The 54,210-nt window shown below is 67.4% G+C and carries 61 protein-coding genes; 32 read left to right on the top strand and 29 right to left on the bottom strand.

Annotation, left to right across the window (positions count from 1 at the left end):
- Positions 1-268: 268 nt before the first annotated feature.
- The 4 genes from NLI01S_RS09175 (at position 269) to NLI01S_RS09160 (ending at position 3,416) form a co-directional block, all read left to right on the top strand.
- A complete protein-coding gene (locus NLI01S_RS09175; RefSeq protein WP_307600946.1) occupies positions 269-856 on the top strand; it encodes a GntR family transcriptional regulator in 588 nt (195 codons plus the stop codon).
- A 2-nt stretch (positions 857-858) separates the two neighbouring features.
- Positions 859-1,620 (top strand): GntR family transcriptional regulator, encoded by a 762-nt coding sequence (locus NLI01S_RS09170; protein ID WP_067602277.1) that lies wholly within the window; start codon positions 859-861, stop codon positions 1,618-1,620.
- Between the two features lie 117 nt (positions 1,621-1,737).
- Positions 1,738-2,865 carry an adenosylhomocysteinase gene (locus NLI01S_RS09165; protein ID WP_067602275.1) on the top strand — a complete coding sequence of 376 codons (1,128 nt, stop codon included), beginning with the start codon at positions 1,738-1,740 and terminating at the stop codon, positions 2,863-2,865.
- A complete protein-coding gene (locus NLI01S_RS09160; protein WP_067602273.1) occupies positions 2,862-3,416 on the top strand; it encodes an NUDIX hydrolase in 555 nt (184 codons plus the stop codon). Before NLI01S_RS09165 ends, NLI01S_RS09160 begins: the two co-directional genes overlap by 4 nt.
- Positions 3,417-3,483: 67 nt before the next feature.
- On the opposite strand, the gene NLI01S_RS09155 is transcribed toward NLI01S_RS09160, so the two are convergent.
- Positions 3,484-4,101: a hypothetical protein gene (locus NLI01S_RS09155; RefSeq protein WP_067602271.1), complete on the bottom strand. Its 618-nt coding sequence runs from the start codon at positions 4,099-4,101 to the stop codon at positions 3,484-3,486.
- Positions 4,098-4,640 (bottom strand): ATP-binding protein, encoded by a 543-nt coding sequence (locus NLI01S_RS09150; protein WP_067602269.1) that lies wholly within the window; start codon positions 4,638-4,640, stop codon positions 4,098-4,100. Before NLI01S_RS09150 ends, NLI01S_RS09155 begins: the two co-directional genes overlap by 4 nt.
- Positions 4,641-4,860: 220 nt before the next feature.
- Here NLI01S_RS09150 and NLI01S_RS09145 point away from each other — a divergent pair, with 220 nt between their 5' ends.
- Together NLI01S_RS09145 and NLI01S_RS09140 are read left to right on the top strand one after the other, a co-directional pair.
- Positions 4,861-5,724 carry a helix-turn-helix domain-containing protein gene (locus tag NLI01S_RS09145; RefSeq protein ID WP_084392422.1) on the top strand — a complete coding sequence of 288 codons (864 nt, stop codon included), beginning with the start codon at positions 4,861-4,863 and terminating at the stop codon, positions 5,722-5,724.
- Positions 5,721-5,933 carry a DUF397 domain-containing protein gene (locus NLI01S_RS09140; RefSeq protein WP_067602266.1) on the top strand — a complete coding sequence of 71 codons (213 nt, stop codon included), beginning with the start codon at positions 5,721-5,723 and terminating at the stop codon, positions 5,931-5,933. The genes NLI01S_RS09145 and NLI01S_RS09140 overlap by 4 nt, the downstream gene beginning before the upstream one ends.
- A gap of 555 nt (positions 5,934-6,488) precedes the next feature.
- On the opposite strand, the gene NLI01S_RS09135 is transcribed toward NLI01S_RS09140, so the two are convergent.
- The 3 genes from NLI01S_RS09135 to NLI01S_RS09125 all read right to left on the bottom strand — a co-directional run bounded on the left by NLI01S_RS09135 (position 6,489) and on the right by NLI01S_RS09125 (position 8,663).
- Positions 6,489-7,529 (bottom strand): protein-L-isoaspartate O-methyltransferase family protein, encoded by a 1,041-nt coding sequence (locus tag NLI01S_RS09135; RefSeq protein WP_067602382.1) that lies wholly within the window; start codon positions 7,527-7,529, stop codon positions 6,489-6,491.
- 92 nt (positions 7,530-7,621) lie between these two features.
- Complete coding sequence (locus NLI01S_RS09130) at positions 7,622-7,990, bottom strand: PIN-like domain-containing protein (RefSeq protein WP_157090990.1); 369 nt, start codon at positions 7,988-7,990, stop codon at positions 7,622-7,624.
- 7 nt (positions 7,991-7,997) lie between these two features.
- Positions 7,998-8,663 (bottom strand): DUF433 domain-containing protein, encoded by a 666-nt coding sequence (locus NLI01S_RS09125; protein WP_067602261.1) that lies wholly within the window; start codon positions 8,661-8,663, stop codon positions 7,998-8,000.
- Positions 8,664-8,908: 245 nt separating this feature from the next.
- Here NLI01S_RS09125 and NLI01S_RS09120 point away from each other — a divergent pair, with 245 nt between their 5' ends.
- From NLI01S_RS09120 to NLI01S_RS09110, 3 genes are all read left to right on the top strand, one after another.
- Positions 8,909-9,202, top strand: a complete 294-nt coding sequence (locus NLI01S_RS09120) for an ArsR/SmtB family transcription factor (RefSeq protein ID WP_067602258.1) — start codon at positions 8,909-8,911, stop codon at positions 9,200-9,202.
- Positions 9,199-9,597 carry a VOC family protein gene (locus tag NLI01S_RS09115; protein WP_067602255.1) on the top strand — a complete coding sequence of 133 codons (399 nt, stop codon included), beginning with the start codon at positions 9,199-9,201 and terminating at the stop codon, positions 9,595-9,597. Before NLI01S_RS09120 ends, NLI01S_RS09115 begins: the two co-directional genes overlap by 4 nt.
- A 130-nt stretch (positions 9,598-9,727) precedes the next feature.
- A complete protein-coding gene (locus NLI01S_RS09110; protein ID WP_067602252.1) occupies positions 9,728-10,801 on the top strand; it encodes a CPBP family intramembrane glutamic endopeptidase in 1,074 nt (357 codons plus the stop codon).
- Between the two features lie 401 nt (positions 10,802-11,202).
- Here NLI01S_RS09110 and NLI01S_RS09105 read toward each other — a convergent pair whose 3' ends face one another.
- Entirely contained in the window at positions 11,203-11,832 is a 630-nt protein-coding gene (locus tag NLI01S_RS09105) for a sigma-70 family RNA polymerase sigma factor (RefSeq protein ID WP_067602250.1), read from the bottom strand.
- A gap of 278 nt (positions 11,833-12,110) precedes the next feature.
- On the opposite strand from NLI01S_RS09105, the gene purS reads away from it, so the two are divergent.
- From purS to purL, 5 genes are all read left to right on the top strand, one after another.
- Complete coding sequence (purS, locus tag NLI01S_RS09100) at positions 12,111-12,353, top strand: phosphoribosylformylglycinamidine synthase subunit PurS (protein WP_067602247.1); 243 nt, start codon at positions 12,111-12,113, stop codon at positions 12,351-12,353.
- A gap of 177 nt (positions 12,354-12,530) precedes the next feature.
- Complete coding sequence (locus NLI01S_RS09095; protein ID WP_067602245.1) at positions 12,531-12,998, top strand: ATP-binding protein; 468 nt, start codon at positions 12,531-12,533, stop codon at positions 12,996-12,998.
- Between the two features lie 271 nt (positions 12,999-13,269).
- Positions 13,270-13,965, top strand: coding sequence for a phosphoribosylformylglycinamidine synthase subunit PurQ (gene purQ / locus NLI01S_RS09090; RefSeq protein ID WP_067602242.1), 696 nt, complete (start codon positions 13,270-13,272; stop codon positions 13,963-13,965).
- A 54-nt stretch (positions 13,966-14,019) separates the two neighbouring features.
- Positions 14,020-14,562, top strand: coding sequence for a hypothetical protein (locus tag NLI01S_RS09085; protein WP_067602238.1), 543 nt, complete (start codon positions 14,020-14,022; stop codon positions 14,560-14,562).
- Between the two features lie 81 nt (positions 14,563-14,643).
- The gene (gene purL / locus NLI01S_RS09080; RefSeq protein WP_067602235.1) at positions 14,644-16,938 is read left to right on the top strand and encodes a phosphoribosylformylglycinamidine synthase subunit PurL; all 2,295 of its coding nucleotides are present in this window, start codon (positions 14,644-14,646) and stop codon (positions 16,936-16,938) included.
- A 60-nt stretch (positions 16,939-16,998) separates the two neighbouring features.
- On the opposite strand, the gene NLI01S_RS09075 is transcribed toward purL, so the two are convergent.
- Together NLI01S_RS09075 and NLI01S_RS09070 are read right to left on the bottom strand one after the other, a co-directional pair.
- A complete protein-coding gene (locus NLI01S_RS09075; protein WP_067602225.1) occupies positions 16,999-17,319 on the bottom strand; it encodes a helix-turn-helix domain-containing protein in 321 nt (106 codons plus the stop codon).
- A complete protein-coding gene (locus tag NLI01S_RS09070; protein WP_263363280.1) occupies positions 17,319-17,549 on the bottom strand; it encodes a type II toxin-antitoxin system RelE/ParE family toxin in 231 nt (76 codons plus the stop codon). Before NLI01S_RS09070 ends, NLI01S_RS09075 begins: the two co-directional genes overlap by 1 nt.
- A gap of 334 nt (positions 17,550-17,883) precedes the next feature.
- Between NLI01S_RS09070 and NLI01S_RS09065 the strand changes: the two genes are divergently transcribed.
- Positions 17,884-18,132 carry a hypothetical protein gene (locus tag NLI01S_RS09065; RefSeq protein ID WP_067602222.1) on the top strand — a complete coding sequence of 83 codons (249 nt, stop codon included), beginning with the start codon at positions 17,884-17,886 and terminating at the stop codon, positions 18,130-18,132.
- A gap of 37 nt (positions 18,133-18,169) precedes the next feature.
- On the opposite strand, the gene NLI01S_RS09060 is transcribed toward NLI01S_RS09065, so the two are convergent.
- The 8 genes from NLI01S_RS09060 to NLI01S_RS09025 all read right to left on the bottom strand — a co-directional run bounded on the left by NLI01S_RS09060 (position 18,170) and on the right by NLI01S_RS09025 (position 28,416).
- Complete coding sequence (locus NLI01S_RS09060) at positions 18,170-20,065, bottom strand: endonuclease/exonuclease/phosphatase family protein (protein WP_067602219.1); 1,896 nt, start codon at positions 20,063-20,065, stop codon at positions 18,170-18,172.
- Positions 20,066-20,181: 116 nt separating this feature from the next.
- Complete coding sequence (locus tag NLI01S_RS09055) at positions 20,182-20,583, bottom strand: type II toxin-antitoxin system VapC family toxin (RefSeq protein WP_067602216.1); 402 nt, start codon at positions 20,581-20,583, stop codon at positions 20,182-20,184.
- On the bottom strand, positions 20,580-20,897 hold the full coding sequence (locus tag NLI01S_RS09050; protein WP_067602213.1) for a hypothetical protein: 318 nt from the start codon (positions 20,895-20,897) through the stop codon (positions 20,580-20,582). Before NLI01S_RS09050 ends, NLI01S_RS09055 begins: the two co-directional genes overlap by 4 nt.
- A gap of 116 nt (positions 20,898-21,013) precedes the next feature.
- Complete coding sequence (locus tag NLI01S_RS09045) at positions 21,014-21,985, bottom strand: glycine betaine ABC transporter substrate-binding protein (protein ID WP_223809173.1); 972 nt, start codon at positions 21,983-21,985, stop codon at positions 21,014-21,016.
- On the bottom strand, positions 21,978-23,951 hold the full coding sequence (locus NLI01S_RS09040; RefSeq protein ID WP_067602210.1) for an ABC transporter permease: 1,974 nt from the start codon (positions 23,949-23,951) through the stop codon (positions 21,978-21,980). The genes NLI01S_RS09045 and NLI01S_RS09040 overlap by 8 nt, the downstream gene beginning before the upstream one ends.
- Before the next feature lies 1 nt (position 23,952).
- Entirely contained in the window at positions 23,953-25,119 is a 1,167-nt protein-coding gene (locus NLI01S_RS09035; protein WP_067602208.1) for a quaternary amine ABC transporter ATP-binding protein, read from the bottom strand.
- The gene (locus NLI01S_RS09030; RefSeq protein ID WP_067602205.1) at positions 25,116-26,690 is read right to left on the bottom strand and encodes a GMC family oxidoreductase; all 1,575 of its coding nucleotides are present in this window, start codon (positions 26,688-26,690) and stop codon (positions 25,116-25,118) included. The genes NLI01S_RS09035 and NLI01S_RS09030 overlap by 4 nt, the downstream gene beginning before the upstream one ends.
- A 190-nt stretch (positions 26,691-26,880) precedes the next feature.
- Positions 26,881-28,416 carry an aldehyde dehydrogenase family protein gene (locus tag NLI01S_RS09025; protein WP_190318409.1) on the bottom strand — a complete coding sequence of 512 codons (1,536 nt, stop codon included), beginning with the start codon at positions 28,414-28,416 and terminating at the stop codon, positions 26,881-26,883.
- 299 nt (positions 28,417-28,715) lie between these two features.
- Here NLI01S_RS09025 and NLI01S_RS09020 point away from each other — a divergent pair, with 299 nt between their 5' ends.
- Complete coding sequence (locus tag NLI01S_RS09020) at positions 28,716-29,381, top strand: class II aldolase/adducin family protein (protein WP_067602202.1); 666 nt, start codon at positions 28,716-28,718, stop codon at positions 29,379-29,381.
- 40 nt (positions 29,382-29,421) lie between these two features.
- Here the strand turns inward: NLI01S_RS09020 and NLI01S_RS09015 are convergent, their stop codons facing one another.
- From NLI01S_RS09015 to NLI01S_RS09005, 3 genes are read right to left on the bottom strand one after another with little or no spacing between them, the layout of a single operon-like run.
- Positions 29,422-29,691, bottom strand: a complete 270-nt coding sequence (locus NLI01S_RS09015) for a helix-turn-helix transcriptional regulator (protein WP_067602199.1) — start codon at positions 29,689-29,691, stop codon at positions 29,422-29,424.
- Positions 29,684-30,532: an ABC transporter permease gene (locus tag NLI01S_RS09010; RefSeq protein WP_067602196.1), complete on the bottom strand. Its 849-nt coding sequence runs from the start codon at positions 30,530-30,532 to the stop codon at positions 29,684-29,686. Before NLI01S_RS09010 ends, NLI01S_RS09015 begins: the two co-directional genes overlap by 8 nt.
- Complete coding sequence (locus tag NLI01S_RS09005; RefSeq protein ID WP_371850604.1) at positions 30,529-31,506, bottom strand: ABC transporter ATP-binding protein; 978 nt, start codon at positions 31,504-31,506, stop codon at positions 30,529-30,531. Before NLI01S_RS09005 ends, NLI01S_RS09010 begins: the two co-directional genes overlap by 4 nt.
- Before the next feature lie 262 nt (positions 31,507-31,768).
- Here NLI01S_RS09005 and NLI01S_RS09000 point away from each other — a divergent pair, with 262 nt between their 5' ends.
- Positions 31,769-32,224 (top strand): VOC family protein, encoded by a 456-nt coding sequence (locus NLI01S_RS09000; protein ID WP_067602193.1) that lies wholly within the window; start codon positions 31,769-31,771, stop codon positions 32,222-32,224.
- A gap of 13 nt (positions 32,225-32,237) precedes the next feature.
- Here the strand turns inward: NLI01S_RS09000 and NLI01S_RS08995 are convergent, their stop codons facing one another.
- Positions 32,238-33,005, bottom strand: a complete 768-nt coding sequence (locus NLI01S_RS08995; RefSeq protein ID WP_067602190.1) for an alpha/beta fold hydrolase — start codon at positions 33,003-33,005, stop codon at positions 32,238-32,240.
- Positions 33,006-33,156: 151 nt separating this feature from the next.
- Here NLI01S_RS08995 and NLI01S_RS08990 point away from each other — a divergent pair, with 151 nt between their 5' ends.
- Positions 33,157-33,690 (top strand): DinB family protein, encoded by a 534-nt coding sequence (locus tag NLI01S_RS08990; protein WP_067602187.1) that lies wholly within the window; start codon positions 33,157-33,159, stop codon positions 33,688-33,690.
- 362 nt (positions 33,691-34,052) lie between these two features.
- The gene (locus NLI01S_RS08985) at positions 34,053-34,853 is read left to right on the top strand and encodes an SURF1 family protein (RefSeq protein WP_067602184.1); all 801 of its coding nucleotides are present in this window, start codon (positions 34,053-34,055) and stop codon (positions 34,851-34,853) included.
- Here NLI01S_RS08985 and NLI01S_RS08980 read toward each other — a convergent pair.
- Both NLI01S_RS08980 and NLI01S_RS08975 read right to left on the bottom strand, forming a co-directional pair.
- Positions 34,829-35,248 carry a DUF3817 domain-containing protein gene (locus NLI01S_RS08980; protein ID WP_190318407.1) on the bottom strand — a complete coding sequence of 140 codons (420 nt, stop codon included), beginning with the start codon at positions 35,246-35,248 and terminating at the stop codon, positions 34,829-34,831. The genes NLI01S_RS08985 and NLI01S_RS08980 overlap by 25 nt on opposite strands.
- 308 nt (positions 35,249-35,556) lie before the next feature.
- The gene (locus tag NLI01S_RS08975) at positions 35,557-37,134 is read right to left on the bottom strand and encodes a glycosyltransferase family 2 protein (RefSeq protein WP_067602182.1); all 1,578 of its coding nucleotides are present in this window, start codon (positions 37,132-37,134) and stop codon (positions 35,557-35,559) included.
- A gap of 267 nt (positions 37,135-37,401) precedes the next feature.
- Here NLI01S_RS08975 and NLI01S_RS08970 point away from each other — a divergent pair, with 267 nt between their 5' ends.
- The 3 genes from NLI01S_RS08970 (at position 37,402) to NLI01S_RS08960 (ending at position 40,129) form a co-directional block, all read left to right on the top strand.
- Positions 37,402-38,220 carry a WbqC family protein gene (locus tag NLI01S_RS08970; protein WP_084392419.1) on the top strand — a complete coding sequence of 273 codons (819 nt, stop codon included), beginning with the start codon at positions 37,402-37,404 and terminating at the stop codon, positions 38,218-38,220.
- Between the two features lie 112 nt (positions 38,221-38,332).
- The gene (locus NLI01S_RS08965) at positions 38,333-39,046 is read left to right on the top strand and encodes a PIG-L deacetylase family protein (protein WP_067602179.1); all 714 of its coding nucleotides are present in this window, start codon (positions 38,333-38,335) and stop codon (positions 39,044-39,046) included.
- Positions 39,047-39,145: 99 nt separating this feature from the next.
- Complete coding sequence (locus NLI01S_RS08960) at positions 39,146-40,129, top strand: NAD-dependent epimerase/dehydratase family protein (protein WP_067602176.1); 984 nt, start codon at positions 39,146-39,148, stop codon at positions 40,127-40,129.
- A gap of 272 nt (positions 40,130-40,401) precedes the next feature.
- Here NLI01S_RS08960 and NLI01S_RS08955 read toward each other — a convergent pair whose 3' ends face one another.
- Positions 40,402-40,761 carry a DUF202 domain-containing protein gene (locus NLI01S_RS08955; RefSeq protein ID WP_067602174.1) on the bottom strand — a complete coding sequence of 120 codons (360 nt, stop codon included), beginning with the start codon at positions 40,759-40,761 and terminating at the stop codon, positions 40,402-40,404.
- On the bottom strand, positions 40,758-41,105 hold the full coding sequence (locus NLI01S_RS08950) for a YidH family protein (protein WP_067602171.1): 348 nt from the start codon (positions 41,103-41,105) through the stop codon (positions 40,758-40,760). The genes NLI01S_RS08955 and NLI01S_RS08950 overlap by 4 nt, the downstream gene beginning before the upstream one ends.
- Positions 41,106-41,380: 275 nt before the next feature.
- Here NLI01S_RS08950 and trxA point away from each other — a divergent pair, with 275 nt between their 5' ends.
- The 8 genes from trxA (at position 41,381) to NLI01S_RS25160 (ending at position 48,135) form a co-directional block, all read left to right on the top strand.
- Complete coding sequence (trxA, locus tag NLI01S_RS08945) at positions 41,381-41,752, top strand: thioredoxin (protein ID WP_067602168.1); 372 nt, start codon at positions 41,381-41,383, stop codon at positions 41,750-41,752.
- Positions 41,753-42,158: 406 nt separating this feature from the next.
- Positions 42,159-43,031, top strand: coding sequence for a phosphate ABC transporter ATP-binding protein PstB (gene pstB, locus NLI01S_RS08940; RefSeq protein ID WP_067602165.1), 873 nt, complete (start codon positions 42,159-42,161; stop codon positions 43,029-43,031).
- Positions 43,032-43,080: 49 nt separating this feature from the next.
- On the top strand, positions 43,081-43,866 hold the full coding sequence (locus NLI01S_RS08935; RefSeq protein ID WP_067602162.1) for a response regulator transcription factor: 786 nt from the start codon (positions 43,081-43,083) through the stop codon (positions 43,864-43,866).
- A 400-nt stretch (positions 43,867-44,266) separates the two neighbouring features.
- Positions 44,267-45,472 (top strand): phosphate ABC transporter substrate-binding protein PstS, encoded by a 1,206-nt coding sequence (gene pstS, locus NLI01S_RS08930; protein ID WP_067602159.1) that lies wholly within the window; start codon positions 44,267-44,269, stop codon positions 45,470-45,472.
- Positions 45,473-45,632: 160 nt separating this feature from the next.
- Complete coding sequence (gene pstC / locus NLI01S_RS08925; protein WP_067602157.1) at positions 45,633-46,637, top strand: phosphate ABC transporter permease subunit PstC; 1,005 nt, start codon at positions 45,633-45,635, stop codon at positions 46,635-46,637.
- Positions 46,634-47,542 (top strand): phosphate ABC transporter permease PstA, encoded by a 909-nt coding sequence (gene pstA, locus NLI01S_RS08920; protein WP_067602154.1) that lies wholly within the window; start codon positions 46,634-46,636, stop codon positions 47,540-47,542. The genes pstC and pstA overlap by 4 nt, the downstream gene beginning before the upstream one ends.
- 126 nt (positions 47,543-47,668) lie before the next feature.
- The gene (locus tag NLI01S_RS08915; protein ID WP_067602152.1) at positions 47,669-47,887 is read left to right on the top strand and encodes an EF-hand domain-containing protein; all 219 of its coding nucleotides are present in this window, start codon (positions 47,669-47,671) and stop codon (positions 47,885-47,887) included.
- Between the two features lie 77 nt (positions 47,888-47,964).
- Positions 47,965-48,135 (top strand): hypothetical protein, encoded by a 171-nt coding sequence (locus tag NLI01S_RS25160; protein WP_190318406.1) that lies wholly within the window; start codon positions 47,965-47,967, stop codon positions 48,133-48,135.
- A 445-nt stretch (positions 48,136-48,580) separates the two neighbouring features.
- Here the strand turns inward: NLI01S_RS25160 and NLI01S_RS08910 are convergent, their stop codons facing one another.
- Positions 48,581-49,306 (bottom strand): spermine/spermidine synthase domain-containing protein, encoded by a 726-nt coding sequence (locus NLI01S_RS08910; protein ID WP_067602150.1) that lies wholly within the window; start codon positions 49,304-49,306, stop codon positions 48,581-48,583.
- Positions 49,307-49,656: 350 nt separating this feature from the next.
- Here NLI01S_RS08910 and NLI01S_RS08905 point away from each other — a divergent pair, with 350 nt between their 5' ends.
- Positions 49,657-50,103, top strand: coding sequence for a DoxX family protein (locus NLI01S_RS08905; RefSeq protein ID WP_067602148.1), 447 nt, complete (start codon positions 49,657-49,659; stop codon positions 50,101-50,103).
- Here NLI01S_RS08905 and NLI01S_RS08900 read toward each other — a convergent pair.
- From NLI01S_RS08900 to NLI01S_RS08885, 4 genes are all read right to left on the bottom strand, one after another.
- The gene (locus NLI01S_RS08900; protein ID WP_067602145.1) at positions 50,043-50,531 is read right to left on the bottom strand and encodes a permease-like cell division protein FtsX; all 489 of its coding nucleotides are present in this window, start codon (positions 50,529-50,531) and stop codon (positions 50,043-50,045) included. The two genes, NLI01S_RS08905 and NLI01S_RS08900, sit on opposite strands and share 61 nt — an antisense overlap.
- Before the next feature lie 131 nt (positions 50,532-50,662).
- Positions 50,663-51,517 carry an ATP phosphoribosyltransferase gene (gene hisG / locus NLI01S_RS08895; protein WP_067602142.1) on the bottom strand — a complete coding sequence of 285 codons (855 nt, stop codon included), beginning with the start codon at positions 51,515-51,517 and terminating at the stop codon, positions 50,663-50,665.
- Positions 51,518-51,606: 89 nt separating this feature from the next.
- The gene (locus NLI01S_RS08890; protein ID WP_014913038.1) at positions 51,607-51,870 is read right to left on the bottom strand and encodes a phosphoribosyl-ATP diphosphatase; all 264 of its coding nucleotides are present in this window, start codon (positions 51,868-51,870) and stop codon (positions 51,607-51,609) included.
- Between the two features lie 157 nt (positions 51,871-52,027).
- Positions 52,028-52,858, bottom strand: coding sequence for an SDR family NAD(P)-dependent oxidoreductase (locus tag NLI01S_RS08885; RefSeq protein WP_067602139.1), 831 nt, complete (start codon positions 52,856-52,858; stop codon positions 52,028-52,030).
- 144 nt (positions 52,859-53,002) lie between these two features.
- Here NLI01S_RS08885 and NLI01S_RS08880 point away from each other — a divergent pair, with 144 nt between their 5' ends.
- Positions 53,003-53,716: a class I SAM-dependent methyltransferase gene (locus NLI01S_RS08880; protein WP_067602136.1), complete on the top strand. Its 714-nt coding sequence runs from the start codon at positions 53,003-53,005 to the stop codon at positions 53,714-53,716.
- Positions 53,717-54,210 lie beyond the last annotated feature (494 nt).

Here is a 54,210-nt window from a genome sequence, read left to right as displayed (position 1 = left end):
GGAAGCACAGCCGCACCGGCCCGCACTGCCGGTGCGGCCTTGGGGCGGGACCGGTTGGGTCAGCTCAGGAGGGTGATCAGGGGTTGGGTGGCGGCGCCGGGCGGCGCGGCCGGTCCGATCGGCGCGGGAACGGTGGGCGCGGGACCTGTTCCCGTCGGAGTACGGGATCGATAGCGGGCTGGCGGCTTCGGCTTCCTCATCGGAACCCGCTTACTCCCCGAACACCGACCACGAGAGAGCCGGACCCTTCGATCGCACGGGGCCCCTGATGCGTACAGTGGCCATGCATACGCCCTTGCCACCTCAGGAACCAAGGCCCCCAAGCGGAGGCGCCATGCAGCCCTCAGGCCCCAACGATGACTCTGCCGCCTACGTGAAGGCCCGGCCTCCCGGTGCTACCGACCCTTGGAGTGCACAGGGCCGCCGCGCCACTCAGCACCTGCTGGAAGTGCGAGAAATCGACGCTCCCACTGAGGTCGCCGAAGCCCTCGGGGCGCAACGGGTGGTGGTGCGTCGCAGGTTGATGCTCTTCGACGATATCCCCGTCGAACTCACGGACTCCTACTATCCCCTGGCCGTGGCCTCGGGCACGGCTCTGGCACAGGAGCGCAAGGTGCGGGGCGGCGCGCCCACCCTGCTGGCCGGCCTCGGGTACGTGGCACACGAGGTCTTTGAAGACGTGTCCGCACGCCCCGTAAGTGAGGCGGAAGCGAACACTTTGGCTCTCCCCGCCGACAGCCCCGCCCTCGTACTCGTCCGAGTCACTCGGGACGACAAGGGCCGTCCTTTCGAGATGTCCCACATGGTCATGCGTCCTGAGGGGCGCCACCTTCGTTACCGCTGGATTGTCGAGTAGAGATGGCACGCAACGAAGACACCCGACCCAGACACCAGCAGATCGCCGCAGAGCTACGCGCCGCGATCATGTCCGGTGATCTACCGCCCGGGAAACGTCTGCCCACCACCCAACAGCTCATGACCCGCTACGAGGTCACCGGTCAGACCGTGCAGCGCACGCTCCAGGTACTCAAGACAGAGGGGTTCGTCTTCGGGAAACCAGGCGTCGGGGTGTTCGTCCGAACCGAGTCACCCCTGGGTATCCAGGTCTCCTCCTACCTCGGGCCACCAGAACAGGGTGGGACTCACCCGTGGTTGGGCCGCGCCAGGGAACGAGGCCAGAAGGGTTCGACGACTCTCCTGCGAGTCGACCGGGTCGATCCACCTGCCCAGATCACGGAAGCCCTCGCACTGGAACCCGGCGAAAGCGTCCTGCTCCGCCACCAACTGCTGTTCTTGGACGGTGAGCCGGCCGAACTCGTCTGGAACTACTACCCACTGAGCATCGCCGAAGGCACCCCTTTGGAACGTAGGGCCCGCATACGTGGTGGGTCTCCGGCTCTACTCACCGAACTAGGCTTCCCTCCACGGGAGCACATCGATCGTGTGTCGGTCCGTCTCTCGACCACCGAGGAGTTCGAGGCGCTGGAACTACCTGAGGACGTTCCGGTCCTGAGGACCTTGCGCACCGTCTACTCCGATGAGGGCCGCCCCGTGGAGGTCTGTGTACTGGTCAAGGCCGGTCACCGATTCGAGTTGGTGTACCGCAACGACGTCCCCTGACCCCGGACCCTCCCTGAACGGACCTTTCCACGACCGCACAACCTTGATGGTTTACGTAGCAAGGTAGATAGGTAGAACCCTTCTGGGACGACCCCCTATCCCAGGAGCCGCGCTGTATTGGAAGACTTCGAACGCACGAGGATCAGCGACTACTTCGCCCAGACGATCACGGGTACCGCATCTGAGAGCAAACCCGGTTCCGTGGCGATCACCCACCTTCTGCCCGAACGCCCGATCTTCCTGGAGGCGCTCGCACGCATCACCGAACTGCGTGCCGTACTTCCCAAGCCCAAGAGCATCGACATCTCGGCCCGTGATGAAGTGAGCGAGCGTTGGCACTGTGACCGGTTGGATCGCATGGCGTTCGTTTCACCCGACAAGGCTCTCGCCTATCTCGAATCCAGGGCTCCAGGTGAGCAGCTGGTCCTGCTCGACGTGGGCGGATACTTCGCACCGGCGCTTCCCCAACTGTGCGACCGATTCTCTGGACGCATCCTGGGGGTGGTGGAGGACACCGAGAACGGACACCGGCGTTACCTGGAGCATGACAAGCCACCATGCCCGATCTACAGTGTCGCCCGTTCTCCGCTCAAGACCCCGGAAGACTTCCTCGTGGGACAGTCCGTGGTCTTCTCGACCGAAGCCCTGATCCGCTCACGCGGCGACATCCTCTACGGCCGTGGAGCGACCGTCATCGGTTTCGGCAAGCTGGGTTCTTCGGTCGCGCACATGCTGCACGCGCGCAACGTCAGGGTGACCGTCTACGACAGCGACCCGATCAAGCTCACCCACGCCCTTTCTCAGGGTTTTCACACCGCTCCCACTCTGCACGAGGCCTTGCGGGGAGCAGGAATCGTGATCGGCGCGACCGGCAACCTCGCTCTGCGGCGCTCGGATTTCGAACGCATCCCCAACGGTGCCTACATCGCTTCGGTGACCTCCTCCGATGACGAGATGGAACTCGCCGCGATCCAAGCCGCCTACACACGGGAGGAGACGGGCCCAAGCGTCGTCCGCTATTCCCGAACCGGTCACTACTTCTACGTTCTCAACGATGGCAACGCGGTGAACTTCCTACACGGTGCCAGCGTGGGGACGTTCATCTTCCTGGTCCAGGCCGAGATCCTGGCGGCGGTGGCCCTCCTGGCCGAGCACGAACATGAGGCGGGCCACCACGAACTTCCCTCGAACCTGCGCGAATCGATTGCGGCCGACTGGCTCGCCCACTTCACTGGAGCACTGTGAGCATTCCGAACTCCCACACCCGAAGCGTCTTGACCCACTACCTGGACCGGTTCCCGGAAGAGGCCGAGAGCACCCACCTGCTGGAACAGGCCCTGGAAGACGACCACGAACTCTCCTCCCGTAAGGAGTTCCGCATAGGACACGCGACAGCGGGCGCGGTCGTCCTCGGACCGCAGGGCCGGGTCCTGCTGATCCACCACAACGCACTGCGCACCTGGTTGTTGCCCGGTGGCCACCTGGAACCGGAAGACGGTGATCTTCAGGAAGCGGCGCTGCGCGAGCTGACCGAGGAGACCGGACTGGCCCCGGAGAAGGTCACGGCCGTCGACGCACTCATCCCCTTGGACCTGGACATCCACCGAATCCCGGAGAACCCGGCCAAGGGCGAACCCGAACACTGGCACTTCGACTTCCGCTACCTGTACCGGACCGAGGAGACCGAGGTCCGTCTTCAGGCCGAGGAGGTCGGTGACCACGCCTGGCGCTCACCGGCCGATCTGCCCTCCGAACGTCTGACCGCGAAGGTGGCCCCGCACCTGGCCGCGCTCTGACCGGTCCCACCCTGGCCGCACCGAGCCCCGTGTGCCCGGTGCGGCCTGGTCGTGTGGGTGTGGTGGGTCAGCTCAGGAGGGTGATCAGGGGTTGGGCGGCGGCGCCGGCCAGTGCGGCCAGGGCGTAGCCGGTGACGAGGTGGCCGATGCGGCGGCGGGGTTTGCGGTGGCTCGCCGGGCGACGGGGCCGGTCGGACCTGCGCGGCAGTGGCGGAGGAGGTGCCTGTTCTCGGCGAGGGCGCGGGATCGAGAGCGGGCGGGCAGGTTCGGTTTCCTCCTCAGGTTCCCGGACCGGTTCCGGGGCCGGTGTGGGCGCGGGGGCTGGGTTCGGCTCGGGGGTTCGGTCGGGTGCCTGGTCGTGCCACCACGGGAGTGGTTGGGGCCGGTCGGGTTCTTCGGCCCGGCGAGCGGCGGCGAGGCGCATCCATTCAGGCAGGTCACCACGTTCGAGCCGGCGTCGGAGTCCGGGAGTGTCGGGCATCTGGGCCAGGAGAGCGCGCTCCCTGGGGGTACGACCCAGCGAGACCAACGGCGGGAGCCGATCAGGGGCCGGTTCGTGCCTCTGGTGGGGGGTGGTGCTCGGAGCCGGTCGGGTTCCGGCGCGGTGTGGGGTGTGGTTGAACCGGTGGCCTCGTGGTGCGTCCAGGACCCGGCGCAGGTCCATGGGGATGGTCGCGTTGCTCATCGCCCACCCCCGCAAAGGCAAACGGTCGTGGTCGTAGCGGTGGGGGTGGGGTAGGTGAACTCCGCCCACAGCACGGTGCCGAGCACGGCGGGCAGGGCGGGGTCGGCCCACCGCTGGGTGCCCCACTCGCTCGCGAGTTGGTGGATGAGCAGCAGGCCCCGCCCGGACTCGGCCTCTTCCCATTCCTCGATGGAGCTTCGGACCGGCGGGCACACCGGGCGGGCGTCCAGGGGGCCGTCGTCGATGACCGACAACCGCAGGGTGGTCTCGCGGCCCATGACGATGGGGGTGGAGAGCAACCGGACCACCGTGCCGCCGGGCCGCTGGGAGCGGGAGTGGGTGACGGCGTTGGCAAAGGCCTCGCCGGCGCACAGCTCGATGTCCTCGCGCAACTCGCGGGGGACCCCGGCGAGGGCTTGCAGGTCAGAGCGCAGTTCCGCCCGGAAGCGGGTGCAGGTGGAGCGGGTTCCGGGGTAGTGGCGGGCCTGCCAGCGCCGGCCCGGGTAGGCGGGCGTGGGGTTTTCAGGGACAATGGTCATGTCGGCAACTCCTGGTTAGAGGGCTGGTTGTCGGCCTGGCTCTGGCGGGTGTCATCAGCACCTGCCAGAGCCTTTTTCATGCGCGGAAGCGGTCTCCAGCTCCACTGGCTCTATGGTGATACACCAGAGACGAAAAATCCATGTCTTGCAAAAAACCAGAGTGGTATATCCGAAAAGTGTATTTTGCGATTGCTGGGATGATGGGGGACAGACTCACTACATGCACGAGGAGACAGCCGTGGCCCAGGGTTCCCCCGTTCGCCGCCGCCATCTGGTCAGCCAGCTCAAGCGGCTCCGCGCGCAAGCGAAGCTGTCGCAGGAGGAAGTCTCCAAACGCATGGGCTGGGACCCCGGGAAGATCATCCGAATCGAGACCGGCAAGTTCATCCGTCTCAACTCTGCCGACGTCTCCGAGCTGTGTCGCCTATACGGCTCCACCGATGAGCTACGCGAGGACCTGGTCGACATCGCCAAGGCCTCGCGTACGCAGAAGCCATGGTGGTTCCAGTACAAGGACGTCAGCATCGGCGCCTTCTACGGCCTGGAACATGAGGCGGCCAAGATCCAGGAGTACACAGTTGGCCTGATCCCCGGCCTGCTCCAGCATCCGGCCTACATCGAGGCGATGATGGCCCGAGGCTTCGTTCCGGACCAGGAAGAGCGCAGGCGACGTGTGGAAGCACGCATGCAGCGCCACGCGAACGTCCTGGAACGGGAGACACCTCCCCGCATCTGGATGATCCTGGACGAATCCTGCCTGCGCTGCGTCATCGGTGATCCCAAGGTCATGGCCACCCAGCTCGACCACTTGTTGGTCCTCTCGGCCCGCCCCTCGATCAACATCCAGGTACTACCGGCGTCCGTGGGCATGTCCCGCACCTACGGGTTCTCCCTGCTCACCTTCGAGGAGAACGACCGAGCACTGTTCGTGGATGTTCCCCCGAACGGGTTGTTCTTCGAGGACCAAGCGGACATCGTGGAACACGAGATAGCTTTTGACCAACTACAGGCGTCCGCGCTCTCCACCTCCGAGTCGCAGACCCTCCTCAAGACGCTGATCGACGAATACAAAAGGCCGTCATGACTCCGAGTACGACCACCGACGAATCCTTCATCCCCGCCGGCCCCTGGCACAAGGCGAGCTACACGAACGATCGAGGCGCCTGCGTCGAGGTCGCGGAAGGGCCGATCACCGGGGTCCGCGACACCAAGCACCGCGAACTCGGGGCGCTCTTCTTCTCCGGTGGCGAGTGGGAAGCCTTCCTCCACACCGCCAAGAGCGACCTTGGCTGACCAAGCCGCCCGGAGCGTCGCGGGTGGGGCATCTGCTCCCACCCGCGACGGTCAGGGAACAGGTCCGGATCTCTGCTCGGTGTCGGTTCAGGCAACCAGGCCAGTCCCGTCGTAGCGCCCCACGACGCTGATCTTCGTGATTACCGGCGATCTGAAGAGCAAGATCGATTGAAGCTGCTTCAGTTCCTCAGACACCTTTGAACTGGAGTTTTAAGCAGCCTGCGACAACTCCCCCGGCCTTTCTTGAGATGCTTCAGTACGGCAACGTCCATACTCAGCCGGGCCGAAGGTCCGCACCTACCTGAACGATCACGGCGGCGACCTGTCCGTGCAGAAACTCCGGCGGGGCAAACAGCTCACCAGCGTCGACATCGACCATTTCACCCACTGTTCCTAGACAGCCGGTTCGGGACCGAGGGCGACATCGAACACGCCAGGTCCGAGCATGGGGGCCTGGGGCTGTTCCTACGGCCCCTGATCGGACTGGACCCGGACGCGGTGACGACTCGACGAGCTGTGAGCCGAAGGTGCGATCGCCGGATCGGTCAGCACCCATCAGCTTCCCGAATCGCCCTCGAACTCGGCCCGGACTCGCCATCCCCCATCAACGCGGGTGAGCACCGGACGCAGGTCGGCGTAGCCGGGGCGACCCGCCCCGCGCCACTCGTTCACCCACCCCTGAATCCGCTCGAACACCCTCGGGGAGCCCCCGTGAACGACACACCCGTCGTTGGCCGCGGTGAACACCGCCGCCCCATTCTCATCCGCGTGGCCCTCACCCCAGTCGGGGCCTCCCAGACCCAGCACGCTGAGGTCTTCGGGGTAGCGGGCATAGAGATAGGCGACCAGGTCCACCGCCGACTCCTCCGGCTCCAGGACACGGGTTCGCGTGGTGCCGCATTCGACCAGAACCTTGAGCATGCGACCTGCCGCCGCACCGTCCCTCTCAGCCCAAAGCGCGGAGACCCACAGCTCCCGTCCTTCCTCCCCCACCCGGGCATCCACCCCGCGCGGAGGCACCGACCACTGCCCCAACTCCTCCGCGTGCATCTCCACGTAGCGACCCGCGACCAGGTCCAAGCCCTCCACTCCTCGCCCCGAGTCCACCCGGGCGCGCAGGATCGCGGCGGTGCGCACGCTCGGCGCCAACTCCACCGGCGTGAGAACCACCGCCCCGGGCACGGCCTGTTCCACCCATGCCTCGGGAAGCAGTCGGGGCGTCGTCCAGGCCACGATCCGGTCGAACTCTCCGTACCCGGGAGCACCCAGCGCCCCGTCACCGGTGAACAGATCGATGTTGGTTCGACCTTGGGACGTGTGCAGTTCGCGCGCTCTCTCCCCGAGTTCGGCCACCACGTCCACCGACACCACACGTCCCGTGGGCCCCACGAGTTCGCTCAACAAGGCACCGGAGAAGCCCGAACCGGTGCCGACCTCCAGCACCCGCGCCCCCGGGCGCACATCCAACCGCTCCAGTGTCTCGGCGATCGCGAAGGCCGCCGTGCTCTGCGTGACGAGACTCCCGTCGGGCCGAAGCGTGTAGTAGTCCTCGTCGACGACCGCGAGCGCGGCGGTCACGTTCGTGTTCTCGCCCATCGTGTCCTTTTCGGGTTCGGTGTTCACGTTCGTTGGAGCAGGAGGTAGGGACGGTCGGGCTCGGAGGGTTCACCGATGGGCATGCCCTCCCGTCACAGCTGCGTGAGACCCTGACGCCCCACGCGCCAGACACCCGGATGCTTCTCCACCGCACGGGCACAGATCTCCCTGAGGTTCTGGTGGAGCAGGGCGACGAGAGCATCGCGTCGGACGTTGTTGGGCAGCAGGAACATGTGGATCCTGGCGGCCTTGTAAGTCGCCAACTCCGTTGGACGTTGAAGAATGTGCTCGTCCTTGCTGATGGCCGCCCAGTCACGACCCCTCAGCTTGGCGAGCCAGTCCTCATCGCGTGCCCCTTGAGCCAGCTCTCGGCTTCCGTACAGGTCCGCGGGTGTGTGGACGACATATCCAAGATCGGTGAGGCAACGGCGGGTCGTCCGACCCGCCACGTTCTCGTCCATGTAGAACTCAGGCGGCCTGGCCCAGAGCAAGGCGTGCGGCGGTTCGCACGGAGTCGACGTCGATCCCGAACTCATCAGCGACCGCCTCGGGGGACTCGTCGGCCTTGAGCATCCCCGCTACATCGGCCACACGCACCCCCGACTCCGTGAAGAACGGTTGCCCGAAGAACCGATACGGGTCGATGACGACCTCGTGTCGTCCGGTATCCATCAGCCGCAGCCTCTCCGGATACTCGTCGTCCTCCCAGATGACGTACTTCAGGTAGTCCTGGATGATCTCGCGCATCACGTGCTGACCCGTCGTGCCCTCGACGATGCCTTCGCCCTGGGAAGTCCGGGAGAAGTCCCACAGGACATCCACACCATCGGTGGCCAGCTCGCGCGCCACCAGCACGTATTCCCCGAACTCCTGCCTGAGCCGTTCCAGAGCAGGCCGGATTCGATGCGGACGCACTCCGGCGCGACGCAAGGCACGCAGGACATGAACCTCGGCCAAGGCGATGAAGGGCATGGTCGCCATCGACTGGTTCGGTATCGAGGGAAGGGCGTGCACCAGTCCGTGGGCCCCATCCGCGCCACCCACCCAATCGTTGAGCGTCGAGCGTGGAGTCCCCAGGTAGCGGGCGGCGTCGGAAACATTGAGCACACCCATGGTGAACCTGATGTCGTCCATACCGACCACCTTCCCTCACGGATCATCATCCCCTACACCTGGGCTGGAAGGGTTCCCGGCACCAGGGTGTCGTCACCTCGGCTGTCGAGGGACAACCTAGCGATCTCCGGTCCCCGTTATCAGCGAAAACCAGGAAACAACCCCATACAGTTCGCGCATGAAGATTCTCGGGCGCGCTCGAACTTTGCCAAGAAGGGGCTGTTCACGGGTTGATAGGCAAGTAGTTACTTGCCCATAGTGGCCGCATGGCCGACGACATCTTCAAGGCCTTGGCCGACCCCACCCGGCGGACGATCCTCGACGAGCTCACCGAACGATCCGGGCAGACCCTGTTCGAGCTCTGCGGACGACTGACCATGAAGCACCAGCTCGGCATGTCCCGGCAGGCCGTCTCCCAGCACCTGGCCGTGTTGGAGGGTGCCGGACTCGTCAGGAGTCGCCGGGAGGGGCGTTACAAGTTCCACGACATCGACCCGGAACCGCTGCGACACATCGCCGAGCGGTGGATCGGGCCCGACACGAAGGACGGCACGCCATGAGGATCCACCTGAACAGCGTCTTCGTCGACAGCCAGGTCAAGGCCCTGGACTTCTACACGAACGTGCTCGGCTTCGTGAAGAAGCACGACATCCCACTGGGCGAACCCGTGGACGAACAACGGTGGCTGACCGTGGTCTCTCCCGAGGACCCCGAGGGCACCGAACTGGTCCTCGAACCCTCCGGACACCCCGCGGTGGGCCCCTACAAGGAGGCCCTGGTCCAGGACGGCATCCCCGCCACCGCCTTCGCGGTCGACGACGTCCGTGCCGAGTACGAACGTCTGCGGAAACTGGGCGTGCGCTTCACCCAGGAACCCCTGACGATGGGCCCGGTCACCACCGCGGTCCTGGACGACACCTGCGGCAACCTCATCCAGATCCAACAGCTCCGGTAGCTCCCGTGACACGGTCCACCGCGCCGGCCGGCGCATGACATCCGTCATGTGTCGGCCACTGCGGATCGCAGTCGGAACCGGTGATTCCGGGGACTGCCGGGTGAGCACCCCGCGGACTTAGGTTCAAGGTATGAACCGCGACGACGAACACCCCGAATCCACCCCACCGGCATCCCGCGCACCTTCCCCGCACACGGACGTCCCCGCCGCCGGGAGCGTGTCCGCACCACCCACCCCGCCGGCACCGACCAAGCGGCGGCGCGGTCCGCGGCCGGTTCCGCCGGGAGTCCCCTACCACCGGGTCCTGGCCCGCGACAAGCGCGGGATCTGGCGGGGCATCGCCGCGCTCACGCTGCTCATGGGCGGACTGCTCTTCTTCTCCTTCGCGTTCGTGTTCTTGGGCGTGGCCATCGACGTGGCGATCGGCCGTGACAGCATCATGACCGGCGGCACCGACTTCACCCCCGCGACCCACGCCACGGGCATGCTCGGGCTGGCCGTTCTCCTGCCGTGGAGCATGCTGATCCAGCGCTGGCTCTACGGGGTGAAGGGTGCCTCGCTGCACTCGATCCTGTCGCGTTTTCGACCCGATGTCTTCGGCCGTTCCCTGCTGGTGATCCTGCCGATCTGGACGGTCTACCTGACCGCCTTCTCGGTGTTCACGCCCTACCCGACGACCTCGTGGACGACCGTCGACCTCGTCCTCATGCTCGGCATCGTCATCCTGGTGACACCGTTGCAGTCGGCCGGTGAGGAGTACGGCTTCCGCGGTCTGGCCTTCCGGGTCGCCGCGAGCTGGGGGCGCGGACCGCGTACGGCGCTCCTGCTCGGCGTGGTCGTCTCCAGCCTGCTGTTCATGGTGGCGCACTTCGCGTTCGACCCGTGGTTGAACCTCTACTACTTCACGTTCGGCGCCACCCTCGCCCTGATCACCTGGCGCACCGGTGGGTTGGAGCTCGCGGTGGTCATCCACGCGGTCAACAACACGATCGCCTTCCTGCTCACCCTCGTCACGCACACCGACTTCACCGAGGGCATGGACCGGTCGACGGGCTCCGGGTCACCGGTAATGCTCGTGCCCTGCGTGCTGCTCGCCGTGATCACGGCCGTGGTGTGGATGCGGTCACGACGGACCGGACCACCGCTCACACCCGGCGTCGCGGCGCGTCCGGAACCGGTCACCGCGATGGAGGACCGGGACTGAGACCGGAGTCGAAGGGCGTTCCGAGCCCGGCCGGGGGTCCGGGCAACGCCGTTTCCGGCTTCCGGGCAGGGGTTCGGAACCGATGCCGACCGCGAGTCACCATCGGTGTGGTTCCTGTGATAAATCGGTGGGGGGCGTCGGCGAATTCGTCCGGAACGCGGTTTCACGAGTGCGCGAAAACGCTCATTTCCCGGCTTTCGGGGAGAGCGGTGTCGCGACCTGCGCCACTTCTTCGGGCGTCTTACCTCGCGTTACGTCGATTCACTCCAGGTGTGCGCGAGGCCACCCGATCGGAGAGAACTCCGTCGTCCCCACACCACCGCCGACACGGGGCGGGGACGCTCTGGCCCATGGGAATTCCGGGCCGCGCACGGCCCCGTTCAGGGGCCTTCCCATCACCGTTATTCGGTGGCCGCTCGCGCCTTGGGCGTGGACACCTTCATGCCGCGCTCACGACCGTAGTCGGCGAGCATCTCGCGGAGCTGGCGACGTGCGCGGTGCAGTCGCGACATCACCGTGCCCAGGGGTGTTCCCATGCGCGCGGCGACCTCCTTGTAGGCGTAGCCCTCGATGTCCACGAGGTAGATGACCTCCTGGAACTCCTCAGGGAGTCGAGCCAGCGCCTGCTTGATGTCGGAGTCCGGGAGACGGTCGAGGACCTCGGTCTCGGCCGACCGCATGCCCGACGAGGTGTGGGTCTCGGCGGCGGCGAGCTGCCAGTCCTTGATCTCGTCGGTGGTCTCCTGGCGGGGCTCCCGCTGCTTCTTGCGGTAGCTGTTGATGAAGGTATTGGTCAAAATCCGGTAAAGCCAGGCCCTCAGGTTGGTGCCGACCCGGAACTGGTGGAAATTGGCGAAGGCCTTGGCGAACGTTTCCTGAACGAGGTCTTCGGCGTCGGCCGGATTGCGCGTCATGCGCAGGGCCGTCGGGTAGAGCTGGTCTGCGAACGGTGTGACCTCGGTGGCGAAGTCGAGAGTCTCTTCCTTCCCCTCACCGTTCGTGGAGACGTGTTCTTTTTCGAGAGTCGTCAAGATTCCCCCTCGGGACGACCGGAACGATCACTTCCACTCTGTTAGACGCAGCATCACCTTCCCAATGATGACATCAATCCACGTGATACGGGTCACGAACCCACCGAATCCGTATCCGGTACCGGTAAGCATGCGGTAAACAGCCGGCGTGGCGCCTGGCCGAGGCCGGTGTTCACCACCGGGTGTCATACGCTGGCGTCGCCACCAGGTGCGTCCCGCGCCCTTCGCACGGTGGACCGATGGCATACCCCTTTTTCCCGTTTTCCTGTGGAGGACCTGTGGCCCGCGTCGTGGTTGACGTCATGCTCAAGCCCGAGATCCTGGACCCCCAGGGTCAGGCGATCGCCGGGGCCTGCTCCCGCCTCGGTTTCGAGGGGATCGACCAGGTCCGCCAGGGCAAGCGCTTCGAGGTCGAGGTCGAGGGCGAGGTGGACGAGGCCAAGCTCGCCGACGTCCGTCGCCTGGCCGAGACCCTGCTCGCCAACACCGTCATCGAGGACTTCGAGGTCCGTCCCGCCTGACCCTCCCCGCACACTCCGCGCCGCACACCCCGGACCCACGCGCCGGAAGTGTCCGACTTGGTCCGACTTGTTCAGCCGTGCCCCCCGAGGGCGCGGCTGTTCGTTTTACCCGGAGCGACCTCGGGAAGGGTTCCTGACGCCGGGTAGCCAACGACACGGAGCACGAGGGGTTCACGGATGGACACCGTATTCTCGATCTCCCTCCCACGAAGGACGTACACCGTCGCCATAGTCCGCGACATGCTCGGCGCACTTCTCAGCAGGTCGGGACTGTGCCAGGAATGCGTCGACGACATCTTGCTGTCCGTCTCGGAGGCCTGTGCCAACGCCATCGAGCACGGCGGGCCGAACGCCGGTTACGAGGTGGAGACCGAGTTCGCCCCCGGCTGGTACGAGATGCGGGTCTCCCATAGCGGCAGGGCACCGGACATGGCGGCGCTCGCCGACAGGTTCACCTCACCGCACACGCCCCTCCCGGGTCTGGAAACGGAATCGGGCAGGGGCATCTCGTTGATGCGGTACCTCATGGACGAGGTCGACTTCCGTGGGGAGCCCCGTACCACCGTCATCCTGCGCAAACGGGCCACGTCGTGCGACCCGGAGCACGCGGGAGAGAACCCACACGCCCGCTTCGCCCTGCTCTAACAGCCGGGCCCTCCCCTGGTAGCAAGAAGCGTCAAGACGGAAAAGGCGGGACGTGACACACACCACGAGGACTGTCCGGTCGCACACCCACGACCCCTTCAGACGGGGTTTCCTTCAGAGGATCACACAGTCGGAGCCTCCTCCAACGGGGTGACCGTCGTACCCGAGCACAGGTGAGCGGGTACGCTGCGGGGGTAGCGGACCCACCGTCCTCGTGGCGGGGTCGGGCACCGAACTTCTCCCCGTCGAACCACGATCTCGGAGTGTGCTCATGACAGCCCGTGTGGGCGTTGTCACCTTCCCCGGCTCCCTTGACGACAAGGACGCCGCTCGCGCCGTGTCCCTGGCCGGCGCCGAACCCGTCCCGTTGTGGCACGCCGACGCCGACCTCAAGGGGGTCGACGCCGTCGTTCTGCCCGGCGGCTTCTCCTACGGCGACTACCTGCGCTGCGGTGCCATCGCCCGCTTCGCCCCGCTGATGTCCGAGCTGGTCCCGGCGGCGCGTTCGGGCGCCCTTCCGGTCCTGGGCATCTGCAACGGCTTCCAGATCCTGTGCGAGAGCCACCTGCTGCCCGGCGCGCTCACCCGCAACTCCTCACTGCGGTTCGTCAACCGCGACCAGGTCCTGCGGATGGAGAACACGAGCACCGCCTGGACCAACGCCTACGACGAGGGTCAGGAGATCCTCGTCGTCCTCAAGAGCGGTGAGGGCGGCTACGTCGCCGACGAGGCCACCCTCGACCGGTTGGAGGCCGAGGGCCGGGTCATCGCCCGCTACGTGGGCGCCAACCCCAACGGTTCGCGTCGCGACATCGCCGGCGTCGCCAACGAGCACGGCAACGTGGTCGGCCTCATGCCGCACCCCGAACACGCAGTGGAGGCCCTCACCGGCCCCTCCACCGAGGGTTTGGGCTTCTTCACCTCGATCCTGAGCCACCTGGCGTCCGGTACCCCGGCGCAGGTCTGATCCACTCGGGCCGTTCCGCCGGCCCCTACACCCGACAGGGGGACGATCCTCGCGATGATGGCGCTGCTGCGCTCCCGGAAGACCATGTTCGTACTGGTGGGGCTGGTCGTGGTCGGCCTGGTGATCTCCGGGGCCATCGGCCTGTTCCAGTCGTTCAACGCCGCCCCCGTGGCCCAAGGACAACAGGGCCAGGGCGAACAGGGGCAGGGCCAGGGGCAACAAGGGACGCCGGACGGGCAACAGCAGGAGCCACCACCCGACGTCGACGCCCTGGGCAGCCCACCCTCCGGGTTCACCTACGTGGACCAGGACGAGGCCCATTGCAACGGAAGCATCTGCTTCCGACTGATCCTCGTCGCCGGTGAGGAGGGCGAGGCGCTCGACATGGACACCGACGAGGCGGTCGGGACGGTGTACGAGCACCTGCTCGCCAACGGTTGGGAGCAGGAGCTGCCGCCCGAGGCCGACTCCCCCGACGACGTCGAGCTCACCGAATCCGTCCTCACCGACGGCGACACCCTGGTGGCCGACTCCTCCTCCCCGGGCGACTCCGTCCCGGTCATCATGCTGGGCAACGCGGGCATGCCCGCCTACTGATCCGGTGCCGGGCGGCGGACACTGCCAAGGCTCGGCCTGAACCATCCGCGCAACTCCGCGACACCCGAACGGAACAACCGCATGTCTGAAGTACCCGGCCTCGACACCGTCATCGCGGCGAACGACACCCCCCACATCCCTCAGCCGTACGCCGAACTGGGTATGGCCAAGGACGAGTACGAGCGGGTCCGCGAGATCCTGGACCGCCGCCCCACCGCCTCCGAGCTGGCGATCTACTCAGTGATGTGGAGCGAGCACTGCTCCTACAAGTCCTCCAAGGTGCACCTGAGCCAGTTCGGGGAGAAGGCTCCCGACAACGACGCCCTGCTCGTGGGCATGGGCGAGAACGCGGGTGTGGTGGACGTCGGTGACGGACGAGCCGTCACCTTCAAGATCGAGTCGCACAACAGCCCGTCCTTCGTCGAACCCCACCAGGGCGCGGCCACCGGCGTGGGCGGCATCGTCCGCGACATCCTCACCATGGGCGCCCGTCCCGTCGCCGTGATGGACGCGCTGCGTTTCGGGCCGCTGGAGGCGGACGACACCAAGCGGGTGCTTCCCGGGGTGGTCTCCGGCATCTCCTTCTACGGCAACTGCCTCGGCCTGCCCAACATCGGCGGCGAGATCGGCTTCGGAGCCGGCTACCTCGGAAACCCGCTGGTCAACGCCCTGTGCGTGGGTGTGATGCGGCACGAGGACATCAAGCTGGCGCAGGCTCCGGGCCCGGGCAACAAGGTGGTGCTGTTCGGTTCCAGCACCGGCCCGGACGGCATCGGCGGCGCCTCCGTACTGGCCAGCGCCAACTTCGACGAGGAGTCGCACACCAAGCGGCCCAGTGTCCAGGTCGGCGACCCGTTCATGGAGAAGCTGCTCATCGAGTGCAGCCTGGAGCTGTACGCCAAGGACATGGTGGTCGGCATCCAGGACCTCGGCGCGGCCGGGATCTCCTGCGCCACCACCGAACTGGCGGCGGGTGGCACCGGTGGCATGAACGTCCAACTCGACAAGGTCCCGCTGCGCGACCACCGGCTCACCCCTGAGGAGATCCTCATGAGCGAGTCGCAGGAACGCATGATGGCGATCGTCGAGCCGGCCAAGATGGCCGACTTCCTCGCGATCTGCGACAAGTGGGGCGTCCTCGCCGACGAGATCGGCGAGGTCACCGACGTGACCCCCGAGGAGGCCGAGCGCGGCGGTCGCCTGGTCATGACCTGGCACGGCGAGACCATCGTGGACATGCCGCCGCGGACCGCCTCCGACGAGGGCCCCGTCTACCGGCGCCCGTACGCGCGCCCGGAGTCCCAGGACGCGCTACAGGCCGACGACGCCGCGAAGCTGCCGCGCCCGCAGGGTGACCCGGAGCTGCGCGAACAGCTCCTGCGGGTGTTGGGCTCCCCCGGCGTGGGCGATCCCACCTGGATCACCCAGCAGTACGACAGCTACGTGCGCGGCGACACGGTGGTGTCGACCCCGCACGACTCCGGGATGATCCGGATCTCCGACGACTCCGACCGCGGGGTGGCCCTGGCCACCGACGGCCACGGCCGGTTCACCCGGTTGGACCCGTACGCGGGCACCCGGCTGGCCTACGCCGAGGCGTACCGCAACGTCTCGGTCACCGGCGCGCGACCGCTCGCGGTCACCAACTGCCTCAACTTCGGTTCACCCGAGGACCCCGGGGTGATGTGGCAGTTCGCCGAGAGCACCCGTGGCCTGGCCGACGCCTGTCAGCAGCTGGGCACCCCGGTGACCGGCGGCAACGTCAGCTTCTACAACCAGACCGGCGACGTGCCGATCAACCCGACCCCGGTCATCGGCGTGCTCGGCGTGATCGACGACGTGAACCGTCGCCTGCGCTCGGGCTTCGACTCCGAGGGCTCGCGGGTGTTCCTGCTGGGCGAGACCCGTCCCGAGTTCAGCGGTTCGGCCTGGGCCGACGTGATCCACGAACACCTGGGCGGCCTGCCCCCGAAGGTGGACCTGGCAGCCGAGGCCGCCCTGGGCGAGGTCCTGGCCACCGCGGCCGAGCGTGGTCTGGCGGCGGCCGCGCACGACCTGTCCGACGGCGGCCTGGGCGTGGCACTGGCCGAGTCGGCGCTGCGCGGCGGCAAGGGCCTGCGCGTGGAACTGGACGGTGACGCCTTCACGGAGCTGTTCAGCGAGTCGGGCGCCCGCGCGATCGTCGCGGTCGAGCCCGGCCAAGAGGAGGAGTTCGTGGCCTTGGCCGGCGAACACGGCGTCCCGGTCACCCAGATCGGCACGGTAGGCGGTGACAGCCTCACGGTGACGCACCCGGGCGGCGTCGTCGAGATCGCCCTGACGGACCTGCGCACCTCCTACGAGGCGGCCATTCCCGCCGTGATGAACGGCGTGTAGCACTTCGACCTGATCGAGGGGGCGTCCCGGTGGACGCCCCCTTTTGCCGTTCCCGGAGCCTCAGCCGACCTTCAGCTGCTCATCGCCGAAGTCCGCGATGATCATCAACGTGCCACCGAGCGCCGAGACGTAGCGGTCGAGTACGTCACGGGTGGAGACGTCCCCGGACTCGATCTGGGAGATTCGGGCGACGGAGATCCCCATCCGCTCCGCCACCTGAGCCTGGTCCAGTCCTCGGTGCTTACGCATCTCCATCAGGCGCCACGCCTGCGCCCGGTCACGGAGACGTCCCACACCGGTCTCGAATTCCTCGGGACCGCCGGCATCGGCTACCGCCCGTTCCAGGTGCCCGCTCCCTCGCCAGCTCTGGTACCCGCTCATCAGGCCCCTTCCCCTTCACGTTCCTGTAGATGGTCCCGGTAAAGACGCTCCGCCTCAGGAACCGCGTCCCGGTACCCACTCTTCCAACGACCGGACTTGTCCCCTGCGACCAAGAGGATCGCCGAGCGCCAAGGATCAAAAGCGAACAGGACGCGCACCTCACTCCCCGTGGCCGACCCGGGCCGAAGCTCCTTCAGGTTGTCCATCACCGAACCGACCACTGTGTCCACCAACGGTCGCCCCTCTGCGGGGCCGTTACGCTCCAACACAAGGATCGCCTGGTTCACCAGGGTGTGGCTCTTTCTATTCGGTCTCGTAGAGCGTTTCCAGGAAACCTGCCACCTCAGAGGTCATCAGGATCTCCCACACGCTCCGCGGCTCCCTACTCCCAAGACCAACTCGACTTAAGAAAATCCTAAAGTGCCCGGCCGCTTCTGCTTGGATTCTCCGAAAACTCTCGCTCTCGTTCCTGGAGCGCGGTGGTTCTGGCCTCCCTCCGTCGCCGCCCCCGGGGCTAAGGTCTCGGGCCGCTGGGGTAGGACTGTGGGGAGGAGGTGGACGCACATGGAACGCGCCAGACGCGGAAGGCTGAGGGGCGCTCTCGGGAGTCACGACCGCCCGGCCAGTGCCCTGGGTTTTCGGCTGATCCTGGCCGTGTTCGGGGCTCTGGTGTTGCTGCTGGGAACGGGCGCCGCCATGCTCTGGACCGACGAGACCTGGTTGGTGGTGCTCCTGGGCGCCGGATTCGTCGCCGCCTGCGTCAACGTCTACTGGGTGAGCAGGCGCCTGCACTACGAACGTCCGGGCCACTGACGGCCCCGACCCCGGGGCATCCGCCCCGGGGTCGTTCTCATCCTTCCGGCCGGTGGGTGAGGGTGACGGCGACGGGTCGGTGGTCGGAGTGGGGCACGTCCGGGTTGGCCGGATCGCTCGCCGTCAGCTCCTCGGTGACGAGGATGTGGTCGATCTGCTGGTCGGAGCGGGTGTCGGCGGCCATGGTGGGGAACGGGCGCACGTCGGCGAAGGCGTCGTGCAGGACCTCCCCCAGTGGCAGTTCCTCGGGTTCGAAGTTGAGGTCGCCCGTGACCACCACCGGTGTCCCTCGTTCGTGGGCGGTATCCGCGATGTCGAAGAGCCCGTCCAGCTGTTCCCGGGCGGTGCGATTCCCCAGGTCGTAGTCCTCGGGTTGCAGGTGCGTGGAGAGCACGGTGACCTCGGTTCCGTCGTGGTCGACGGTGACCTCCAAGGCCTGTGCGCCGGTGGGGCCGCTCTCGGGCAGAACGTGGCCGCGCACCGAGGAGACCGGAAGGTTCGTGAGCACCGCGTCGCCCCAGAACGGGCCGTCGGCCGGGCCCCAGTAGGCGGTCATGCCCAGGTCCTCGGCGAGCAGGGACAACCCGTCGTGGCCGCCGTTGAGCAGCCAACCGCGGTCCACCTCGCTCAGCGCGATCACGTCGGCGTCGAGTTCGCGCAGGGTGTCCGCCTGTTCGGCGACGGAGAAGCGTCCGTCCATCCCGAAGCCCATGCGCACGTTGTAGGCGGCCACGCGTAGACCGTCGATGGAGGGTTCGGGGGTGTCGGTCTCCGGTCGGGCCAGGGGCGCGGCGATCGTGACGACGAGGGTGAGCGCGGCCGCGACGGCGGTCGCCGGGAGCACGTGTTCGGGTGGTGGCGGCACCGCGCGTCCCATGCGGGGCAGGACCGCCACGACGAGCATGAGCAGGGCGGCGAACGGCACGTAGGTGTTGGGCACGTGCAGGTCGTAGGCGGCGTAGAAGGCGAACACCAGCACCACGAAGCCGAGCAGCCCCAGGGTGGCGAGGACACCGGTGCGGGTCGGTGAGGCCGCCGTGACGGTGTCCGTGGCGGCCCACCCCGCGCAGGCCGCCAGGGCGAGTTGCCCGAGCAGCGGGGCGATCAGGGTCCACACCGGCGGTGCCCCCGGCGCGTCGCCGGGCAGGTGTGCGGCCAGCGCCAGGGTGGCCAGGACCGCGAGCAGTACCGCCAGGGGTACGTAGGGGTTCGGGGAGACCCATCTCGGGTGGGCGGCCACGGCGATGGAGGCCACGGCCACCACCGCGAGGGCGGACGCCGCGTAGGGGGTCCCACCGATCGTCTCGGCCACCGCCGGGTTCGCGGTGTACAGACCGGACAGGAAGAGCAGCGGCCCCAGGGCGAGCCAACTCCGGGGCGGGGTCGGCATCGGTGGGACCGAGGTGGCCCGCCAGGCGCGAATCGAGGCGCCGACGTAGGCCGTCGCCAGGAGTACGACCCCGATCCAGACGAACGCGCCGTCCCGCCACAGCGGGTCCACGGTGTCGAGCACCGTGTGCAGCGCGGTCGACGCCGCCACCCCGGCGACGACTCCGGTCATCACCCCGAGCGCGCTCACCCGACCGTCGGTCACCGTCGCCATCACGGTGCACACCAGACCCACCACGCCCAGGCCCACCAGGGACGAGGCCAGGTACAGCTGCGGTCCACCACCCTCGGTGGCCTGGAGCACCACCCGACCGACCGCGAGCAGCCCGCCCGAGGACAGCGCCAGTGCCAGGGACGGCACCCATCGGGCCAGGTACACGAACGGGAAGGGCGCCAGGAACCAGACGAGGGCGAACGCGCCCATGAGCGCGGGTCCGGTGACGCCGGCCTGTCCGAAGAGCGTGATCAGCGAGGGCAGGAAGATCCGGAGCACGTCCAGCAGCAGGACCGTGCCGAGCATCGTGACCAGTCGTCCCTGGCGCATGCGGATCCACTCCGTGGGAGGGCGAGGACATGAGGGGTTCTCACCTCTACCACCCCACGGAGCAAGTGACCACGACCGAGGGCGGGACCGATCGGCCCCGCCCTCGGCACCCTGTGTCAGACCGTGATCAGGGGGACCCGATAGTTGACGGAGGCAGCGATCTCGGAGATGTCCCCCGGGTCGGAGGTGACCACTGTGAACCGCGTCCTGATGGCGGTCAACACCACCATCGCGTCCACCACATCACTGGTCGCCGACGCACCGAGTAGGGCGCCGACGCGCTTGGCCGCGACTTCGTCGAAGGGCACTACCTCGCAGACCTTCACCAAGCGGGCCATGACCGCTTGGCGAGCCCCTTCACGCCATACCTGCGCCAGAACGATGGCCGGCAGAAGTGGTCGACGCCCGGCCCCGACCTCTTGGAGACAGTAGGTCCATACACTTCCCTTGGGCTTGGCCTCCGCTTGGAGGAGAGCTCCCGCATCGAGGATCAGGCCTCGGGGACGCAGTACCGTCATTCCTCGGCCACCTCGCTCACACGGTCCAAATGCGCCAAGGCTTCCTCGCCGGCCTCGACCTCATCCAACGGGATGGGTCCGCCGACACCAGAAGCCTCCAGCTCGGCCCTCGCCTCGGCCCTTTCCTCAGGTGAGGGTTCGCCGTGTTCGGCGAAGTGCGCCTCCAAGGCCGCCTGTGCCTCGGCGAGATCCGCTTCTCTGACCGCGGCCTTGTTCAGCCACCTGGACAGGGGGATGCCCTCGCGCTCGGCCGCACGGCGGGCACGTTCGACGGTCTCGGCCTCAAGGGACACGGAAAGCTTCTCAGCGGACATGCCTCCACGGTAGACGAAAAGTAGCACCTTGGTAGTACCTTTCGCGGAACAAAAGGAGGGGGCGGGGACCGATCGGTCCCCGCCCCCTCTCCTCTGGTGTGCTCGGTCGCGTGTGGTCAGCGCGTCTCGTAGCCCTCGGGGAGCCACTCACGCCACACGTCCGGGTTCTCCTCCACCCAGATCTCCGCGGCCTCCGACGGATCCAGCCCCTCGTCGGCGATCATCGCCGCGACCTCGTTCTGGTCGGCGTTGGTCCAGTGCCAGTCGTCCAGGAACCGGTAGGCGTCGCCCCCGTCCTCGACGAAGCCCTTGCGGAAGATCTTGTTCAGGTCGTAGAGCGGGTAGTCGCAGTCCACGAACTCCAGGTCGGCGTCGCAACCGTCGTAGTGGTCCGGGAAGTCGACCTTGACCAGGTCCAGTTCCTGTTGCAGCCACTGCGGTTCGTTGAAGTAGAACAGGACCGGTTCTTCGTTGGCGTACCGGCGCCGCACCTCGGTGACCTGGGACGCCTCGGAACCGGCGTAGACGATCTCGATGTCGAGGTCGAAGGCGTTGATCATCCCCTGGTCCTGGGTGGCGAAGCCGGGCGAACCACCCAGGAACTCGCCCTTGTCACCGGTCTCGGCGGTCCGGAAGATCTCGGCGTGCTCCTTGATCCCCTCCAGCGTGGTGATCTCGGGATACTCCTCCGCCACGTAGGCGGGCATGTACCAACCGATCACACCGTCGTTGCCGGTAGACCCACCGTCCACGACGGTGTCGTTGCCCTCGGGGCCGTAGAGCTCGTACAGGTCCTCGTGTCCCCAGTTCTCCAGGATCACGTCCAGGACCCCCTGGTCAAGGGCCTGCCACGAGGGCTGCTCCTCCAGCCGGACCAGCTGTACCTGGTAGCCCATCTCCTCCTTGAGGATGTGCTCCAACACCACGGCGCTGGCCTCGTAGCCGACCCACCCGTTGACGGCGACGCGCACCGTGTTGGGGTCCCTGGCGATCTGGTCGGTTCGCACCGCGCAGGAGCTCACCATCACCAACGCCAGCCCCACCGCGGCCAACCGGAGCAGGGTGTCCCTTCTCAGCAACCTAGGCACGGTGTGCCCTCCTTCCCTGCGTGACCCGATCCAGGAACAGTCCCAGGCAGACGATGGCCAGACCTGAGGCCAGACCCAGTCCGAGCATGTTCTGGGAGAGCCCGAAGACCACGTCGAAGCCGAGCGAACCGGCACCCACCAGAGCGCCCATGACCACCATGGACAACACGAGGATGATGCCCTGGTTGACGGCCAGCAGCAGCGAGCCGCGCGCCATCGGAAGCTCCACCTTGGTGAGCAGCTGCCACTTGGTGGAACCCTGCGACGCGGCCGCCTCGATGGTGCTCGCGGGCACCCCGCGGATTCCGTCGTTGACCAGCCGGATCACCGGAGGCAGGGCGAAGATGACCGCCGCCGCCAGGGCCGGAACCCGACCGATGGTGAACAGTGCGACCGCCGGGATCAGGTACACGAACGGCGGCAGGGTCTGCATGGCGTCCAGGATCGGCCGCAGGATCGCGGCGAAGACGTCGTTGCGCGACATCAGCACGCCGAGGACCACGCCCAGCGCGATGGTGACCGCGGAAGCCACCAGCACCTGGGACAGGGTGTCCATGGCGTTGTCCCACACACCCAGCAGACCGATGGCGACGAAGGCCGCCGCGGACACGAGGGCGGTGCGTCCACCCGCGAAGATCCAACCCAGCGCGGCGGCGGCGAGGACCACCAACCACCAGGGTGACCCGGTGAGCAGGGCACTGAGCGGGCTCAGCACCCCGTTCAACAACCACGTTCCCAATACCGCCGTGAAGTCGCCGATCTCCGACTGGATCCACTCGTAGACGGCGTTGACCGGGTCCGCGATGTCGACCGCCATGTCGCGCGGCCATCCGCCGAGTCCGAAGAGTCGACCGGTCGCGGCGGCCGTGATGATCGCGGCGAGACCGATCGCCGAGACCGGCAGCCGGTACCGCTCGGGGATGTGCGGGACGTGCGTGCCGTGGCCGACCGCGCCCGTGACCCGATCCATCGCGATCGCCAACATCACGATCGCCACACCGGCCTGGAACGCCTGCCCGACGTTGACCTTGGACAGGGCCTGGTAGATGGCGTCGCCCAGACCACCGGCGCCGATCACCGACGCGATCACGACCATGGAGACCGCGAGCATGATGGTCTGGTTCACGCCCAGCAGGATGGTGCGCTTGGCCAACGGCAGCTGCACCTTGGTGAGGATCTGCCAGGGCGTGGAACCCAGCGACGTCGTCGCCTCGATCGCACCCTTGGGGACCTCACGGATGGCCAGCGCCGTGATCCGCGCGACCGGTGGAAGCGCGTACACGGCGGTGACGACGGCCGCCGCCGGGTTGCCGATGCCGAACAGCAGCACGAACGGCAGCAGGTAGGCGAACGCCGGCATGATCTGCATGAAGTCCAGCAGCGGTCGCAGACCACGGTAGAACGCCTCGCTGCGTCCGGCGAGGATGCCGAGCGGAACGCCGAACAGCAGGGCGATGAAGACCGCCGTGACGATGAGCGACAGCGTCGTCATCGACTCGTTCCACAGGCCCGTCAGCGCGAACACCGCGAAGGTGGCCAGCACCAGCAGCGCCACCCGCCACCCGGCGAACCGCCAGGAGACGAACAGACCGAGCGCGGTCACGCCCGACCAGGTGAGGAAGTCCAGGAACTGGTTGATCAGCACGACCGCCGATCCCAGTCCCACCGAGACGTAGTTGAAGAAGTAGAGGAACAGCGGGCTGTCGTTGCGGTTCTCCACGACCCAGGCGTAGATCCCGTCGAGCCACGCCATGAAGCGGTCGCCGATCGCCGTCGGGAAACCGCCCGCCCAGGACGGGTCGCCCATCAGGCGGGCCGCCCAGTAGCCGGCGACGAGCACCACGACCACCAGCAGGGCCTGCACGGTACTGCCGCGCAGCCACCCCCCGGCGCCCCTTGAGCCCGTGTCCTTGGAACCCGACGGGCCGGTCGCCGTGTCACCGGCCGGTTCGGTCACCGTGGCCATGTCACGCACCGTCCCCGGGCGACGTGACGTCGCCGTGGTCGACGGCCCCCTCGGGGATCTCCTCGACCGTCTCCTCCACGATCGCGGCCACCTGGTCCACGTCGTTCAACTGGTCCTCGGCGATGGCGCGCAGCACGTCGTCGCGGCCCACGTAACCGAGGAGGGTGTCGCCCTCCACGACCCGGACCGGAGCGGTACTGGCGGCGAGCATCGGCAGGACCTGGGCCAGGACGGTGCCGGGCGCGGTGGTCGGCCCGTCGGTGCGTTCCCCCGGGAACGCGTCGCGTACCAGCCAGCGGGCGGTGAGCACGGTGGTGCGCGCGACGTCGGAGGTGAAGTCGGCGACGTAGGCGTTGGCGGGGCGACCCACGACCTCTTCCGGGGTACCGACCTGGACGAGTTCGCCGTCGCGCATGATGGCGATGCGGTCGCCCAGCTTGAGCGCCTCCTGGAGGTCGTGGGTGATGAACACCGAGGTCTTGTTCAGCTCGCGTTGCAGCCGGACGACCTCGTTCTGCATGTCGCGACGGATCAGCGGGTCCAGTGCGCTGAACGGCTCGTCGAACAGCAGGACCTGCGGGTCGACGGCGAGGGCGCGGGCCAGACCCACACGCTGTTGCATGCCGCCGGAGAGTTCGCCGGGGCGCGCGTTCTCGTACCCGGACAGTCCGACCATGTCGATCATCTCGCGGGCGCGCGCGTAACGTTCCTCACGCGCCATCCCGCGCACTTCGAGACCGTAGGCGACGTTGTCGATGATCCGACGGTTGGGCAGGAGTCCGAAGTGCTGGAAGACCATCGCCATCTTGTGCCGGCGCAGTTCGCGCAGGCGCTGGTCGCTCGCCTGCTCGATGTCCTCACCGTCCAGTCGCACCGAACCGGACGTGGGTTCGATCAGCCGGGTCAGGCACCGGATGAGCGTGGACTTACCGGACCCGGACAGGCCCATCACCACGAAGATCTCGCCCGGACGCACGTCGAAGGAGACGTCGCGCACCGCGACGGTGCAGCCGGTCTCCTCCTTGACGCGGTCGCGGTCGGCGCGTTCCAGGTCGGTACCGATGACCTTGTCTGCGTTCTTGCCGAAGATCTTCCACAGGTTGCGGACCGAGAAGGTCACGTCTGTGGCGTCGAGGTCCGGAGCAGATTCGGTGGCCTGGGTGCTCATCGGCTCTCCCCCTTCTCAGCGGACCGGTCCTGACGGATCAGGTCGGCGGCGCGCTCACCCAGGGCCAGGACCATGACCATCGGGTTGGGGGTGGGCAGGGTCGGGAAGACCGAGGCGTCGGCGACGCGCAGCCCCTTGAGCCCACGGACGCGCAGGCGAGGGTCGACGACCGCTCCGTCGTCGTCGGCCGCGCCCATCCGGCAGGTTCCCGCCGGGTGGTAGACGGTGTGGGCGGCACGACGTCCGTACTCGGACAGTTCCTCATCGCTCTGGATCTTCGGCCCGGGGGCGACCTCACGCTTGATCCAGGACTTGAACGGTTCGGTGGCGGCGACCTCGCGGGCGATCTTCAGCCCGTCGACGATGGTCCGCTCGTCGTAGCCGTCGGGGTCGGTGAAGTAGCGGAAGTCCAGGGCCGGCTGGACCTTGGGGTCGGCGGAAGTGAGGTAGAGCCGACCACGGGACCGGGATCGCGGGATGTTGGGGGTCATGCAGACCGCGTACCCGTCCTCCGGTGAGTCGTAGCCCAGCCGCTTCGTGTTGTCGTCGAAGGGGATCTGGTAGATGTGGAACATCAGGTCGGGGCGCGGGTCGCTCTCGTCGCGGCGCACGAACAGGGCCGCGTCGGAGTCCATCACGGTGTTCTCGGGGACCCGCTCGTTGGTCTCCCACATGATGATCGACTCGGGGTGGTCCTGGAGGTTCGCTCCCACCCCGGCCAGGTCGTGGTGGGGCGTGATCCCCACCGATTCCAGGTCTTGGGCGTGACCGACACCGGACAGCATCAGCAGACGGGGGCTGTCGACGGCTCCGGCCGCGAGGACGACCTCGTGGCGGGCTTGGACGGTGATCCGTTCGCCGCCGGAGGTCGTCGCGCTCACGCCGGTGGCGCGGTCGCCGTCGAACAGGACCTTGTCGACCCAGGTCTCCAGCAGCACGGTCAGGTTCTGGCGCACGTCCATGATGGGGTGCAGGTACGCGACCGAGGCGGAGGACCGGTAGCCGGTGTAGGGGTCGTAGGCGATGGACAGGAAGCCGGTGCCGTCGGCGAAGCCGCCACCGTGCGAGGTGAGGGCGTTGAAGTCCTCGATGACCGGGACTCCCGCCGCCTCCGAGGCCGAGGACACCCAGTCCTTGACCATGGCGTTGCGGTCCTTCTCGGCGATGGGGACGATGTTGCACTTGATCCGGTCGGCGTAGGACTGGACGGTGGCGTTGTCCCAGCCCTCGGCGCCGGCGGCGACCCATTCGTCGAGGTCTTCGGCGAACGGCCGGAAGCTGATCAGCGTGTTGTGGGAGGAGCAGCCGCCCAGTACGCGGGCGCGCGAGTGCAGGATGTGGGAGTTGCCGTTGGGCTGCTCCGTGGTCCGGTAGCCGTAGTCGAGTTCGCCGTCGAGGACGCTCAGCCAGTCACGGAGCCGGAGCACGTGCTCCAGGTCCCGGTCGTCGGGGCCGCCCTCGATGAGGCAGACGGTGGTGTCGGGGTCCTCGGTGAGGCGATTGGCGATCACCGAACCCGCTGTTCCACCGCCGACGATGACGTAGTCGTAGGTGTGTTCCTGATCGGACACGGACCGATTCCTCTCGTTGGTCTCTCACGGGGGTCCCGGGGAAACCGACCTGTGTTGCGAAGGTGATGTCTTCGGTTGTTCTTCTGACGTTCTTCGATCGTCGAGGGGACACCCGTCGACGCGGCGGACGGTTCCGCGCCGACGGGTGGCCGTTGGCCCCGGGCGTCGCCGTCACCGGGGCCGATGTCTGTCAGCCGAACCAGCGCTGCGGTTCGGGGGCCAGGTTGCGGTAGACGTGCTTGGCCTCGCGGTACTCGTCGAGTCCGGCCAGGCCCAGCTCACGGCCGATCCCGCTGCGGCCGAAGCCGCCCCATTCCGCTCCGGGGAAGTAGGGACCGTAGTCGTTGATCCACACGGTGCCGTGGCGCAGGGCGGAGGCCACGCGCTCGCCTCTGGCGGTGTCGTCGGTCCACACACCGCCGGAGAGTCCGTAGTCGGTGTCGTTGCCGAGTTCGATCGCCTGTTCTTCGGTCTCGAAGCGTTCGACGGTCACGACCGGGCCGAACACCTCGGTCTGCACGATGTCCATGGTGCGGTCGCAGTCCACGAACACGGTGGGGCGGTAGAAGTAGCCGTCACGTAGTGCGGCGTCGTCGGGGCGCTTGCCGCCGGCGATGATCCGGGCGCCCTCCTCCACACCCCGGGCCACGGCCTTCTCGACCTTGGCGCGGTGCTCGGCGGAGACCAGTGGACCACAGCGCACGCCCTCGTCCTGACCGCGACCGATGCGGATGGCCTCGGCGCGGCGGGCGAGTTCGGTGGTGAAGGCGTCGTGGATGTCGTCGTGCACGATCAGGCGCGCACCCGCCGAACACACCTGTCCGGAGTGGAAGAAAGCGGCGTTGAGCGCGTAGTCGACGGCGGTGTCCAGGTCGACGTCGGGGAAGATGATGTTCGGGTTCTTGCCGCCCAACTCCAGGGCGGTCTTCTTGACGGTCTCGGCGGCCGCCGCCATGATCCGGCGCCCGGTGACCAGTCCGCCGGTGAAGGAGATCAGGTCGACGTCGGGGTGCTCGGACAGGGGCGCACCGGCCTCGGGGCCGCTGCCCAGGACCAGGTTGACCACGCCCGAGGGGATGCCGGCCTCGGTGGACAGCTCCACCAGCTTGGCGGTGGTGACCGGGGTGACCTCGCTGGGCTTGATCACCATGGTGTTCCCGGCCGCGATGGCGGGGGCCATCTTCCAGGCGAGCTGGAGCAGCGGGTAGTTCCACGGCGTGATCATGCCGCAGACACCGACGGGCTCGTACACGACCTTGCTGTGCACGCCCTCGGGCGCGGAGACCAGTCGGCCCGCGTCCTTGTCGGCCAGACCGGCGTAGTAACGGAAGACGTCGGTGACGTCGTCGACGTCCATGCCTCCCTCTTCGATGGTCTTGCCGGTGTCGAGGGACTCCATGACCGCGATCTCCTCGCGGTCTCGCTGCAACAGGTCGGCGATCCCGTCGAGGACGCGGCCGCGGTGGGCGGCGTCGGTGCGGCGCCACTCCCCGGTGTCGAAGGCGCGCCGGGCGGCGGCGATGGCCGCCTCGGTGTCGGCGCGTCCACCTTCACTGACGACGGTCAGAACGGATGCGTCGGCGGGGTCCAGGATCTCCCGGACCCGTCCGTTCTTCGCCGCGCGCCACTCCCCGTCGATGTACAGGCTGGTGGCGGTGGCCGTCCCGGGGGCTGACAGGTACGGCACGGACGGCAGGGTTGCGTTGCTCTGGTTCACGGAGCCCATCTGCCCGGGATTGATAGTCACAAACGACCTCTTTCGTAGGACACTTCGCACAACGTCCCATAAGCCCACTGAACAGGCAAAACGTCCGGTGTGCCGTTGGGGACCCCGGTCAGTGGCCTCGGTCACCGGCCTGGGCACAGACCTACGTCGACGGCCGAGGTCGTGAGCACGGAACACTCCGCTCTGGGGAATACAAGGACAAGATTTTGACGTACATTAGGTGTACCTAAGTTGGTTCGTCCCGCTCGCCCGGGTCGTCCCCCGTGCGACCGCCGCCCGCGAACCCCATCGAGGAACGCATGCTGCTCGAACAAGAACGCCGTGACGTTTGTCTGACCGCTCGCTCCATCGCCCGGCACCCGGGTATCGCCCCCGGCGAAGCGGGCACCGTCAGCGTCCGACGCGGCGAGCTGGTGGTCGTCACCCCGCACGGCGTACCGCTGGACCAGATCCAGCCCCAGGACTGCCCGGTCATGTCCCTGGACGACCGGATGCTGGAAGGTCGGCGCGATCCGGCCGCCGAGACCACCCTGCACATGGCGGTGCACCGACAGGCCGCCGACCACGATCGCGACGTCACCGCCGTGGTCAACGCGTTCACCGCCGACGCGGTGGCGGTGTCCACCGTCGATGTGGAACTGCCCCCCATCCACCACCGCGCCGCCGGCCTGGGCGGCGCCGTCGCCGTCACCCCGTACACGCCCTACGGCGGTGGTGACATCGCCGACCAGGCGGTCAAGGCGCTCAAGGGCCGGGACGCCGCGCTGCTGGCGGGGCACGGTGGCGTGGCGCTGGGTCGCGATCTGGAGCACGCACTGGAGAACCTGCGCCTGCTCGACTGGCTGAGCGCCACCTACCTCCGGGCCCGCCAGATCGGTCGCCCGCGTGTGCTGTCCGAGGAGGAGTTGACGGAAGTCCGTCAGCGCGACACCTACGGCTGGGCCGGCCCCGACCCCTTCCTGTAGTTCGCGGCGGAGCTCCGCCGCGGGCGGAACGGGAGAGTCGCTACTGACCGATCCGGGGGAAGGGGTCGGTGGAGAAGACGACCTCCACCGGGACCTCGAAGTACTTCGCGATGCGCAACGCCAGGTGGAGGCTGGGGCTGTACTCGCCCCGTTCCAGGTAGCCGATGGTCTGGTAGTGCACACCCAAGGCCTCGGCCAACTGACGGCGGGAGACGCCGCGTTCGGCTCGCAACATCGCGATCCGGTTGTGGATCGTCTCCGTGTTGGCCGCCGCCTTGGCGCGGCGGCCGTTCGTCTTCTCGCTAGGCACGTTTCATCGCTTCCTCTCGGGCCGCTTGGACCCGTGACCCGGACTCGCGCCGTGCCATCCGACGCAGGACCCACTGGGCCACCACGAGTCCGCCCAGAGCCCACACTGCCAGAACCCCGGCGACCTGCGGCAACTGCCAGGAGCCCGCGAGTTCGAGGGCGGCGTGCGCCTCGGGCAGCATCGCTGAGCGAACGCCCAGGCCGAGCCAGTAGACGGGGAGGGTCCGGCCGAGGGCCTGGACCCAACCGGGCATGAACTCGAAGGGGAGCACCAACCCGGAGACCATGATGATGGCGATGGTGGGCAGCATCGCCAGGGTGAGGCCCACGCGCGGATTGGTGATGAACGAGCCCAGGATCGCACCGATGGGCGCGAGCGCGAGCATCCCCAGAACACAGACCCAGAGCAGGGTGACCAGGTCGGTCCAGCCCTGAAAGCCGAAGTCTTCGACGAACAACAGCCCCGGGACGACGATCAGGGCCATGGCCGTGAGCGACATCGTCGCCACGTGCACGGATTTGGCGACCGTGTACCCCAACAGTCCCCGGGGAACGGCCTTGGCCCGAAGGAGTGTCCCGTCCTCTCGTTCGTTCGCCAGGACCTGACAGACGGTCGTGACACCCAGCATCACCAGGAAGAAGGCAGCCCCACCACTGAGGACGATCGCCCCGACCGGCTCGCCGTCTCCCAACCCCACGGTGTCGAAGGTGATGGCCATACCCACGAACAGGATCGGCATGTACAGGTAGCCGAAGAGTTCCTGGCCGTTGCGGAAGGACAGCAGGAACTCGATCCAGCCCCGGGAGAGCCCGGCCCGAACCGCGTTGAGGTCGGCGTTCATCGGATCTCCTTGGTGAACTCGGCCGCGGCGCGCTCGGCGTCACCGCTCTCGTACCGCTGGACCATGGCCATGTACACGTCCTCCAGGGACGGCCGGGTGACCCGCAGTTCGGTGACCTCGTCCCCGTGCTCCGCGTACAGCTCCGCCACGTACCGGGCGGGGTTCCCGGTGCTGTGCAGGTGCCGCTGCCCGTCGACGGTCCAGGTGACCTCGCTGTCCTGGGCCACCAGGGAGGACAGCCGGTCCGGACTGCCGTCGGCGACGATCCGCCCCCCGGCCAGGAGGAGGATGCGATCGGCGAGCTTCCCCGCCTCATCGAGGTCGTGGGTGGTGAGCAGGACCGTGGTGTCCTCCTCGTCGGCGAGCCGGAACACCAGGTCGTGGAAGTCACGACGGGCCTTGGGATCGAACCCGGCGGTGGGTTCGTCGAGGAAGAGGAGTTCGGGCCGGCCGACGACTCCGATCGCCACGTCCAGACGTCGGCGTTGCCCACCGGAGAGGGTCTTGACCCGTTTTCCGGCGTGCTCGGTGAGGCCGACCAGTTCCAGGAGGGTGTCGGTGTCGTGGGGACGTGGGCGTTCGGACGTGGCGTAGGGGGCGTAGAAGCGGCCGAAGTGGTGGAGCAGGTCGCGAACTCGCCAGGCGCCGTGGTCACGCCAGGACTGAAGGACCACACCGATCCGTGAACGCCACGCCTCGTCGCCGTGGTCCGGATCCGAGCCGAGGACGTCGACCTCGCCGGCGGAGCGGCGGCGGAACCCCTCCAAGATCTCGATGGTGGTGGTCTTGCCCGCCCCGTTGGGACCGAGCAGCGCGATCACCTCGCCCCGTCGGGCGGTGAGGTCGACCCCTTTCAGGACCTCGGTCCTGCCGTAGTTCATGCGCAGGTCACGGACCCGCAGCACGGCCTCGGCCGGGGTTCCGGTGGCCAGGGCTTCGGCCCTGGACCGTTCCGGCACCGTCTTACTCGGCACAGCGATCCCCTCCTTCGTATCTCCTCTACTGAAATCGATAGTACATGTGCTACATAAAATCGAACGAGGACTACTGGGCCACGCCTGGACGATCTCTCTTGGAAACAGATGGCCCGGAGGTGAACCCACAGGTCATCTGGGGAGGAATGTAGCGAGTGACCACATCCGGCCACCCCGGCTCCGGATACGGATACTCGGTGATCCGTCACGCTCAGACGTGAGAATGGTGCCGACGACCGACCCCGCTACGGCAGGAGACTCCATGCGTTGCAGCTACATCAGGCTCCTCGTGAACGACTACGAGGCCTGCTTCCGCTTCTACTCCGACGTTCTCGGCCTGTCCGTCCTCTGGGGCGACGAGAGCAGCCGCTACGCCGAGTTCGACGTGGCCTCGGGGACACGCCTGGCCATCAACCAGCGCGAGGTCATGGCGGAGGCCCTGGAGACCGACACCGCCGACCCCGAGCTCCCCCACCAGGACCGACTGGCGGTGATCTTCGAGGTCGACGACGTCGATGAAACCGCGGAACGCCTGGTGAACGATGGCGCCCGTCAGGTGATGGAGCCGCGCGACTGGACGGCGTGGGGTATCCGGGCGTCGCACTTCCGCGACCCGGACGGTTACCTGCTGGAGATCAACCGTCCGCTGATCCCGGTGGTGGAACCGGTGGTGGAACCGGGCGAAGCGGCGATCGAGATGAGCCTGCCCGAGGACTGACGGACGCGCCGCCTCAGACGGCCACGTGTTCCACCAGCAGTTCGTTGACACGATCGGCGCGCTCCACACCGAGGAGGTGCGCGGCCCCGGAGACCACCTCGAACCGGGCCCCCGCGATCCCGTCGGCGAGCCTGCGGCCGTGCCCGGGCGGAAGCAGCGGATCGTGCGCGGCGGAGACGACGGTGGTGGGCACCCGCACCCCCGGGACCAGATGGCGCTGATCCATGCGCTGGATCGCGTCGCAGATCGACGCGTACGCGGCCGGGTCGATCCCGTCGAAGTCCTCGCTGAAGCGGGCCGCGACCTCGGGGCGCCGGTCGGCGAGGTCGGGGGTGAACCACGGCAACACCACGTCGGCCGTGACCGCCTCCATGCCGCCGGTACGCACCCTGTCCGCGATCCGGTCCCAACGGTGCATGACGGGCGTGCGCGGCGCGGCCGCCAGGAGCATGAGTCGATCCAGCGTGCGCGGGGAGTTCGCGGCGATCCACAGCAGCAGCGAAGCGCCGAACCCGGCACCGGCCGCGGACACCCGGCTGACCCCCAGGTCCTCCAGGACCCCCAGCACGTCCAGGGCCAGGTCCTCGATATTGCAGGGACCGTCCGGGTCCGGTGAGTGGCCGTGACCGCGGTGGTTGATCCGCAGCACACGACGGTTGAGGGTGAGTTCGGGCATCTGTGGCTCCCAGACCGACATCTTGGTGCCGAACGGCGGCACGAGCAGCACCACCGGCGCGTGTTCGGGTCCGTCGAGTCGGTACTGGAGCGGAATCAGGGCCATGAATCCTCCGGGTCGCCAGACCGCCAGGTTATCCGGAGTGCTTTCGGCGGTGCCAGAAAAGTACCGAGGTCGTCGGAAGTCGCGGACAGAGCCTGACCGCCATGCTTTCTAGTGTCGATTCCAGCGAGACGGACACGACGAAGGGGTTCCCATGACGGCGACGATCACCCACACGAACGACCGGGTCGACGTGGAGCGGGAGGCACTGTTGGACTTCCTCGCCCAACAGCGCGCGTTCCTGCTCACCACGATCGAGGGTCTGGACCAGGAACAGGCCACCACGCGCACGACGAAGAGCGTGCTGCACCTGGCGGGCCTGGTCAAGCACCTGAGCGTGGTCGAGCGCGGGTGGATCCGGTTCATCGAGGAGGGGCCGGTGGAGGTCGACTACGAGGCCCAGGAGACCCACGACTTCCACGAGAACACCTTCCGGCTGGTCGGTGACGAGACCCTGGAGGGGATGCTGGCCGACTACGCGAAGGGCGCGGAGGACACCGACAAGTACGTGCGTTCCCTGCCGGACCTGGAGATCACCCACAAGCTGCCCGCGGCGCCGTGGTTCCCGGAGGGCACCGAGTGGACCGCGCGGGACGTGCTGCTGCACCTGATCCGGGAGACCGCCCAGCACTGTGGCCACGCCGACATCATCCGGGAGTCCCTGGACGGCCAGAAGACCATGGGCTGAGCCGGCCGGGGCCCGCGCACGACGACGGGGCGGGACCACCGGTGGGTGGTCCCGCCCCGGACGAGGTGGCGAGAGTCGCCTCCGCATCCCCCCTCAAAGTACGGAGGCGACCCTCGCTCTGGGAACGGTCTGCGACTCCTCCCCCCTGGAGTCGCGACCTACAAGGTCTGCCCGCGGAAGCGATCTTGTCGTTCCGCGTTGATACAAACAGTACCCACCACTCCCACGGATAACAACCCTGCGTCACGATGAACTACTTAAAGTGATCGCCATTACTCGGGTGATGAACGCCCAAGCGGCTGTGGCCATCGTCAACCAGGGGTCATGAGCCGCCTCCCCGGACCCGCGCATAGCCTGGACGAGTGAGTTCACCTCTCCTCAGCCCACGTTGGCTCGGCATCCACCTGGCGGCCGTGCTCGTCGCCATCGTGTGCGTGGCCGGTACCTACTGGCAGGGCACACGCGCCTTCGAACCGGACCGCGACGTCATCACCAACCCGGTGGAGGACCTCGCGGACGCCATCACGGTCGACGAGCTCGGCGAACCCGGCGAATACCTGCACCCCGACCTCACCGCGAACACCGCGGTCGAGGCGAGCGGGCACTTCGACGCCGACTCCCAGGTCCTGGTGCCCCAGTACCTGGACGGCGCCGAGGGTTACGCCGTGGTGGTCCCCCTCGTCACCGAGGAGGGCGTCGCGATGCCGGTGAACCGCGGTTGGACCGAGGATCCCGACTCGATCCCGGCGGTGCCCGAGGGAGACGTGACCGTCTCCGGGTGGCTCCAGCCCCCGCAGGACACCTCGGATGGGTTCGTCCCCGTGGGCGCGCCCGAGGAGGGCACGGTGGAGCGGATCGCCCCGTCGGTCCTGGTCTCGGCGTGGGACCAGCGACTGTACGCGGCCTACCTCACCCTCCCCGATCGGGAACCCGCGGTCGACGGGCTCTCCGCCATGCCCCCGCCGGAACCACCGACCGGGTTCACCATCAACTGGCGCAGCCTCAGCTACACCGTCCAGTGGGCGATGTTCGGGGTGTCCGCGCTGGTCTTCTGGTTCCTCCTCATGCGCCGTGACCTGAAGGAGGCCCGCGCCCGGGAATCGGGCGGGGCCTCAGAGGACGGAAAGGCGCAGACGGATCAAGAGGTGGGCGCGGGTTCCTGACTCCCGCCGTGGGCGGACGCGGCCCGCTCCTCCTTGGCCCGCTCCGACTTCACGACGCGGTGCTCGACCACGAAACCGAGGATCGGGATGGTGCCCGCGAGCACCACGCCCAAGGTGCGGCCGGCGCCCCAGCGACGGTCGAGCGACACCCACAGGACCACCAGCACGTAGATCATGTAGATGTAGCCGTGCGGCATCGCGATGAAGAGCATCAGCGGGGACTCGGGGCCGAACCAGTGTTCCAGGCCCTCCGGCGCGGGCGCGAGGGCGAACATCGAGGTCTCGCCGACCAGGTACTTGGCGGGCATGGCGACGAAGGTCAACCCGATCAGGAAGACACCCGTCACATAGGCCAACACCCGGTACAGCCCGAACGACACACGCCTCTTGTCCACTGCCGACACACCCACTTCAACGACTACATACCGACTGGTCGAACCACAGGGGGTCACCCGTTCGGGCGCCGCCAAGCCTTGATCTCCGAAACCCGTGGAGGCGCCGTAGGTGGGATCGCGAGGAACGAGCCATCACACCGTAGGTACCGAAGGTTCTTGACTTAATGGGCGCCCGAACACGCCGAAGCGCTAGCGGAGGCTCTGAACGGCAGGGCCCGGATCCCCTCCAACGAGGCTAAGCGGTGCCGGCGACCCGTCGCGTTCGGGGTGGGCGTGGCCGTTCGATCTCACGTTCTCGCCGTCGGGCCTCACTTGTCCTTGTTGGAGATCCGGACGGGGCTGCTCCAGCGGCCGTCGGACTTGACGGTCCAGGCCTTTGGGATCATCCGCAGCGAGATGTAGGAGTCCACGACCCTGATCGGGAAGAAGAACAGCCCGTAGAACAGGTACGAGGGCCTGCGCCGGATCATGGTCATCACGCAGGTGAGCATGTAGTCGGGTACCAGCAGACCGATGGCCAGCGCCGCCAGTGGCAGGAAGGCCGTCACCGCGGTGAACGAGTCGGTGAAGAACGGGAGCCCCGTGAGCATGTCGCCGGCGAACGTGCCGAGCAGCACGAACGCCGCGATGGCCACCGTGACGAGGAGGAGCAGCGAGACCAGGACGACCTCGAACACGTACAGCGCCAGGCACAGACAGAAGAGGCTGGGCCACATCTTGTGCCTGCGCAGCGTCTGCCAGAAACCGAGTGTCCAGCGGCCCACCTGCTTGCGGTAGTCGCGGAAGGTGAACGGGTCCTGGCTGAAGGCCTTGGTGTCGGTGTTCATCGAGACCCGGCCGAGGCGCTTGTGGTGCACCTCGAAGGTCATGTTGAAGTCCTCGATCACCAGCCCCGGCGGGTTCACGGTGATCTGCTTGAGCGCGCGGCTGCGGTAGACGCTGGCGAAGCCCGGCACGATGAAGGAGACGTTGAGGCGCTTCCAGGTCTGTCCGAAACGCATGAAGTACTGGAGCATGAAGTACAGGCGGTCCCGGTAGGCCGAGATGATCCGTCCGACGATGCCACGTTCCCGCGGCTTCCACTCGGAGACCACGAAACCGGCCACGGCGGCGACGTCGGGGTCGGCCAGCTGTCGTTTGGCGCCTTCGACGTACCCGGGGTGGAGTTCGGTGTCGGCGTCCAGGATCAGCACGCCGTCGTAGTTCTCGGTCAGCGCGAACTCCTCGATGACCGCCTCGATGGCGCCCGCCTTGCCCCGGTTGGTGAGGAGTTCGAGGACGTTCACACCGGTCCTCGCGGCGATCTCGGCGGTGGAGTCCTTGGAGGAGTCCGAGACCACGTAGATGTCCCAGCGGTCGAACAGACCCAGCGCCGAGGAGATGGCCGTGTCGATCACCGGCTCCTCGTTGTGCGCCGGGATGATGACGGCGATGGTGATGTCGTCCGGATCGGTCGCGACCGAATCATCTTCCGATGGTGTCCGGATCAGGGTCCCCTCGGCCACCTCGTCGTCGCCGCTCTCGGCCACGACGGTTTCGCCGGTGTCACCGGTCTCGCTCGTGCCACCGGTGTCACCACCGCCGGCTCCGACGAGCACCCTTTCGCGTTCACGGCCGCGGGCCGACACACGGTTCCTCCTGCGCTCCGGATCACGGCGCAGAGCCGCCCTGGCACCGTCCTCCGCCAGCCGGAGCAGGCCCATGACGGTCCACAGCAGGAGGTTGAGCCCGAAGGCCATCCACAGGAACACGTAGCCCAGGGCCCCCAGCCCGGACGCGGCGGCCATGTCCGTGGCGAAGTCGAACCAGAAGACGAAGAGAACGACGGCCGGCACCAGGCCGATCAGCCCGGCCAGTAGGCCACCGATGAAACGCGCGATACGCACAGCCCTAGGACTCCTCCGACAGTTATCGGTTTCGGACCGACATTAACCCGCAAAGTCGGTGTTAGGTTGACGCCCTACGCGACCGGTGGGTTCACCCGGGTTCGCGTCCTATGTAGGCCACGCAAATCGTATACACGGGCTTGCGTGAGGTGGTAACCATTAGAGGATATTTGAGGCGAACCGGTGACAGTCAACGTCACCGGAATATCCGATACGGCTTAGTAGTCGGAAAGTATTCGCCTCCCCGTGACCCACGAGAGAAGGAGAATGCCAGGCGTGATCGGCGACTCACGTTCCCCATCGCCAGATCCTGCCCACCCCGACCACGTCGGCACCCGGCAGCACACCTCGCCCACCAGCGACGTACCCGGTCGAGCGACGGTGGCGATCCACCAGCCGCACTATTGGCCCTGGTTGGGGCTCATCGACAAGATCGACCGCTCCGACCGGTTCATCATGCTCGACACGGTCCAGTTCGAACGCCGTGGATGGCAGAACCGAAACTACGTAGCGGGATCCGGTGAGCCGGTCCTGCTGACCGTCCCGGTAGAGCAGGCGAGCAGGGACGAACTCATTCGGGACAAGAAGATCGACAACACCCAGAAATGGAGGATGAAGCACTACAGGGCACTGGCGGAACACTGTTACCGCAAGGCCCCGTACTGGGACGATTACAAAGAAGAAATCGCTCACCTGTACGAGACCGAGTGGGAGAATCTCGCAGATCTGTCCATCGCGACCACACGCATGCTGATGCGCGGGTTCGGTATCGACACACCGATTCTGCGCGCAGGGGATCTCGGGGACTTTCCCGGGTCCAAGAGCGAGCTGCTCGCACAGATCTGCGCGAAGGCCGGCGCGAGCACGCTGCTCGCGGGTGAAGGGTCCAAGGGCTACATGGACCCCGAGATCACGGACCGCTACGGAGTGAACATCGAGTGGCAGGACTTCCGGCACCCGGAGTACCCGCAACCCACTCGCAAGGGCACCGAACCGTTCATCCCCCGCCTGGCGGCGATCGATCTCCTACTCAACGCCGGACCGGACTCGTTGCACGTACTCCGACAGGCAAGAACCCGCGACTGACCCACTGGTCGGCACATCGGGTCACCGCCCTCCCGGGCCACGGCACGAGGTCGAGAACGGCCCGGGTAACCACCGATCGCCCCCCACATTCGGCAAAGGACGGGAAACCGACATGACGATGGACTGGTCACAGGAGCGTCTCCTGGTCTACTCCCCCCACCCTGACGACGAGACCCTCGGTTGCGGCGGCCTGATGAGCAAGGCCAAGCACGCGGGCGCGGAGGTCTACGTCCAGTTCATAACGGTCGGCGACACCGCCGACCAATCCCCGAAGGGCTTCTCCACGGCCCAGGAACGCCACACCGAGATCAAGAGGGCCTCTGAGCACTTCCACTGGGACGACTGGCACATGGCCCTGCCGGGCGACTCGAACCACTTGCGACTCGACGGCATCCCTCGCGTGGAACTGGCTCGGCTCGTGGAGCAGGAGAGTCCGCTGTCGATCGCCCGGCTCCGACCCACCGTGGTACTCATCCCCCACCGCACCAGCTACAACCAGGACCACCAGGCGACCGCCGAGGCCGTCCACACCGCCCTGCGCCCCTCCAACAACCGGTTGCGCCACCACCCCGGCCTGGTGATGGCCTACGAGGAGGCGGCCGACCAGTGGCGGACCGAACCGGTGGAGTCGCCCAACCTCATCGTCGAACTCGAGGAGGAGGACCTGCTGGCCAAACTCCAAGGCATGGAACTGTACGGATCGCAGAGCCATGAGCACCCGCACACCCGTTCCGAACTCACCCTGCGCAGCCTCGCCGTCCTCAGGGGCATGCAGGCCGGGGTGGCCCTCGGCGAGGGCTACCACGTGCTCCGACACCTGGCCTGAACGTCCCATGAGGCGCCAGAACTCCCCCACCCGTCCCCAGCGCACCCAGTCCCCCGCGAAGAAGAGAAACCGATCAAAGCCCGCAGTGGAGGGGAAACCATGAAGGCTGTCATCACCGGCGGAGCCGGGTTCATCGGCTCGCACCTGAGCGATCACCTGGTCGCCCAGGGACACGAGGTCATCGTGCTGGACGACCTTTCGACCGGATCACTGTCCAACGTGTCCCAGTTGCAGGACTCACCGGCGTTCCGTTTCGTCCAGGGCGACATCCTGGACCGGGAGTTGGTGGACGCACTCGTCGCGGAGGCGGACACCGTGTTCCACCTCGCCGCCGCGGTGGGGGTCTACAACATCGTCGACAAGCCGCTCCAGTCCTTGCGCACCAATCTGCACGGGACGGAGACCGTCGTGGAGGCCGCGGTCCGGCATCGGGTCCCCTACATGGTCGCCTCGACCAGTGAGGTCTACGGCAAGAACGACGCGAACGGCCTCACCGAGAACGACGACCGGATCTACGGCTCTCCCATCAAGAGCCGCTGGTCCTACGCCGCCGCCAAAGGCCTGGACGAACTGGTGGCGCACGTCCACGGCAAGGAGTCCGGGGTCCCGTGCGTCATCACCCGTTTCTTCAACGTGGTGGGACCTCGGCAGACCGGGCAGTACGGCATGGTCGTCCCACGGTTCGTCGACCAGGCCTTGAGCGACGCGCCGATCACGGTGTACGGCACGGGTACACAGCGCCGCTGCTTCGGCTCGGTCTTCGACGTGGTTCCGGCCCTGACCCGGCTCCTGGAGACCCCGGATGCCTACAACCAGGCCGTCAACCTGGGTGGACACGAAGAGGTGTCGATCAAGGGCCTGGCCGACCGGGTCGTGGAACTGACCGGTTCCCGCAGCGAGATCACCTACATGGACTACGAGCAGGCCTACGGTGAGGGGTACGAGGACATGCAGCGCCGCTACCCGAACACCTCGCTGGCCGCGCGGCTGATCGGCTACGAGCCGACCAGGGACCTGAACACGATCATCGACTCCATCGTGCGGCACCGTCGTTCGACCGAGGCACTTCCACAGCCCGCATAGTTCCGAGTAACGGGAGTTCGTCGGGTGCCCCGCCGCCCGCGTTCGTACCTTCCACCCGAGCAGCGCACGGCCACGAGCGGGCACGAGGCCAGGTCCCCGCCTCACCATCGGTCGCCGCCCACACCCGAGCAGGGAACGGCTCCGGCCCGAGGTTTCCACACGAGCCCCACCAGCCTTCGGTACGCGAGAGCGCGACCGAACCGCCCGTCACAGGGCATGAGACGTCTGCGCCCGTGACAGGACATCGACCGGCCCCGCGGGCGCACACCGGTTCAGGGCACGATCACCGTCGCCGTCACGGCCACGGTCAGCGCGAACACACCGGTGCTCAACAGGATCAGGGCCCAAGGACGGGCCACGCTCAACGGTGGACCGGCGCCCCCCTTCTCCCGCGCACCGTGTTCGGTCCTTCGCCACCTCAGCCACAGGTGCAGTCCGAGACCGCCGCACATCAACAGGGACAAGGCCATGACGCCCACCCTGAGCGGCACCGGAACCTCGGGGACCACGCCGGCCCCGGGAACGAACGGTCCACGCAGGTACAGCAGCCCCACGAGGACCACCAGGATGAGCGTGCGTTGCCAGGACAGCAGGGTGCGCTCCGGTTGCAGGCCCGGATCCCGCCGGATCACAGCAGGTTCCCCAGGAGAACCACCAGACAAACCAGTCCCACGACGAACGTGGTCACGATGGGCAGGGCGCTCATCGGCAGGGTGTCGCCACGGCGCATGATGCGCTGGACACGGAACCAGCGCACCGGCGCGTACACCGTCACCACCCCGGCGATCAGGGCCAGGAGCAGTCCGACCGCGGTGCGCGGCGCCTCGGCCCAACCCAGCGGAAGCAGGTGCAGCACGGCGACGGCCCCGGCCAGCAGGGCCAACGCGGTACGGATCCAGGCCAGAAAGGTGCGCTCGTTGGCCAGGGTGAACCGGTAGTCGACGGCCTCGTCGCCCTCGGCTTCTCCCGTACTCATCGGTCCCCCTGGTTTCACGCGTTCGGCCCACGGCTCCAGATCACGGACGGCACAACGAACCCGTGTCCCGCACGGCGACACTAACCTCAGGGAGGCTTACCTCCCAAACCGATATGAAACACGTGTTGAGTTGGAAACCGGCAGGCCATCGGGACGTTCGGTGGCCTCCCGCACGCATGTGGAACAAACAAGCGGGCACGACCGCTGTAGGACCCAGGAGGATGGCAGTTGGCCACCGGTCGACACCACAAGACGAACGAAGAGCAGGAGACCACGTGTCCACCGTCGAACTCACCAAAGACAACTTCGCCGAGACGCTGAAGGACAACAGCTTCGTTCTCATCGACTTCTGGGCGGACTGGTGCGGCCCCTGCCGACAGTTCGCCCCGGTCTTCGAGGAATCCTCGGACAAGCACGGCGACATCGTGCACGCCAAGGTGGACACCGAGGCGCAGCGCGAGCTGGCGTTCGAGTTCAAGATCCAGTCCATCCCGACCCTGATGATCGTCCGCGACCAGACGGTCATCTACAACGAGCCGGGCGCGCTCCCCTCCGAGGCACTGGAGAGCCTGATCACCCAGGCCCGGGAGCTCGACATGGACGAGGTCAAGGGCAAGATCGCCGAGCAGGGCGAGTCCCGGCAGTAGGTCCTTGCCCGCAGCGGGTTCGGCCGTCCTCGCAACCGTCCCCCGGGACGGCGGGGGCGGCCTTCGTCCGTCCGGGAGCGACCATCGACGCCATCACCGCGTGTGACGCGGGCGTTCGAAGCGACGCCGGGCGTCGGCCGGCTGTGGCCTGCCCCTGGCCACGGCCGTTCCACCTGACACACTTTCCGGCACGCACCCTGCCCTCGGCGACGTACCCCGCTCAACGAGGAGGACACCGGAAGGTCACCGGGGGCTTCCCACTCCACCTCCCACGTTCATCTTGGCCACGAGGTTCGTTCACCTTGGCTTCACGCTCACCCGTTTCGATGGGTGTCGACCGCGCGCCGCGGGTGTCGTCCCCGAGTGAGGACACCGCGCAAGCCCCGTCCGAACCGGAAGTGGCCACATGTCTGTCAGCAACACCGCGTCCCCTCGCGGAACCGAGTCCGGCCGCGGAGTCGCCCCCGACACCGTCCGGTACAACCGTGAGGTTCCCGACCTGGGCGACCCCGTCTTCGACATCGCCGACCTGTCGATCCACTACGGGTCCAACAAGGCCGTGCGCGACGTGAACCTACAGGTGGGTCCGCGCCAGATCACCGCGATGATCGGTCCGTCCGGCTGCGGCAAGAGCACCGTCCTTCGCACCCTGAACCGTATGAACGACCTCATCCCGGGTGCCCGGGTCGAGGGCAGGGTGACCTACCACGGCGAGGACCTGTACGCCTCCGACGTTGACCCGATCGAGGTCCGCCGCCGTATCGGCATGGTCTTCCAGAAGCCGAACCCGTTCCCCAAGTCGATCTACGACAACGTCGCCTACGGTCCCCGGATCAATGGGATGCGCGGCAACATGGACGACCTGGTCGAGGAGACCCTCACCAAGGCCGCCCTGTGGGACGAGGTCAAGGACAAGCTCAAGGACAGCGCCTTCGCGCTGTCCGGTGGTCAGCAGCAGCGTCTGTGCATCGCCCGCACCATCGCGGTGCACCCCGAGGTCATCCTCATGGACGAGCCCTGCTCCGCCCTGGACCCGATCGCCACGCTCAAGATCGAGGACCTGATGTACGAGCTGGCGGCCGAGTACACGATCGTCATCGTCACGCACAACATGCAGCAGGCGGCCCGCGTCTCGGACCGCACCGCGTTCTTCACCGCGGGCGTGGACGACGCCGGCGACCGGTTCGGCAGTCTCGTGGAGTTCGACGAGACCACGACGATCTTCAGCAAGCCGGCCGACCAGCGCACCGAGGACTACATCTCGGGCCGCTTCGGGTAGACCCGACGCGCGCCACCCGACCACCCCCTCGACGAAGTGGACCCCGCCCATGACCGCGCTCGCCTCCTCCTCACCGGTTCCGCCTCCTTCGGGCGCACCGGACGACGAGGCCCGCACGGATCGGGCCGAGGGTCCACTGCGCGTTCTGCTGGTGGAACCCGAGTCCGAACAGTCGCACCAGCTGGTGCTGTCACTGAGTGGACACGACGTGGACATCACGGTGTGCGTGGACGGTGCGGAGGCCCTTCTGCGAGTGGGACTGTTGCGCCCGGACACCCTGCTGACCAGCTCTGATCCGTCGGAGGTCGATCTGGAGACCCTGGTTCGGGTGACCCGGCGGGCCACGGACATCCCCATCCTCATCGGGGTGGGCCCGGGTGACTCACAACGGGCGGTCCGGGCTCTGGCCGCGGGTGCGACGGCGTGCGTGAGTCGGCCTTACCGGATCCCGGAACTTTCTGCGCTGCTGCGCGGTTCGTTGCCGGGAACCGAAGGACTGCTGGAGAACTCCACCGCTCCTCCCTCGGCGCTTCGCTCGGGCGACCTGGAACTGGACGCGTTGGGCCACCGACTCTTCGTGGACGGGCAGCCGGTCAACCTGGCCCTGCGGGAGTTCGGGATCATGGACTTCCTGTTGCGCAACAGCGGTCGCGTAGTCAGCCGCGAGGAACTGTGGACCGAGGTGTGGCACAAGCCCCTGCCCCCGGTGAACAACACGATCGCCGTGCACATCCGTCGACTGCGGCACAAGCTCGGTGATTCCGAGGCCAGTCCCCGCTTCATCCACACGGTGCGCGGGATCGGTTATCGACTCGACACGGGAAACGGCGGATAGGCCGGAGAAAGAATCTTCCGTATTCCACGAGAAAGGCCCTCCGGCGCGACCGGTGAGGTCGTTCCCTCATGTCGCGAAGCGGCCTTCTCCGGCACACGTTCAGGTGACACAGCGGCATCCGACACGTCATCGGAACCAGGGGTGAACACTCCCTCCCCTCCACACCACTTTTTTATTTCCGCAGTTCAAGTGGGTGAACCGGCACGTCACTCGCCGAACATGCGAGATAACGGAAATCGACCCACACGGCTCCCGTTATCGGAAAGTGACTTTCGTTCATCCGGCATTCACTCTTCTTCTATCGAACGTCTTCTCATCCGATGACCCGGGGTCTTTCTGCACGCCTAGTGTCGTTTTACGTCAGCCCCGACAGCGGTGATTCAACGAGGAGAACTACGACATGCGCAACGGGCGTTCCAAGCTCGCCGTTCTGGCGGCCATCCCCCTGCTCGCGGCGGCGTGCAGCAGCGGAGACGAGGGCAACGGCAGTGCCGCCAGTACAGACGCCGAGCTCAGCGCTTCGCTGACCGGTGCCGGGGCCAGCTTCCCCGACCCCCTCTTCCAGGACTGGATCTACAGCTACAGCAGCGACGTCCAGCCGGGTGTCGAGATCAACTACCAGAGCGTCGGCTCCGGCGCGGGCATCGAGCAGTTCCTCGAGCAGACCGTCGACTTCGGTTCCTCCGAGGAGTTCCTCGGTGACGAGGACCTGGCCACGGCCGCCGAGGCCCGCGGCTGCGAAGCCGTCCAGTTCCCGGTCGTGTTCGGCTCCGTCGTCATCGCCTTCGACAACCCGGAGCTGGACGGCCTGGTCCTGGACGCACAGACCATCGCCGACATCTACTCCACCGAGATCACCACGTTCGACGACCCGGCGATCGCCGAGCTCAACCCGGACATGGACCTGCCCGACGACGAGATCGTTCCGGTCCACCGCTCCGACAGCTCCGGCACCACCGCGGTGTTCACGCACTACCTCTCCACCGAGGTCGAGTCGTGGGCCGACGAGTACGGCGAGGGCAAGGAGCTCGACTGGGCGTCCGGCCTGGTCGGCGGTCAGCAGAACGACGGTGTGGCGCAGGGCATCGCGCAGAACCCGGGCGGCATGGGCTACCTGAACCAGTCCTTCGCCCAGGAGGCGGGCCTGTCCGTCGCCCACATCGTCAACGAGGACGGCACCCCGATCGAGCCGACCCTCGAGGCCACCATCGCCGCCTCCGAGGAGGCCGAGGTTCCGGAGAACTTCCAGTTCGCGATCGACGACATCGGTGGCGAGGGCTACCCGATCGCCGGTACCAACTGGATCTTCACCTACACCTGCGGCTACGAGGACGCCACCGCCGACGCCATCATCGACTTCTGGACCTGGGCCCTGAGCGACGAGAGTGCTCAGGACGTCGCCGGCGAGCTGGGCTACGCGCCGCTCGGTGACGAGCTGACCGAGCGCGTCATCGCCGAACTGGAGAAGACCAACTCCGAGAACGGTGGCGGCGAGGGCGAGGGCGACACCGAGGAGGGCGCCGAGGATGACGCCACCGACGGTGACGACGCCGAGGCCGGCACCGAGGAAGACGCCGAGGCCGAAGAGGGCTCCGAGGAGGAGTAACCCCTCCGGGGCCGGGACCCAGGGTCTCGGCCCCACCGCCTTCCGCACACGACGGGGCGCAGAACACGGGTTCGGCGCCCCGCCCCTCACACCCCGGGGGCACGCAGAACAGGGGTGCACCGCTCTCCGACTCCCACGAAAGCCATCAAGGAGAAGCACAATGTCCACTCAGGCCCCCGAGGCCCCGGCCCCGGAGGAACCCCGGCGCAGTTCCCTCCGTTCAGGCAAGGGGCGCATGGCCGACCCGATCTTCAAGTGGGTCGTCACGGCCTGCGGAACGATCGTGCTGGTCATCCTGGCCCTGATGGTGATCCGCACCACCACCGAAGCCTGGCCCGTCTTCGCCAAGGAAGGTTTCTTCGGCTTCCTCACGGGCGAGGACTGGACCTCCGGTAACTCCCGGACCGAGATCACCGGTACCTACGGTGCCTGGCCGTTCATCTACGGCACCCTGATCACTTCGATCATCGCCATCGCCATCGCACTGCCGCTGGCGATCATGGTCGCCTTCTACATCACGCACCTCGCGCCGCGCCGTCTCGCCAAGCCGCTCTCCTACACGGTGGAGCTGCTGGCCGCGGTGCCCAGCGTCATCTTCGGTCTGTGGGGCCTGCACTGGTTCCTACCGAACGTGCTCCGCCCCTTCTTCGAGTTCCTCGGGAACACGTTCGGGTGGTTCTTCCTCTTCGAGGGCCCGGTCCGCGGCGTCGGCTACCTGCCCGCCGGGATCGTCCTGGCCATCATGATCCTGCCGATCATGACCGCCATCATCCGCGAGGTCATCGTGGTACACCCGATCGACCAGCGCATGGCCGCCTACGCCCTGGGTTCCACCCGGTGGGAGGTCCTGCGCAAGGTGGTGCTGCCGGCCAGCTTCTCCGGCATCGTGGCCGCCGCCATGCTGGGTCTGGGCCGCGCGCTGGGCGAGACCATCGCGGTCCTGATGCTCATCGGCGGCGCCCAGTCCTGGGGTTCGAGCCTGTTCAGCACGGGTAGCAGCATGGCCTCGCACATCGCCGCCACCTTCGGTGAGGCCGGCCCCGAGGCCAGGACCGCACTGATGGCCATCGGTGTCGCCCTGTTCCTGGTCACGATGATCGTCAATATCCTCGCCCGCGTCATCGTCTGGCGCCTGGGGCGCATGACGGGAGACGCCGCCGTATGAGCACCATGACCTCGACTCCCCCGCGCAAGCACGTTCCGCTGAACCAACGTCCCCCGGGTTCCGCGTTCCGACGGTTCAAGGACCGCAGCGCCACCGTGCTCCTGACCGGCGCGATGATCATCGCCATGATCCCCTTGGTGCTGATCATCTTCGAGGTGACCCGCCGCGGCATCGGCGTGGTGAACCTGGACTTCTTCACCCAGACCGAGCCCCCGCCCCGGCGCGAGGGCGGCGGCTACGCGGCCGGGTTCTTCGGAACCCTGTACATCATGGCGTTGGCCATCCTGATGTCGCTCCCGTTCGGCATCGCCACCGCCGTGTACATCGTCGAGTACGGGCCCAACCGAATGACCTCGGCGATCCGCTTCTTCACCGACGTGATGACCGGTATCCCGTCGATCTTCGTGGGTCTGTTCGTCTACGGCCTGTTGGTGATCGGCTGGGGCGGCCTGGGCTTCGGTACCTTCGTGGGCGCCGTGGCCATCGCCGTGATGATGCTGCCCATCGTGACCAGGTCCGCGGAGGAGATGCTGCGACTGGTCCCGAACGAGATGCGCAACGCCAGCTACGGTCTGGGCGCGCGCAAGTGGCAGACGATCGTGCACACGGTGCTGCCGACCGCGGCGCCGGGCCTGACGACGGGTTCGATGCTGGCGATCGCCCGGGGCATCGGCGAGACGGCGCCCCTGATGCTGACCGCCTTCGGTTCCGGACTCATCGTCACGAGTTTTCAGGGCGACCCGCAGGGCTCCGTGCCACTCCAGCTCTTCAAGGGCGCCGCCCAGCCCTTCGAGGCCGGGGTGGACCGCGCCTGGGGCGCGGCCCTGTGCCTGTTCGCGCTGGTGCTGATCTTCACCGTGGTCGCCCGGTGGATCGGTTCCAAGGCCTCCACCAACACCACCTGATCCACCCCCTTGCCGCGGGGCCGTGTTCCGTTCGGAGCACGGCCCCGCGAACCTTTCCCGGTCCGGCCCGGCGGCGGTAGCCTTGCCCGGACCCTCATCACGAGACGATCCGGAGTGTGACCCCCGATGCCCGAGACCACCGAGTACGCCGCCACGTTCGCCCTTGTGGACGTCGACGGCGACGGCCTCATCTCCGCGCAGGAGCTGGCCTCCCTGATGCACAACCTCGGCGACGAGACCACCGAGGAGCAGGCCGCCGAGGTGGTGCGGACCATGGACTCCGACGGCGACCAGCGCATCTCCCTGGAGGAGTTCGCCCGTTACATGTCCCAGAACAAGGGCTGACCAGGATGGATGAACGCCACCACTCCGTCCTGTGCGACGTGGACGGCGTTCTTCGCCTGTGACCCGAGGACGGAGGCATGCTCGCCGTGGACCGGCGGTACGGGCTTCCCGAGGGCACCCTCGCCGGCACCGCGTTCCACCCCGACCACCTGCTGCCGGCGATCACCGGCCGGGTCACCGACGAGGAGTGGCGGGCCGGCGTCTCCGCCGCGTTGGCCGGCTCTGTCTGGTGGTGGATCTCGTCGTGATCTTGCTCCTGGTAGCAAGGTAAGCGCTTGCTTCGCTCCTGGTAGCAAGATCAACACGGTTCCGGCCCTGGAAGAGGGGATGGTGCCTGGCTTGGCGCGAACGAGAACGGGGGCGGCGGCGCTGGAGGGGCGACCACCGCCGGCCAGGGCGGTGCCGCCAACACCTGTGGCAGGGGTGCCCTGGCGGTAGTGGCTCCGGTAGGAGGTAGCCACGACGGTGGGGTCGGCTCTCCCTCCTCGCCCCCAGGAACCGCTTCAACGGCACGGTGATGTTCAACGTTGCCAGAGCCTGCGGGGCTTTGGCGCACCCCCGGTGGCCCAGGGCGAGAACGTTGCCTCAAGGAGGGAGAACCCGCCCCCACCCCGCCAGGCCACCGGAAGGTTCTCTAGCCGAGGCGCCCCACCAGCCGCCCTCGCCCCCGCCTCCCCCCTGGGAATCACTCATCTAGGCAGATCGCTCCGCCAGGGGTTTCGAGGCGAGGTAGACGGTGTCGGGGACGCCCCGGGCGACCGTGACCTCCACGACCTCCACCACCTCGAAGTGTTCGCGGAGCAGCTTCTCGAAGCTCTCGACGGCGTTGGCGCTCCAGAACGAGAGCACCCCTTCGGGTGCCAGCAACCGGGTGAGCCGTTCCAGACCGGCCGCCTCGTACAGGCGATTGTTGTTCTCCACCACGGTCCAGTCGGGACCGTTGTCGGTGTCCAGACAGATGACGTCGTAGCGGGCGGGTTCCGACTTCGCCGCGGCCTTGGCCAGCCAGGCCACGATGTCCTCGTTGTACACCCGACAGCGAGGGTCGTGGTGGACGAAGTCCGCGGCCTCGCCTAGTTCCTCCTCGTGCCAGGCGATCACCTGGGGTTCCAACTCCACGACGTCCACCCGCGCCACCCGCGAGTGGTCGAGGGCTTCCCGGGTGGAGAAGCCGACGCCCAGCCCACCGATCAGCACGCGCGCGTGCGAGCGCCCCTGCGGTAGGGCGTTCAGGCTCGCGCGGACCATCTCCCGTTCCGACGTGCCGTCCCGGGTGTCCATGAGGAAGACCCCGTTGGAATAGATCTCGTAGTGCGCGCCCACCCGGCGCAGCACCAGGTCGCCGCCGGTCTCTCCGGTCACTCGGGCCAGGGTGACCGTCTCTTCCTCCGGCACGAGGTGCCCCGTTCGCTGGTTCATGGCCCCATTGTGCCCGGCTCGGGCGGAAGGTGCCCGGGGGATCTGGAGATGCGTCCTTCGCCGGACGAAGAGGGACCGATCGTCGGTGGGCGGGGGCCCGGTGGCCCGGTGGCCGCAGGAGACCGGGGACGCGCGGTCACCCGAGAAGCCGGGCGGAGGCCGCCTTCCGCCGGGGAACCGGCGCGCGGGTTCTTCAAGGTCCTGCGCGGGCGGACGCGGCCGCCGGTGTCGACCGCCGACGGTGCCCGCAAGGTGGTCGAGGTGAACCGTTTCCCCAGGGGGTGTCGCGCGACCCGCTGTTTACCGGCGAGTAGGTTGGGTCCCGGCGCGTCACGAGAGGGAGAGAGTTCATGAGCGATCTTGCAAGCGTACTGCGCAGGGTGGCCCCGCGGGCACTCGGAGGCCTGTTCGTCGCCTCCGGGGTGCTGCACTTCATCACCCCGAAGCCGTTCGAGGCGATCATGCCTCGGCGGCTGCCCGCCCGCCGCGCGTTCGTATACGGCAGCGGGGCTGCGGAACTGGCCTGCGGGGTCGGCCTGCTGACTCGGCGGAAGTGGGCCGGCCCGGCCGCCGCCACGCTGTTGCTGTCCGTATGGCCCGCCAACGTACAGATGGCCCTGGACTCGGGTTCGGGCCGACTGCCTGGTCCGGCCGACAACCGGCTCATCGCCTGGGGCCGCGTGCCCCTTCAGGTTCCGCTGATCTGGGCGGCCCTACAGTCACGTCCCGCCGACGCTCAGCACCCCGACCCGGCCCCGGGGAAGTCGGTGAGCGTCTCCTCACCGGCTTCGACGTAGTGGACCTCCACCACCCCGCACATGTCCGCCATCGCCGAGGCGAGTGCCTCACGTCGGTCACTGTCTTGGACCCTCACGTCGTATCGGGACGGGAGGTCATCAGGGGCCAACCCCTCCGGCGGGTCCTCATCCGACTTTTCGAGGAACCGCCGGTAGGCCTCCTCATGAGTGACGAAGAGATACGACTCGACCTCGGGCGATTGGTTCAGGAAGGTCTCGATCTCCTCCATCTCGTCGTCGAACCCGTGCTCACGTCCCTCGTCGCACAACGGGTCCAGGTACGCCTGTGAACACACCAGGACGTTGAGCAGGTCCTGGTCATCGCCGGGAGACGAAGCCCGGTCCAAACCCGGCGGAAGGCATCCGGCGGTGACCACGATCAGGAGGGGGACGGCGGCCAGGGTGACCGGACGCGGGGAGGCGGGCATCTTCCACTATCCTCGTTTCTCTTCGACGATGCCCCCAGGATGCCGGAGCCGCGAAGGGCAACGAAAAGCCCCGTCCCGAACCGCGTCTGTGGCGGTTCGGGACGGGGCGTGTTCGTGCGGGGGTCGATCCCCTACAGGCGGCAGGCGTAGATGTCGGTGACCAGGATCGCTCGGGCCCCCAGCTGCCACAGGTCGTCCATGATGCGCTGGGCCTCCTTGCGCGGCACCATCGAACGCACCGCGACCCAGCCCTCACGGTGCAGTGGGGAGACCGTCGGCCCCTCCATGCCCGGGGTGAGCGCGACCGCGCCCTCCAGGTTCTCGGCGTGCACGTCGTAGTCCATCATCACGTAGTCCCGAGCCACCAGAACGCCGCGCAGCCGCCGCAGCAGCAGGTCGATCTGGGGGTTGTCGGGTGCGTTCGTGGGCCGAATGACCACGGCCTCGGACACCAGGATGGGGTCACCGAAGGTCTCCATCCCGGCGTTGCGCAGGGTGGTCCCGGTGGAGACCACGTCGGCCACCGCGTCGGCCACACCGAGCTGCACCGAGCTCTCCACGGCTCCGTCGAGGTGGATGACCCGCGCCGACACGTTCCGCTTCTCCAGGTAGGAGCGGAGCAGTTCGTCGAAGGACGTGGCGATGCGCTTGCCGTTGAGGTCGTCGATGCTCATTCCGGCGCCGCCGGGGGCCGCGAACCGGAAGGTGGACCCACCGAAGCCGAGGGGGAGGACCTCGTCGACGGGCGCGCCGGAGTCCAGCAGCATGTCGCGGCCGGTGATCCCGGCCTGGAGGATGCCCTCGCCGACGTAGACGGCGATGTCCTTGGGGCGCAGGAAGAAGAACTCGGTGTTGTTGTCCGGATCGACCAGCACCAGGTCACGGCTGCTCTTGCGTTGCCGGTAACCGGCCTCGGTGAGCATCTGGACGGCGGGCTCGGACAGTTGGCCCTTGTTGGGCACGGCGATTCTGAGCATGTCGGGCATGTCGTGGTTCCTTGATCGCTCTTACGTGTACGGGGACGTCCGGTGGCCGGCGAACGCTCGCGCCCGGAAGGGGCGCGGGGCGGGCCGACCTACAGATGCTTGTAGACGTCCTCGAGCCGCAGGCCACGGGCCAGCATCAGGACCTGGAGGTGGTAGAGGAGCTGCGAGATCTCTTCCGCGGCCTGCTCGTCCGATTCGTACTCGGCGGCCATCCAGACCTCGGCTGCCTCCTCGACGACCTTCTTGCCGATGGCATGGACGCCGGCGTCGAGTTGGGCGACGGTCCCGGACCCCTCGGGGCGGGAGCGTGCCTTCTCGGACAGCTCGGCGAACAGCTCTTCGAAGGTCTTCATGGTCTCTTTCCTCGACCGACAGTGCTCTACCAGAGTAGGCGCTCTGGACCACCGGTGCCCAACCGGGGCCCAGGTGTCTCGGCATGTGAGAACCGCGGGTGTGCCAGGTCACGGCACGGGCCCCGCTCGGGTCCACCGCCGGGACCCGCTCCGCGGGTCAGGCCAGGCGGCGCGCCACGGCCCGCACGAGGGGCCGTGGCAGTAGGCGCAGTAGCCCGTCGGCGGTCTTGTACTGGGCGCCGGGAATGACCGCAGGGCGCCCCGCCGACCACGCGGTGAGCGCGTCGCGGACGATGTGCTCCTTGTGGACGAACGCGAACTGGGGCATCCCCTGCGCCTGGACCTCGCGTGTCATGTCGGTGCGAACGAACCCCGGCAGCACCACGGTGACGTGCACACCCTTCTTCCGTACCTCGGCGGCGACGCTCTCGCTCCACATCGTGACGAACTTCTTGCCCGCTCCGTAGACGGAACCACCCGGGTTGGCGGGGATCTCCCCGGCCATGGAGGCCACGTTCACCACACCCAGTCTCCGGGTCTCGCCGGCGGCCCGACGGGCGATCTGGACGGGGAGCACGGCCCGGGTCAGTTGGAGGACGGCGCGAACGTTGAGGTCGAGCATCGCGTCGATCTCGGCGGGGTCCTGCTCGGCGAAGACGCCGCCGTCCCCACGCCCTGCGTTGTTGACGAGCAGGTCGATGGGGTCGAGTCCCCCCGTGCCGTCCACGGCGAGGCGTTCGGTGACCGAGGCGAGGCCTTCGGGGTCGCCCAGATCGGCGACGAGGACCTCGACGGGCGTTCCGTAACTCTCCCGCAGTTCGAAGGCGACCTCCTCCAAAAGCTCCGCGCGACGTGCGACCAGGACGAGGGCGTGGCCGCGCTGGGCGAGCCTGCGGGCGAACTCCTCACCGATCCCGCTGGAGGCACCGGTGACCAACGCGGTTCGGAGGTGGTCGGGGACGGGGGATGGGCTGTCCGGTGCGTTCATGCACTCAGGGTAGGGCGGGCGGTGTGGGACGGCGCGGGCACATCACCGGTTCCCGTTTCCCTAGTGGCGATACCCACCCGGTGTTTCCCGGACAAACGCCTGTGTCAACTCCCCCACGACCCGCCGAGGCGTTAGCGTTCAAGCATGTCCGAGACACACAGCCATGCCGGACCCCTTTCCGCCCTCCGACTCCAGGAACGACTGCGCGACACCCGACTGTTCTTCGGCCAGGCGCTGCGAACCTTCCACGCCACCGGATCCATCCTGCCCAGTAGTGGTGCGCTCGCCCATGAGATGGCCGAACACATCCGCCACCGCACCGACCCCGACGGGGCCCTGAGCATCCTGGAGGCGGGCGCCGGCACCGGCGCCATCAGCCGTGGGATCGCGGCCGCCATGCGCCCCGGCGACACTCTCGACCTCGTCGAGGCGAATCCCGAGTTCGCCGCCCACGTCGAGGAGTTGTTGTCGACCGACCCTGACATGTCCCGGATCGCCGACTCCGCCACGGTGCACGCCTGCCTGGTGAACGACCTGGGCACCGACCGGACCTACGACGTGATCGTGTCCGGGTTGCCGTTCGCCAACTTCACCGCGGACCAGGTGAAGGACATCCTCGACTACTACTTCACGGTGCTCCGCCCCGGCGGAACGCTGTCGTTCTACGGATACCTGTACACGAAGGGGGTCAAGGCGGTCATCGCCAAGCGCGAGGACTACCTGCGCCAGGCTCGGACGAGCTGGGTGGTCCAGGATTGGATCGACCGCTACGGGATCGGTTCGGAGAAGGTCTTCGCGAACGTCCCGCCCGCGTGGGTCCACCACCTTCGCAAGCCGGGGAACGACCTCCGAGGCTGACTTCGGCGAAGTCCCGGCCGGGTGGGCGACACACCGTCCCACTCGGCCTTTTTCGAGCGCCGAAGACGAGGAACCCCCCGAGGTCCCCCCATCTCCCCTTTTGGGTGACCTGCATCACTTTGCACTACGGTCGCAGGAGTCCCACGGCGCGGGTAGTCTCGCGTTGACCTCCGGGGGAGACGTTCTTTTCTGGAACGACCGACATCAGCCGATTCGCCATACCGCGCGTTAAAAGTTCCTGATATCTGGTCAAAGTCCCCCGAGGCTCATCCCGCGCCACCATCCCTGCGTCTACGTTTTCCACACCGATCCCGTGTGAACCGATCGCATGTGCGCGGAGTCCTACATCTCACCTATTTTCCCAGGTCATGTAGTGGACCATGTGGAGGAGGCAACGTGACGCTCACCCAGGCGGTCGAAGCGACGTCCACGAGGGCGAACGACACAACTCCCACGACCATGCCTCTCGACGTGCGCCAACGCGTCTCCGCGTT

Source organism: Nocardiopsis listeri NBRC 13360 (assembly GCF_001570765.1).
Taxonomy (GTDB): Bacteria; Actinomycetota; Actinomycetes; order Streptosporangiales; family Streptosporangiaceae; genus Nocardiopsis; species Nocardiopsis listeri.
This window is presented reverse-complemented; position numbering and strand designations above follow the sequence as displayed.

Excerpts from the sequence above, each read along its gene's own strand:
- NLI01S_RS09155 (WP_067602271.1), bottom strand. The coding sequence starts at position 4,101 with ATGAGCAACGCGACCATCCCCATGGACCTGCGCCGGGTCCTGGACGCA.
- NLI01S_RS08960 (WP_067602176.1), top strand. The coding sequence starts at position 39,146 with ATGAAGGCTGTCATCACCGGCGGAGCCGGGTTCATCGGCTCGCACCTG.
- NLI01S_RS09035 (WP_067602208.1), bottom strand. The coding sequence starts at position 25,119 with ATGAGCACCCAGGCCACCGAATCTGCTCCGGACCTCGACGCCACAGAC.
- NLI01S_RS08935 (WP_067602162.1), top strand. The coding sequence starts at position 43,081 with ATGACCGCGCTCGCCTCCTCCTCACCGGTTCCGCCTCCTTCGGGCGCA.
- NLI01S_RS09065 (WP_067602222.1), top strand. The coding sequence starts at position 17,884 with ATGGAACGCGCCAGACGCGGAAGGCTGAGGGGCGCTCTCGGGAGTCAC.
- NLI01S_RS09000 (WP_067602193.1), top strand. The coding sequence starts at position 31,769 with ATGCGTTGCAGCTACATCAGGCTCCTCGTGAACGACTACGAGGCCTGC.
- pstS (WP_067602159.1), top strand. The coding sequence starts at position 44,267 with ATGCGCAACGGGCGTTCCAAGCTCGCCGTTCTGGCGGCCATCCCCCTG.
- NLI01S_RS09150 (WP_067602269.1), bottom strand. The coding sequence starts at position 4,640 with ATGACCATTGTCCCTGAAAACCCCACGCCCGCCTACCCGGGCCGGCGC.
- NLI01S_RS09040 (WP_067602210.1), bottom strand. The coding sequence starts at position 23,951 with ATGGCCACGGTGACCGAACCGGCCGGTGACACGGCGACCGGCCCGTCG.
- purQ (WP_067602242.1), top strand. The coding sequence starts at position 13,270 with ATGACAGCCCGTGTGGGCGTTGTCACCTTCCCCGGCTCCCTTGACGAC.
- NLI01S_RS08905 (WP_067602148.1), top strand. The coding sequence starts at position 49,657 with ATGAGCGATCTTGCAAGCGTACTGCGCAGGGTGGCCCCGCGGGCACTC.
- NLI01S_RS09075 (WP_067602225.1), bottom strand. The coding sequence starts at position 17,319 with ATGAGCGGGTACCAGAGCTGGCGAGGGAGCGGGCACCTGGAACGGGCG.
- NLI01S_RS09170 (WP_067602277.1), top strand. The coding sequence starts at position 859 with ATGGCACGCAACGAAGACACCCGACCCAGACACCAGCAGATCGCCGCA.
- NLI01S_RS08970 (WP_084392419.1), top strand. The coding sequence starts at position 37,402 with ATGCCAGGCGTGATCGGCGACTCACGTTCCCCATCGCCAGATCCTGCC.
- NLI01S_RS08995 (WP_067602190.1), bottom strand. The coding sequence starts at position 33,005 with ATGGCCCTGATTCCGCTCCAGTACCGACTCGACGGACCCGAACACGCG.
- NLI01S_RS08890 (WP_014913038.1), bottom strand. The coding sequence starts at position 51,870 with ATGAAGACCTTCGAAGAGCTGTTCGCCGAGCTGTCCGAGAAGGCACGC.
- NLI01S_RS09060 (WP_067602219.1), bottom strand. The coding sequence starts at position 20,065 with ATGCGCCAGGGACGACTGGTCACGATGCTCGGCACGGTCCTGCTGCTG.
- NLI01S_RS09025 (WP_190318409.1), bottom strand. The coding sequence starts at position 28,416 with ATGGGCTCCGTGAACCAGAGCAACGCAACCCTGCCGTCCGTGCCGTAC.
- hisG (WP_067602142.1), bottom strand. The coding sequence starts at position 51,517 with ATGCCCGACATGCTCAGAATCGCCGTGCCCAACAAGGGCCAACTGTCC.
- NLI01S_RS09175 (WP_307600946.1), top strand. The coding sequence starts at position 269 with ATGCGTACAGTGGCCATGCATACGCCCTTGCCACCTCAGGAACCAAGG.
- pstA (WP_067602154.1), top strand. The coding sequence starts at position 46,634 with ATGAGCACCATGACCTCGACTCCCCCGCGCAAGCACGTTCCGCTGAAC.
- NLI01S_RS09145 (WP_084392422.1), top strand. The coding sequence starts at position 4,861 with ATGCACGAGGAGACAGCCGTGGCCCAGGGTTCCCCCGTTCGCCGCCGC.
- NLI01S_RS09125 (WP_067602261.1), bottom strand. The coding sequence starts at position 8,663 with ATGGACGACATCAGGTTCACCATGGGTGTGCTCAATGTTTCCGACGCC.
- NLI01S_RS09140 (WP_067602266.1), top strand. The coding sequence starts at position 5,721 with ATGACTCCGAGTACGACCACCGACGAATCCTTCATCCCCGCCGGCCCC.
- purL (WP_067602235.1), top strand. The coding sequence starts at position 14,644 with ATGTCTGAAGTACCCGGCCTCGACACCGTCATCGCGGCGAACGACACC.
- NLI01S_RS08885 (WP_067602139.1), bottom strand. The coding sequence starts at position 52,858 with ATGAACGCACCGGACAGCCCATCCCCCGTCCCCGACCACCTCCGAACC.
- NLI01S_RS08990 (WP_067602187.1), top strand. The coding sequence starts at position 33,157 with ATGACGGCGACGATCACCCACACGAACGACCGGGTCGACGTGGAGCGG.
- NLI01S_RS09020 (WP_067602202.1), top strand. The coding sequence starts at position 28,716 with ATGCTGCTCGAACAAGAACGCCGTGACGTTTGTCTGACCGCTCGCTCC.
- NLI01S_RS09055 (WP_067602216.1), bottom strand. The coding sequence starts at position 20,583 with ATGACGGTACTGCGTCCCCGAGGCCTGATCCTCGATGCGGGAGCTCTC.
- NLI01S_RS08965 (WP_067602179.1), top strand. The coding sequence starts at position 38,333 with ATGACGATGGACTGGTCACAGGAGCGTCTCCTGGTCTACTCCCCCCAC.
- NLI01S_RS09050 (WP_067602213.1), bottom strand. The coding sequence starts at position 20,897 with ATGTCCGCTGAGAAGCTTTCCGTGTCCCTTGAGGCCGAGACCGTCGAA.
- NLI01S_RS09085 (WP_067602238.1), top strand. The coding sequence starts at position 14,020 with ATGATGGCGCTGCTGCGCTCCCGGAAGACCATGTTCGTACTGGTGGGG.
- NLI01S_RS09130 (WP_157090990.1), bottom strand. The coding sequence starts at position 7,990 with ATGGACGAGAACGTGGCGGGTCGGACGACCCGCCGTTGCCTCACCGAT.
- NLI01S_RS09110 (WP_067602252.1), top strand. The coding sequence starts at position 9,728 with ATGAACCGCGACGACGAACACCCCGAATCCACCCCACCGGCATCCCGC.
- NLI01S_RS08950 (WP_067602171.1), bottom strand. The coding sequence starts at position 41,105 with ATGAGTACGGGAGAAGCCGAGGGCGACGAGGCCGTCGACTACCGGTTC.
- NLI01S_RS09010 (WP_067602196.1), bottom strand. The coding sequence starts at position 30,532 with ATGAACGCCGACCTCAACGCGGTTCGGGCCGGGCTCTCCCGGGGCTGG.
- NLI01S_RS08910 (WP_067602150.1), bottom strand. The coding sequence starts at position 49,306 with ATGAACCAGCGAACGGGGCACCTCGTGCCGGAGGAAGAGACGGTCACC.
- pstC (WP_067602157.1), top strand. The coding sequence starts at position 45,633 with ATGTCCACTCAGGCCCCCGAGGCCCCGGCCCCGGAGGAACCCCGGCGC.
- pstB (WP_067602165.1), top strand. The coding sequence starts at position 42,159 with ATGTCTGTCAGCAACACCGCGTCCCCTCGCGGAACCGAGTCCGGCCGC.
- NLI01S_RS08900 (WP_067602145.1), bottom strand. The coding sequence starts at position 50,531 with ATGCCCGCCTCCCCGCGTCCGGTCACCCTGGCCGCCGTCCCCCTCCTG.
- NLI01S_RS25160 (WP_190318406.1), top strand. The coding sequence starts at position 47,965 with ATGCTCGCCGTGGACCGGCGGTACGGGCTTCCCGAGGGCACCCTCGCC.
- NLI01S_RS08915 (WP_067602152.1), top strand. The coding sequence starts at position 47,669 with ATGCCCGAGACCACCGAGTACGCCGCCACGTTCGCCCTTGTGGACGTC.
- NLI01S_RS09115 (WP_067602255.1), top strand. The coding sequence starts at position 9,199 with ATGAGGATCCACCTGAACAGCGTCTTCGTCGACAGCCAGGTCAAGGCC.
- NLI01S_RS08880 (WP_067602136.1), top strand. The coding sequence starts at position 53,003 with ATGTCCGAGACACACAGCCATGCCGGACCCCTTTCCGCCCTCCGACTC.
- NLI01S_RS09095 (WP_067602245.1), top strand. The coding sequence starts at position 12,531 with ATGGACACCGTATTCTCGATCTCCCTCCCACGAAGGACGTACACCGTC.
- NLI01S_RS09120 (WP_067602258.1), top strand. The coding sequence starts at position 8,909 with ATGGCCGACGACATCTTCAAGGCCTTGGCCGACCCCACCCGGCGGACG.
- NLI01S_RS09135 (WP_067602382.1), bottom strand. The coding sequence starts at position 7,529 with ATGGGCGAGAACACGAACGTGACCGCCGCGCTCGCGGTCGTCGACGAG.